This is a genomic window from Salinivirga sp. (assembly GCF_055145285.1).
The window spans coordinates 1-57,671 of sequence record NZ_JBSRDC010000063.1; the positions used below are offsets into that span (position 1 = coordinate 1).

At 39.8% G+C, this 57,671-nt stretch carries 44 protein-coding genes and 1 tRNA gene (1 of these 45 running past the window's edge); 25 read left to right on the forward strand and 20 right to left on the reverse strand.

Translation table 11 applies throughout. The features are described 5' to 3' along the window. Positions 1-377 precede the first annotated feature (377 nt). On the reverse strand, positions 378-1,061 hold the full coding sequence (locus ACTB0Y_RS13360; RefSeq protein WP_463207330.1) for an outer membrane beta-barrel protein: 684 nt from the start codon (positions 1,059-1,061) through the stop codon (positions 378-380). Between the two features lie 184 nt (positions 1,062-1,245). On the opposite strand from ACTB0Y_RS13360, the gene ruvA reads away from it, so the two are divergent. Both ruvA and sov read left to right on the forward strand, forming a co-directional pair. After that, entirely contained in the window at positions 1,246-1,827 is a 582-nt protein-coding gene (gene ruvA / locus ACTB0Y_RS13365) for a Holliday junction branch migration protein RuvA (RefSeq protein ID WP_463207331.1), read from the forward strand. Between the two features lie 25 nt (positions 1,828-1,852). Further along, positions 1,853-9,238, forward strand: a complete 7,386-nt coding sequence (gene sov / locus ACTB0Y_RS13370; protein WP_463207332.1) for a T9SS outer membrane translocon Sov/SprA — start codon at positions 1,853-1,855, stop codon at positions 9,236-9,238. Here the strand turns inward: sov and ACTB0Y_RS13375 are convergent, their stop codons facing one another. Beyond that, positions 9,239-9,754 (reverse strand): hypothetical protein, encoded by a 516-nt coding sequence (locus tag ACTB0Y_RS13375; protein WP_463207333.1) that lies wholly within the window; start codon positions 9,752-9,754, stop codon positions 9,239-9,241. A 273-nt stretch (positions 9,755-10,027) separates the two neighbouring features. Between ACTB0Y_RS13375 and ACTB0Y_RS13380 the strand changes: the two genes are divergently transcribed. Beyond that, positions 10,028-14,620 carry an ATP-binding cassette domain-containing protein gene (locus ACTB0Y_RS13380; protein WP_463207334.1) on the forward strand — a complete coding sequence of 1,531 codons (4,593 nt, stop codon included), beginning with the start codon at positions 10,028-10,030 and terminating at the stop codon, positions 14,618-14,620. A gap of 98 nt (positions 14,621-14,718) precedes the next feature. Continuing rightward, entirely contained in the window at positions 14,719-17,739 is a 3,021-nt protein-coding gene (locus tag ACTB0Y_RS13385) for a protein O-mannosyl-transferase family (protein ID WP_463207335.1), read from the forward strand. Here ACTB0Y_RS13385 and ACTB0Y_RS13390 read toward each other — a convergent pair. After that, entirely contained in the window at positions 17,711-17,992 is a 282-nt protein-coding gene (locus ACTB0Y_RS13390) for a hypothetical protein (RefSeq protein ID WP_463207336.1), read from the reverse strand. The genes ACTB0Y_RS13385 and ACTB0Y_RS13390 overlap by 29 nt on opposite strands. 261 nt (positions 17,993-18,253) lie before the next feature. Here ACTB0Y_RS13390 and ACTB0Y_RS13395 point away from each other — a divergent pair, with 261 nt between their 5' ends. Beyond that, complete coding sequence (locus ACTB0Y_RS13395) at positions 18,254-18,475, forward strand: hypothetical protein (RefSeq protein ID WP_463207337.1); 222 nt, start codon at positions 18,254-18,256, stop codon at positions 18,473-18,475. A gap of 5 nt (positions 18,476-18,480) precedes the next feature. Next, positions 18,481-19,461, forward strand: coding sequence for a DUF6976 family protein (locus ACTB0Y_RS13400; RefSeq protein WP_463207338.1), 981 nt, complete (start codon positions 18,481-18,483; stop codon positions 19,459-19,461). A gap of 9 nt (positions 19,462-19,470) precedes the next feature. On the opposite strand, the gene mutS is transcribed toward ACTB0Y_RS13400, so the two are convergent. After that, on the reverse strand, positions 19,471-22,050 hold the full coding sequence (gene mutS, locus ACTB0Y_RS13405) for a DNA mismatch repair protein MutS (RefSeq protein WP_463207339.1): 2,580 nt from the start codon (positions 22,048-22,050) through the stop codon (positions 19,471-19,473). A gap of 333 nt (positions 22,051-22,383) precedes the next feature. On the opposite strand from mutS, the gene ACTB0Y_RS13410 reads away from it, so the two are divergent. The 8 genes from ACTB0Y_RS13410 to ACTB0Y_RS13445 all read left to right on the forward strand — a co-directional run bounded on the left by ACTB0Y_RS13410 (position 22,384) and on the right by ACTB0Y_RS13445 (position 29,323). After that, a tRNA-Phe gene (locus ACTB0Y_RS13410) sits at positions 22,384-22,456 on the forward strand. 65 nt (positions 22,457-22,521) lie between these two features. Next, on the forward strand, positions 22,522-22,710 hold the full coding sequence (locus ACTB0Y_RS13415) for a GIY-YIG nuclease family protein (RefSeq protein ID WP_463207340.1): 189 nt from the start codon (positions 22,522-22,524) through the stop codon (positions 22,708-22,710). 350 nt (positions 22,711-23,060) lie between these two features. After that, a complete protein-coding gene (locus ACTB0Y_RS13420; protein WP_463207341.1) occupies positions 23,061-23,876 on the forward strand; it encodes a purine-nucleoside phosphorylase in 816 nt (271 codons plus the stop codon). 119 nt (positions 23,877-23,995) lie between these two features. Beyond that, on the forward strand, positions 23,996-25,516 hold the full coding sequence (gene gpmI / locus ACTB0Y_RS13425; RefSeq protein ID WP_463207342.1) for a 2,3-bisphosphoglycerate-independent phosphoglycerate mutase: 1,521 nt from the start codon (positions 23,996-23,998) through the stop codon (positions 25,514-25,516). Further along, positions 25,513-26,118 carry a DUF3109 family protein gene (locus ACTB0Y_RS13430; protein WP_463207343.1) on the forward strand — a complete coding sequence of 202 codons (606 nt, stop codon included), beginning with the start codon at positions 25,513-25,515 and terminating at the stop codon, positions 26,116-26,118. The genes gpmI and ACTB0Y_RS13430 overlap by 4 nt, the downstream gene beginning before the upstream one ends. 42 nt (positions 26,119-26,160) lie before the next feature. Continuing rightward, positions 26,161-26,769, forward strand: coding sequence for a hypothetical protein (locus ACTB0Y_RS13435; RefSeq protein ID WP_463207344.1), 609 nt, complete (start codon positions 26,161-26,163; stop codon positions 26,767-26,769). An 11-nt stretch (positions 26,770-26,780) separates the two neighbouring features. Next, positions 26,781-28,148: a dipeptidase gene (locus tag ACTB0Y_RS13440; protein WP_463207345.1), complete on the forward strand. Its 1,368-nt coding sequence runs from the start codon at positions 26,781-26,783 to the stop codon at positions 28,146-28,148. Between the two features lie 107 nt (positions 28,149-28,255). After that, positions 28,256-29,323, forward strand: a complete 1,068-nt coding sequence (locus ACTB0Y_RS13445) for a chorismate mutase (RefSeq protein WP_463207346.1) — start codon at positions 28,256-28,258, stop codon at positions 29,321-29,323. Here the strand turns inward: ACTB0Y_RS13445 and purS are convergent. Both purS and pssA read right to left on the reverse strand, forming a co-directional pair. Then, a complete protein-coding gene (gene purS / locus ACTB0Y_RS13450) occupies positions 29,320-29,574 on the reverse strand; it encodes a phosphoribosylformylglycinamidine synthase subunit PurS (protein ID WP_463207347.1) in 255 nt (84 codons plus the stop codon). The two genes, ACTB0Y_RS13445 and purS, sit on opposite strands and share 4 nt — an antisense overlap. Positions 29,575-29,580: 6 nt before the next feature. After that, positions 29,581-30,294 carry a CDP-diacylglycerol--serine O-phosphatidyltransferase gene (pssA, locus tag ACTB0Y_RS13455; protein ID WP_463207348.1) on the reverse strand — a complete coding sequence of 238 codons (714 nt, stop codon included), beginning with the start codon at positions 30,292-30,294 and terminating at the stop codon, positions 29,581-29,583. Between the two features lie 120 nt (positions 30,295-30,414). Here pssA and ACTB0Y_RS13460 point away from each other — a divergent pair, with 120 nt between their 5' ends. The 5 genes from ACTB0Y_RS13460 (at position 30,415) to ACTB0Y_RS13480 (ending at position 35,771) form a co-directional block, all read left to right on the forward strand. Further along, on the forward strand, positions 30,415-31,488 hold the full coding sequence (locus ACTB0Y_RS13460) for a putative type IX sorting system protein PorV2 (RefSeq protein WP_463207349.1): 1,074 nt from the start codon (positions 30,415-30,417) through the stop codon (positions 31,486-31,488). 79 nt (positions 31,489-31,567) lie between these two features. After that, entirely contained in the window at positions 31,568-32,458 is an 891-nt protein-coding gene (locus ACTB0Y_RS13465; RefSeq protein ID WP_463207350.1) for a prenyltransferase, read from the forward strand. 22 nt (positions 32,459-32,480) lie between these two features. Continuing rightward, on the forward strand, positions 32,481-33,389 hold the full coding sequence (locus ACTB0Y_RS13470) for a UbiA family prenyltransferase (protein ID WP_463207351.1): 909 nt from the start codon (positions 32,481-32,483) through the stop codon (positions 33,387-33,389). 259 nt (positions 33,390-33,648) lie between these two features. After that, positions 33,649-35,109: an MltF family protein gene (locus tag ACTB0Y_RS13475; RefSeq protein ID WP_463207352.1), complete on the forward strand. Its 1,461-nt coding sequence runs from the start codon at positions 33,649-33,651 to the stop codon at positions 35,107-35,109. 14 nt (positions 35,110-35,123) lie between these two features. Then, positions 35,124-35,771: a DNA alkylation repair protein gene (locus ACTB0Y_RS13480; RefSeq protein ID WP_463207353.1), complete on the forward strand. Its 648-nt coding sequence runs from the start codon at positions 35,124-35,126 to the stop codon at positions 35,769-35,771. Between the two features lie 2 nt (positions 35,772-35,773). On the opposite strand, the gene ACTB0Y_RS13485 is transcribed toward ACTB0Y_RS13480, so the two are convergent. Continuing rightward, positions 35,774-36,604 (reverse strand): purine-nucleoside phosphorylase, encoded by an 831-nt coding sequence (locus ACTB0Y_RS13485; RefSeq protein WP_463207354.1) that lies wholly within the window; start codon positions 36,602-36,604, stop codon positions 35,774-35,776. A 205-nt stretch (positions 36,605-36,809) separates the two neighbouring features. Here ACTB0Y_RS13485 and ACTB0Y_RS13490 point away from each other — a divergent pair, with 205 nt between their 5' ends. Further along, complete coding sequence (locus tag ACTB0Y_RS13490) at positions 36,810-37,322, forward strand: YfiR family protein (RefSeq protein ID WP_463207355.1); 513 nt, start codon at positions 36,810-36,812, stop codon at positions 37,320-37,322. Between the two features lie 29 nt (positions 37,323-37,351). After that, positions 37,352-39,652, forward strand: a complete 2,301-nt coding sequence (locus ACTB0Y_RS13495) for a TonB-dependent receptor plug domain-containing protein (RefSeq protein ID WP_463207356.1) — start codon at positions 37,352-37,354, stop codon at positions 39,650-39,652. A gap of 41 nt (positions 39,653-39,693) precedes the next feature. On the opposite strand, the gene corA is transcribed toward ACTB0Y_RS13495, so the two are convergent. The 7 genes from corA to purE form a co-directional block, all read right to left on the reverse strand. Further along, a complete protein-coding gene (gene corA / locus ACTB0Y_RS13500; RefSeq protein ID WP_463207357.1) occupies positions 39,694-40,755 on the reverse strand; it encodes a magnesium/cobalt transporter CorA in 1,062 nt (353 codons plus the stop codon). A 23-nt stretch (positions 40,756-40,778) separates the two neighbouring features. Next, a complete protein-coding gene (locus ACTB0Y_RS13505; RefSeq protein ID WP_463207358.1) occupies positions 40,779-41,717 on the reverse strand; it encodes a mechanosensitive ion channel family protein in 939 nt (312 codons plus the stop codon). A 130-nt stretch (positions 41,718-41,847) separates the two neighbouring features. Then, positions 41,848-44,037 (reverse strand): glutamine synthetase III family protein, encoded by a 2,190-nt coding sequence (locus ACTB0Y_RS13510; RefSeq protein WP_463207359.1) that lies wholly within the window; start codon positions 44,035-44,037, stop codon positions 41,848-41,850. Between the two features lie 116 nt (positions 44,038-44,153). Continuing rightward, positions 44,154-44,573 (reverse strand): DoxX family protein, encoded by a 420-nt coding sequence (locus ACTB0Y_RS13515; RefSeq protein ID WP_463207360.1) that lies wholly within the window; start codon positions 44,571-44,573, stop codon positions 44,154-44,156. Positions 44,574-44,740: 167 nt separating this feature from the next. After that, positions 44,741-46,759, reverse strand: coding sequence for a hypothetical protein (locus ACTB0Y_RS13520; protein ID WP_463207361.1), 2,019 nt, complete (start codon positions 46,757-46,759; stop codon positions 44,741-44,743). Positions 46,760-46,761: 2 nt separating this feature from the next. Next, positions 46,762-47,571, reverse strand: coding sequence for a PorV/PorQ family protein (locus ACTB0Y_RS13525; RefSeq protein WP_463207362.1), 810 nt, complete (start codon positions 47,569-47,571; stop codon positions 46,762-46,764). A 78-nt stretch (positions 47,572-47,649) separates the two neighbouring features. Then, positions 47,650-48,156, reverse strand: a complete 507-nt coding sequence (purE, locus tag ACTB0Y_RS13530; protein WP_463207363.1) for a 5-(carboxyamino)imidazole ribonucleotide mutase — start codon at positions 48,154-48,156, stop codon at positions 47,650-47,652. 409 nt (positions 48,157-48,565) lie between these two features. On the opposite strand from purE, the gene hpt reads away from it, so the two are divergent. From hpt to ACTB0Y_RS13550, 4 genes are read left to right on the forward strand one after another with little or no spacing between them, the layout of a single operon-like run. Beyond that, complete coding sequence (gene hpt, locus ACTB0Y_RS13535; RefSeq protein ID WP_463207364.1) at positions 48,566-49,099, forward strand: hypoxanthine phosphoribosyltransferase; 534 nt, start codon at positions 48,566-48,568, stop codon at positions 49,097-49,099. A gap of 12 nt (positions 49,100-49,111) precedes the next feature. Continuing rightward, positions 49,112-49,687, forward strand: a complete 576-nt coding sequence (locus ACTB0Y_RS13540) for an adenylate kinase (protein ID WP_463207365.1) — start codon at positions 49,112-49,114, stop codon at positions 49,685-49,687. A gap of 6 nt (positions 49,688-49,693) precedes the next feature. Beyond that, positions 49,694-50,695 (forward strand): GTPase ObgE, encoded by a 1,002-nt coding sequence (obgE, locus tag ACTB0Y_RS13545; protein WP_463207366.1) that lies wholly within the window; start codon positions 49,694-49,696, stop codon positions 50,693-50,695. Continuing rightward, the gene (locus tag ACTB0Y_RS13550; protein ID WP_463207367.1) at positions 50,688-51,260 is read left to right on the forward strand and encodes a phosphatase PAP2 family protein; all 573 of its coding nucleotides are present in this window, start codon (positions 50,688-50,690) and stop codon (positions 51,258-51,260) included. Before obgE ends, ACTB0Y_RS13550 begins: the two co-directional genes overlap by 8 nt. A 28-nt stretch (positions 51,261-51,288) precedes the next feature. Here ACTB0Y_RS13550 and ACTB0Y_RS13555 read toward each other — a convergent pair whose 3' ends face one another. The 6 genes from ACTB0Y_RS13555 to ACTB0Y_RS13580 all read right to left on the reverse strand — a co-directional run. After that, positions 51,289-51,720 (reverse strand): hypothetical protein, encoded by a 432-nt coding sequence (locus ACTB0Y_RS13555; protein ID WP_463207368.1) that lies wholly within the window; start codon positions 51,718-51,720, stop codon positions 51,289-51,291. 1 nt (position 51,721) lies between these two features. After that, complete coding sequence (locus ACTB0Y_RS13560; RefSeq protein WP_463207369.1) at positions 51,722-52,642, reverse strand: hypothetical protein; 921 nt, start codon at positions 52,640-52,642, stop codon at positions 51,722-51,724. Positions 52,643-52,704: 62 nt separating this feature from the next. Beyond that, positions 52,705-55,749 (reverse strand): ATP-binding cassette domain-containing protein, encoded by a 3,045-nt coding sequence (locus ACTB0Y_RS13565; RefSeq protein ID WP_463207370.1) that lies wholly within the window; start codon positions 55,747-55,749, stop codon positions 52,705-52,707. A gap of 43 nt (positions 55,750-55,792) precedes the next feature. Next, positions 55,793-56,176 carry a DUF1987 domain-containing protein gene (locus ACTB0Y_RS13570; protein WP_463207371.1) on the reverse strand — a complete coding sequence of 128 codons (384 nt, stop codon included), beginning with the start codon at positions 56,174-56,176 and terminating at the stop codon, positions 55,793-55,795. A 16-nt stretch (positions 56,177-56,192) separates the two neighbouring features. Further along, positions 56,193-56,771: a SiaB family protein kinase gene (locus ACTB0Y_RS13575; RefSeq protein ID WP_463207372.1), complete on the reverse strand. Its 579-nt coding sequence runs from the start codon at positions 56,769-56,771 to the stop codon at positions 56,193-56,195. Positions 56,772-56,795: 24 nt separating this feature from the next. Then, positions 56,796-57,671: the 3' portion of a PAS domain S-box protein gene (locus ACTB0Y_RS13580; RefSeq protein WP_463207373.1), read on the reverse strand. 1,755 nt of this gene lie beyond the right edge of the window; only the last 876 of its 2,631 coding nucleotides appear in the window; the start codon falls outside the window, past its right edge — the gene reads right to left on this strand; it ends in the stop codon at positions 56,796-56,798.

Consider the following 57,671-nt stretch of genomic DNA (forward strand, 5'->3'; position numbering starts at 1 on the left):
ATTAACTAAACCTTTTACCGATAGCGCAGCGTATCGGGATTGGTTGAGAATTAACGAAACCTTTTAACTATAGCGCAGCGTATCGGGATTGGTTGAGAATTAACGAAACCTTTTAACGATAGCGCAGCGTATCGGGATTGGTTCAGGCTTGAGGAGCCTAAATGAAAAAATAATATGAAGACCCTAAACAGGAAAAATTATGATAATACAAATATTATGGCTTTTGTCGTGGCCCGTATTAATTGCTGTTAGCTATTTTGCAGTGATTTGGGCGCTGAAGATGTTTGACGCAAAACTTACTGACGAATAAATCGAAAATTAATATTCCGGAAGGCTGTTTAAAGGCGGATTTAATTATGCTGCTTTTGACAGCCTTTTTAGTATACAAAAAGTGTAAGACCTATCATCAGAGGAAATAGTTCAGGTGCTTTGTCTTTTTGAAAATGGTTTGTCATACCGTAATAAGCTGAAATCATTATAGCATCATATCCTATGCGAGCCGTTAAACCATAAGTCAATGGTTCCGTGTATCGCAAATCGAAAGTTTTTTGTTTAAGCTTTTGATCGGGTTTCACAGGGTCGTCGCCTGTGTATTTGTGCATACTCTGAAACATATAGCCCACCTTTCCTCCAAGGTATAACTTCCAGATTTTATTTCTGCTGTTTTTATTGCTTCTTATTCTCATCTCCAAAGGCAGCTCAACTGTAGTAAATCTTATTTTGTTGGTAGTGTATTTTAATTCATCAGCTAAGGGCATAAACGACAGCTTTTCTTCTGTTTGTTGGGGAAGGGCATCAATATGGTAGTTTTCAGTCAGTAACCCAATACCTGTAGCAAGAGCAATATTGGCGTTTTTTCCCGCTACAGTATACATAAACTGTAAATTAAAGGCCAATGATCTTGGATGTAGTTTTACGTCAGATGGTGCATCTAACCATTGATTCGATAATAACTCTATCACCAATTGGTCTTTATCATAATAGCGTGTTTGCTTTTCTTGCGCCTGACCTGTTAGAAACAGTATTATCAGAATTTGTAAAACAAGTAGTTTTTGTATCATTAAAATTAAATATTTACAGCTAACTTAAAACATTTTCCTGAATTGCCCATGGTTATGAAATAATTCTGTGATTAAACTTATCGTTAGTACGGAAACAAAACTATTTGATTGATGTAAGATACATTCTTTTATGATTAACCTAATTTTCGTACTTTTGCCCCCTTATATATCCAAACCATTTGCTATGTTCGATTATTTTAGAGGTAAAATTACGAGGTTATCGCCCACACACTGCGTTGTAGACATTAACGGTATTGGCTATTTGTTAAATATTTCACTAACTACATATAGTGAATTAAAAGAGGGCGAAGAGTATGAGCTATTGGCACATGCAATTTACAGGGAAGATAACCAACAATTATTTGGATTCTCATCATCGGATGAGCGGGAACTGTTCAGGCATTTGATTAGCGTTTCCGGTGTAGGAGCCAATACGGCACGTATGATGCTGTCTTCAATGCCACCCAATGAACTCGTAAATGCCATTACGCATGAACAGGTAAAAGCATTGAAAGGTATAAAAGGGATAGGTTTGCGCACAGCTGAAAGAATTGTGGTCGATCTGAAGGATAAGGTGAAACAAACAGGAGACGATCAACAAATTATTTCATCGGAAGGCAATACAAATAATGAAGAAGCGTTATCTGCATTGATGATGCTTGGATTTTCTAAAAAACCGGTAGAGAAAGCAATTGGTCAGATTCTAAAAGAGGAGCCGGGATTATCGGTTGAAGGGATCATAAAGCGAGCATTGAAAAAATTGTAAAAAAATTTAAAGCAGAAAGAATACCTTGGAACGATTTGGTGTAGTCGCGGTAATGATACTGCTGTTTGTGAGCCTTTTTTCGACTGAAAAAGTTGCTGCTCAAAATGATATATTTCCGATTGAAGATTCAACGCGAAATAATCCGTATAATTTACCATGGAATTTTAATGATGAATCGGTACTGCTTTTGGACAGCACCCGTTTTCATTCACCTTTAATGATGAAAACTCCCGATCTGTTGAAGGAGGAGGTGGAGTACGATCCTGAGCATAATCGTTATATCATTCGCCATAAATTGGGCGACAAAATCAACTACAAAGCACCACGTTACCTGTCGGTAGAAGATTACCTGGACTATGACCTGAATAATTATAAACGAAATTACTGGAAACAAAGGGCCCGTTCTGAAAACTTTGAACATAAAAGAGCACTCATTCCCCAATTACATATTGGTTCAAAAGTATTTGAAACCATTTTTGGCAGCAATACCATCGATATTAAACCCCGTGGTGAAGCCACCCTGGATTTTGGTTTGAAATACAATAAAACAGATAACCCTCAGTTGGCCGAAGAACAACGGAGTGATTTTACATTTGATTTCGATGAGCGAATTAAGATGAATGTGACTGGTAAAATCGGGGAAAATTTATCGCTGAAGCTAAGTTACGATACAGAGGCCAGTTTTGAATTCGAAAATGAGATGAATATCCGTTACCAGGGAAATGAAGACGATATTATTCAGCGTATTGAAGCCGGTAACGTGTCATTACCCTTAAGTGGAACACTCATACAGGGTAGCCAGAACTTGTTTGGTATTCTCACAGAGATGAAGTTTGGCAAATTAAATATTACTACACTGTTCTCACAGCAAAAAAGCGAAACAAAAAACATAACTGTTGAAGGTGGAGCAACAAAACGCCGTTTTAAGGTGCAAGCCAACGAATATGATGATAACCGGCACTATTTTCTTGCACACTATTTTCGCGAAAATTATGAGGAAGCACTAAAAGATTATCCGTTAATTCGTTCGAATGTAATTGTAAACAGGATTGAGGTTTGGGTACTAAACAAAAATAATATTGTGGAGAATAGCCGGAATATTGTGGCACTTACCAATCTCGCAGAAAATACAAACGGGGCAGGAGATCCAACCTTCCCGCAAAACGATGATCTTTATTTTAATGTAAAAGATGATAACGGTATTCGTGAGATATCCTCGGCAGTGGGCTTGCTGGAATCGCAGGGATATCAGAACGGAACTGATTTTGAGGTGTTTGAGAGTGCCCGGAAGCTCGACCCTACAGAGTACACCGTGAATCCTGATCTGGGTTATATTTCGTTGAACAGCAGGTTGCGTTCCGATGAAATAGTTGCAGTGGCTTACGAAGTAAAGGTGAATGGAGAAGATTATAAAGTTGGTGAAATGAGTACAGCCAGTGCTGTGAGTACAGAAGGTGAGGGGCCAAATACTTTGATAGTGAAACTCCTAAAGCCAACCAGCTTTTCTCCCAATCACCCCACATGGGATTTAATGATGAAAAATATTTATAAACTGGATGCATACAATATAAGCCGCGAAGATTTTATGCTGAATGTGATGTACAACGATGTGGCCATTGGTACCGATGTTTTTTCTTTACCTACAGAAAATGAAAATCTACGTGGAAAGACCCTGTTAGAAGTGCTAAACCTCGACAGGCTCAACACCCAGAATCAAAGGGTAGAAAATGGTGATGGTATGTTCGATTATATAGAAGGCATCACCATAAATCCCTCAAAAGGATATGTGATTTTTCCGGTGCTTGAACCATTTGGTAATTTTCTAAGGCGGCAATTTGGCGATACTACCAATGCCGACGCCATGTCGCAAGCCGATCAGTTTGTTTATGATGTGCTTTATGATTCTACCAAGACTTTTGCCGAACAGATATCTGAAAAGAATAAATACACCATTCAGGGTACATATAAATCTGCATCAGGAAGTGAGATACCATTAAATGCTATCAATATACCCAAAGGATCTGTGAAAGTTACTGCAGGAGGGCGTGAACTTACCGAAGGTGTTGATTATACCGTTGATTATTATCTCGGACGTGTTAAAATACTGGATGAAGGACTTTTACAAAGTCAAACTCCTATCAATATCTCACTGGAGAGTAACACCCTTTTTAGCATTCAGTCTAAAACTTTAATGGGTACCACGCTCGAATACCGGGTGAATGATGATTTGTTGCTCGGTGGCTCTATTCTTAACCTTACCGAACGGCCGCTTACCAAAAAAGTAAATGTTGGAAGCGAGCCAATTTCCAATACCATTTGGGGATTTAATGTGAACTACGAAAAAGAAGTTCCTTTCTTAACAAAAATGGTGGATAAGCTACCGTTTATAGAAACAAAGGCGCCTTCAAAAATAACTGCTACAGCTGAATTTGCACATTTAATTCCAGGACACAACAAAGCCATCAAACAAAAAGGAGAGGCATTTCTCGACGATTTTGAAGGTGCTACAGCTAAAATAACAATGAAGGAACCTTATTACTGGTTTTTATCCAGTACGCCTAAACGGTTTGAAGATGATTGGAATGCCTCAGGCGAGGATATCTATAATTATACACGCAACCGCGCACAAATGTCGTGGTATTTTATCGATCCCTCCTTTTATGAGGGCGGCACCTCTGTTTCTGATGAGGCCATATCAAATTTGAATGCTTATCAGGTGAAAGAAAACCAGATTTTTCCCAATCGTGATCCGCAGCAGGGGATTTACAATTCACTGAGCGTATTTAATATTTCCTTTTTCCCAGATGAACGAGGGCCTTACAACTTCGATGACAACCCCAACAATATTGATCCTGATGGTCGATTTACCAACCCTGAAGATCGATGGGCCGGTATACAGCGTAACGTAAGAACCAGCGATTTTGAGGAAGCCAACATCGAATTTGTCGAATTTTGGATGATGGATCCTTATGCCCAGGATAATGAAGATGGTATTACACGCAATGATCCTGACCCGGCGCTTTATCTCAACCTGGGGAACATATCGGAAGATGTATTAAAAGATAACAGACGTTCGTTTGAAAATGGTTTGGACAGAAATGGTACAACAGACGGAACAGATACCACGGCCTGGGGAATTGTTTCTAACCGGCAGGTGGTTTCTGACGGATTCGATGATGTGGGGCGGGAGGCACAGGATGTAGGATACGATGGCTTGACAAATACCCGTGAGACAGAATTTTTTATTGATAACCCGGTTTATAGTGAAGCCTTCCTTTCTAACCTGACACCTGAAGCACGAGCCGAGCTGGAAAATGACCCTGCTCAGGACGATTACCATTACTATAAAGGTGGCGGCTATGATTCAGATCCTTTTTTTAATAATAATATAATCAACCGGTATCGTTATTTTACCAATCCACATGGAAACTCTCCTGCAAGTACCGGTACAGAATCGCAAATGCAAACCTCTTTGCCCAATAACGAAGATATAAACAATGACAATACCCTGAACCAGGTAAATGCTTATTATGAATATAAAATTGATTTGAGTCCGGAGAATCTGGATAATACCAAGAAATATATTGTAGACGAAAATGATGTAACAGTAGGTATGCCCGATGGTTCATCGAAAACCGTTACATGGTATCAATTCAAGATCCCGGTAAGGGAACCCGATTTTGTGGAAGGTAATATCAGCGATTTCAGATCAATTAGGTTTATGCGCATGTATCTTACAGGGTTCAATCGTGAAGTAACTTTACGATTTGCCGAGTTGAGCCTGATACGTAGTGAATGGCGCAAATATCGCTATGTGCTTGAAGAAGGTGGTGAAGTAGTCGATGATGATATAGACCTCAGTAATGCCGAGTTTGATGTTGGAACAGTCAATGTAGAAGAAAACGGGCAGCGTACTCCCGTTAATTATGTATTACCACCGGAAGTTGATCGTGTAATTGACCCTTCAAACAGTCAGATGCGGCAATTAAACGAACAGTCTATTAGCCTGAAAGTTAGAGATTTACCCGATGGCTTTGCAAAGGCCATTTATAAGAACATTCGCTTCGATATGCGACAATACAAACGTCTGAAAATGTTCATACACGCCGAAGAGCTCGAAAATGCGGCATTAGATAACGATGAACTTTCAGTATTTGTACGCCTGGGAACCGATATAAAAGAGAACTATTACGAATATGAAATTCCCGTGGTTTTGACTCCACCCGGAAACTACACCAGTGCAGAATCAGATCGTAGAGCAGTGTGGCCCATCGAAAATGAACTCAACATTCCCCTGTCTGTTTTTACCGATGCCAAAAAAGAGCGAAACGACCTTATTGGTGATGCTGAAGCCGGGGTGAGTCTACTCACCGAGTATATTAAGCAACACCGCAAAAACACTGTAAAGGTGCGGGGTAATCCTAATCTGGCCGAAGTAGTAACTTTTACCATCGGTGTACGCAACCCTCGAGATGACCACCAAACACATTCCGGAGAAATATGGGTGAATGAACTGCGCCTGACCGAATTTGACGAAGAAGGCGGATGGGCTGCCAATGCACGTCTTACTGCCCAGCTTGCCGACCTTGGAACAGTGACCCTGGCCGGAGCTACATCAAAACCCGGATTTGGCGGTCTTGAACAAAAACTTAATGAGCGTCAGCTCAACGAAATTTATCAGTACGATGTGAACACCAGCTTACAGTTGGGGCAGTTTTTCCCTGAAGACCTGGGTGTTAAAATACCCATGTATATTGGTTATGCTGAGACTTTTACCAATCCAAAATACAATCCCCTGGCCAAAGATATTGAATTTGAGGAGTCTCTTGAGGGGTTAACCCCCTCCGAACAAGAGGAGTTGAAAAAGCTGGCCAGAAAATATAACATGCGCCGAAGCATTAATTTTACCGGGGTTCGTTTTGGTAAGCAACAGAAAGATCCACATTTCTATGATTTGAATAACTGGTCTTTTTCCTATTCCTATAATCAAGTTTACGACAGGAACGTAAACCTGGCCTACCATAACCAGCAGCAACACACCGGCTCTATAAATTATGTGTATAATAATCGCACTAAACCCTGGGAACCGTTTAAGAATACAAACCTTAACAGCAACTATTTTGGATTAATTAAGGATTTTAACCTGAATTATGCGCCCTCTCAAATGAGTTTTTCAAGTGTGGTTTCACGGAAGTATAATGAAATGAAACGTCGTAACCTGAATATCCCGGATCAGGTTTTTGAGCCTACATATGATAAAAATTTTAACTGGAACCGTAATTATGGTTTGGTTTATAACCTGGCAAAAAGCCTGAAAGTGAACTTTGATGCCAGTGCCATAGCCCGTATAGATGAGCAGGAAGGTAAGGTTGAAAGAGGGATGCCATTATATGACAAGATCAAAGATACAATAATGCGGAGCATTTATGAACTGGGGACTTTGACTCAATACAATCAAAATATTGGGATAACTTATCAACTTCCGCTGAGTAAAATTCCCGGTTTGAAATGGATTAATGCCACAGCCAGTTATACAGGAACTTACGACTGGAATAGAGGCCCGGAGTTGAATACCGATATTGAACCCGGCCATAGCATACAGAATAACAATACCATCAATGGAGGAGCCAACCTGGCTTTTGATCGGCTGTTTAAGCAATCGCAATATATTTCAGATATTCACCGGAAATTTAAAAAACCACTGGCTAAAAGATTCGACGAAAAAATTAAGTATGAGGTTACCTATGAAAAAAACAGGTTTGACCTGGAAGCGGGTGATGAACGCACCATTTTCCATAGATTAGGTACCGAAGAGGTTACTATTAAAATGACTGATGCCGAAGGGAAACCGGTTGAAGTGCGTTATGAAGTAGACGACGAAAAACGAATAATACTTAAACCCGACAAGGATTATGAAGATGTAAATTTGGTGGTCACTGGTAAGAAGCAGCGAAACCAGAGTCCATTGCAAATTATGACAGAATATCTTGTGCGTATAAGTACAGGATTAAAGTCTGCTCGAGTGGATTATACTCAGAATAACGGTTCCATTATGCATGGAATTAATAGTGCCCCAAATGCAATGGGTATGAATTTTAGCGGCAACAACCCGAGGCCGGGCTGGGAATATGTGTTTGGGTTATCAGACCCAGAGTTTATGGAAAGGGCATGGCGCAAAGGCTGGTTAGAGGAAGATATTGACTCGACAATGATAGAACCCTATACTATGACATTCCAGGAAAAAATGTCAATTAATGGTACCTATATACCTTTGAATGGGTTGGAAATTAAACTTCAGGCCCAAATGGCAAGAACACGCAATACAGATCGGTATTACTATGCCGAAGGAGGCTATGGAGATTTTGCTCCTCGGGAGCCCACTTCAGTGACCTCTATGGGTAACTGGAGTATGTCTGTATGGACCTTTAGTTCAGCCTTTGATAAGATAGATGACCGTGAATACACCAATAAAGTATATCGTGAATTTTTAAATAACCGTAAGAAAATTGCTCAGCGCCTGGCAGCCCAAAGAGCAGGAGTAAATGGATATGACCCCAATGATTTAATCGCCGGCGGTTATCCTGACGGCTATCCAGGCTATGCACAGGATGTTGTTGTGCCTTCCTTTATTGCCGCATATGTAGACGGCACAGATGCGAATAATGTGGCCTTAAATGCTGTACGGCCTATCTTTAGTCTTTTGCGACCTGATTGGCGCATAGATTACGATGGGTTTACGCAATTTGGAGTATTTAAACGCAATTTTCGCAACTTCAAGGTGCAACATAGTTACAAGGCCGTGTTTACCATGGGAGGATACACTAATAATCCAGAATGGACAGAAACACAGGATGGATTGTCTTTTATACGTAGCCAGCAGGATTCTTCGTTGTTTGTTTCTAAAAACAGTATCAGTCAAATTACCATCAGCGAGGATTTTTTGCCTTTCTTCGAGGTCAATATGACCTGGAAGAATAATATTACTACACGGTTAGCCTTTAATAAGCGACGAACTCTGAGCCTTAATACATCAAACAATAATGTTGCAGAGTCCAGACGCAGTGAAATTGTTATTGGTACCGGATTCCGCTTTGACAATCTAACTTTGGTTTTTCGTACAAGAGGAGGCGGTCAGCAAAAATTTAATAGTCCTGTGGAGCTTCGAGCCGATTTTAGTATTGCCGACGATGTAAAATATGTGCATAAGCCTAATGCTGATTTTACGGAATTGGTCGATGGTAAACTGGTATACAAATTTGGCTTTACTGCAGATTACAGGTTCTCTAAAAACCTCGAATTAAGGGGATATGTCGATTACACGATGACAGAACCTAAAATGTCGCCGCCTTATAAAACCACTGTATTCAACTTTGGCTTTAGTTTCAAGTTCAGGCTTATTGATTCCGGCTGATTATAGTTGGGCTAATAATTTCCCGGCTCTGTTCTTAAAACCCCTGCTCCCACTGTCGTAAATATGAGATATAGTGCATTTTAACTCGTGTTTCAGTTCGGGGTATTTAATGGTGAGATTAAATGCGATTTGCATGGCATGTACCCTTACTGCAGCCGGTTTTTGAATATCTTGCATCCAGTTGAATGCTGCATTGAGTATCATGCTTTCGTGGGCTTCGGGAATTTCTGTAAGGGAAAGAATCTTTCCTAACATGCGCTGCGAGGGCTCATGGGTCAATGTTGGGTAGTGTTGGGCAATTTTTACAAGGTATTGTTTTTTAATATGACTGTTTGTAACACATATTTCTTCGAAAATCCAGCATGCTCTCCACCGCAGCGGATCATCTTCCATGGTGAGCCATTGCCATAGTTGTTTGAGTATGGCTGGATCCCTGGTGGCAATATCCGCAACAAATAATTTTGTTTCTTGCGACAGGTTGTAAAGCAGCAATTCTTTAATCTCACGTGTATTCATGCTTAGGAACGGTTAATGGAAAGATTTAAAAACAATTTCTACGCGTTTGCCTGTGTCATCTATATAATCTAAGTGGTTAATATTTTGTTGACGAGCAATATGTTATACAATAATAAGTTTAAATTTAGGTTTTTGCAAGCAATCGGTCAGCCGGCTTATACTGCTTTGACGAATAAAAAGGTGATCATCCCTGGAGGTTTGATGGCTATGATCACTATTCAACCATAATTAGTTTTTAATGCAAAGCCCTATCTTTGAGTAAAATTTTACACTATGGGTGATATTTCAATAATTGGCGCTGCTGAGCATAACTTAAAAAATATTGATCTTCGAATTCCCAGGGGAAAATTAACTGTCATAACCGGGGTGTCCGGAAGTGGCAAGAGCAGTTTAATAAGAGATGTGCTGCAGCGGGAAGGCCAGCGCATGTACCTTGAAACATTTTCGGCATACACCCGGGCTAAATTAGGGAAAGTAAGACCAGCTCATGTAAAAAATATAGCGGGATTGATGCCTGTGCTAAGCGTGGGGCAAACTCATGTGCAGGCCAACAGGCGCTCTACAGCAGGAACTTTTAGCGATGTGCTGCCATTTTTACGGCAATTATTTTCACGTTACAACGATCAGGGCTTGTTGCTCTCGCGTAATCAGTTTTCTTTTAACACAGAACAAGGATGGTGTTACCATTGCAAAGGATTAGGTATTGAGGAATATATAGATTCTGATAAAATAATCGATGATTCTGATAAAAGTCTCAGAGCGGGCACCCTTAAAATTACTTTGCCCAATGGTTACACTATTTACTCACAGGTAACTATTGAAGAGCTCAACAAAGTGTGCAGGGCCCACGGTTTTGATGTGGATACCCCATGGAAGCAACTCAATGCTGATCAGCAGCATGTAGTGTTATACGGAAGTCAAAAGGTGAAGGTGCTGTATGGCAAGCATTCCCTTGAATCCCGGATGAAATGGTCTGGAATGACTGCCAAACCCCGCGATGAGGGCTTCTATAAAGGAATTATTCCGGTAATGGAAGAAATATTACAACGCGACCGGAATGACAATATTTTAAAATTTGTATCATGGCGTAAATGTCCTGTGTGTGAAGGGACGCGCCTTAATAAAACTGCACGTAGAGTAACCTGGCATAAAAATAGTTGGGCTTTTTATGAGAACTTATCGTTTAGCGAACTCCATCGAACTATTTGCGAAATAAGGAATACTGAAAGAGGCGAGCAAGCATTAGTAAATAATCTTAAAGCGCGTCTTAAGCAATTGGTTACATTAAGTGTAGGTCATATTGCTCCTGCAAGATTAAGCGAAACATTATCTCAGGGCGAGCTGCGTCGTATGCGTTTGGCTCAGCTCAATTATAATGGGCTCACCGGAGTGCTCTACCTTTTCGATGAGCCTTCAATTGGGCTACACCCGAGAGATGTGCATACGCTCATAGAAACTATGTACAGGCTAGTAAATCATGGCAATACCGTTGTGGTTGTGGAGCATAATGAGTCTGTTATACGCTCGGCACAAAGTCTGATAGAACTTGGGCCAGGTGCCGGCCGGGAGGGAGGTAATTTGGTTTTTTCCGGAACGCCGGCACAACTAATGCAAAACAAAGTAAAAGAGAGCCCAACTGCCAAGTCCTTAACCGATAAGCCAAATTTTAAAAAGAATGGTCATGACGCAAATTTGGTGGAAACTTTTGATATAGCTATCAATAAAGCCCATAACATAGAAAATCAGAAGTTTACGTTTGCTCGTAATCGATTAAATGTCATTACTGGAGTTTCCGGAGCAGGTAAGAGTACCCTGGTACATTTTGGTTTACTCGATAATACGGAATTTGACGAAGTGATTTTTGTAGATCAGAAACCAGTCGGAAGAACCTCCAGGAGCAATCCTGCTACTTACACGGGTTTGTTTGATGAGTTAAGGAAGCTTTTTGCACAAACACCTATTGCTAAACAAAAAGGGTTGAAACCCGGTGATTTTTCCTTTAACAATAAAAATGGGCAGTGTCAGGCTTGTGGTGGTTCAGGAACCTTGACTACCGGAATGCATATTTTTGAAGATCTGGTGCAACCCTGCCCGGTTTGTAAAGGAGCCCGTTATAATAACCGTATCCTTGAGGTTCATTATCATGGACGTAGTATCGACGATGTATTGCAAATGGACGTACAGGCGGCACTTGCTTTTTTTGAAGACCTACCGCGCATAAAAACACACCTTCAAATTCTTAAGGATTTGGGTTTGGGATATTTGCAACTCGGGCAGCCCTCCACCACCTTGTCTGGTGGCGAAGCACAGCGTATAAAACTGGCAAAAAATCTTTACCAAAAACACAGGGGTGAATTGCTTTACATACTCGATGAACCTACGACAGGATTACATGCATCAGATATTAGGCTTTTAATGGGCGCATTGTCCGGGTTTATTAAAAATGGGCATACCCTGGTAATTGTTGAGCACGATGAGCAGGTTGTACGTCAGGCCGACTGGATTGTTGATTTGGGCCCCGAAGGAGGTAGCAATGGTGGCCAGTGTTTGTTTTGCGGTCCGGTAGATAAGTTTTTAGCAGAAAATAACTCTCCTACACAAAAGGCCCTTAAAAAGACCAAAGAATTAATTTTAAGAGTAGAAAAGCCAGTTGATTTGCCGGCTATTAAACTACATGACATCACTACGAATAATTTAAAGCACATTAACCTTGAGGTTCCGGTGAATCAGATACTCGCCATTACGGGCAGGTCCGGAAGCGGAAAAACATCACTGTTAATGGATACTTTGCATTCAAAAGGGCAGCATATTTTTACTGAGAACCTTTCTGGCTACCGTCGGTTGCAAATGAAATTTGGCCTTGCCGCAAAAGTTGGGGAGGTGCACAGTATAACGCCAACTGTAGCTGTTGGTGCAGGACTGCACAAACCTGACATTAAAGCTACAGTTGCGTCGGCAAGTGGTTTGTATGATTTATTACGGCTTTTGTTTGCACGTTTTGCCCATCATCCTGAGGGCAAGCAGGCCTCTGCTGCAGATTTTTCTGTGTCCAATGAGTTTTCGGTCTGTGAAGCATGCGAAGGCACAGGTTTAAGAAAAGTTTGTGATGAAGCACAAGTCATTGTAAATCCAAACCTCCCCTTGTTTGAAGGTGCCCTGGGTGAGCATAAAACTGTGGTGTATTTTACTTCAGCTCAAAATAAGTATCGGTGGTTACTCAAAGCTATGGCTACCGGCAATAGTATAAATATAAATCAGACGTGGAGTAAATTAACCAAAAGCGAGCAAAATAAAATTTTATACGGTACGGGACAACAAGAATATGTTGCCAGCTGGCCATACAAGCGCAAGAATAACCGGGGCGTATACGAATTTTCCGGTCAGTGGCTCGGCCTATGTCATTTAATTGAAGCGGAGTATCGCAATCATTTCCCTTCAAAAAGAGGTAAAGCGGCCATGGAATTGCTTATGGATGTGCATTGCGAAAAGTGCAAAGGTTATCGGTTAAATGAAGCCATGCTTGAGTATAAATTTGGTGATTATCATATGGGCCAGATGATGACACTTACCATTAGTAAGCTTTTAAGTGCTACAAAACTACCTGTCTACAAGCAGGTTTCAGAGGCCCTTTTACAACAGATAAAAGAAAAGTTGCAATTTTTGATTGGTGCAGGGTTGGGCAATTTGCCTTTAGGAAGGCCCGCCGCATGGTTATCTACAGGAGAAAGAAAGTGGATTCGGTTAAGCAGCCTTTTGTCAGCATCCTTAAGTGGTATGTGCATAATCCTTGATGAGCCTTCATTTGGATTGGACAATCACGGAAGGTATCATCTTGCGAAGGCATTAGAAAAAGCCCGATTACGCAGTAATACCATCATCTTTAGCGATCACTACCCGGAAATGTTAGAAACAGCAGATCGTATTGTGGAAATAGGCCCCGGTAGCGGTAAGGCCGGCGGTGAGATTGTACAGGATATAACGAATGAAGATGGACTGAGTGAAATAATCAGCAAAAAATCATCTGCGCTGCAAGTGAAGCAAATAAGACAATTGAAACCCCGGCATGACCTGCTCAAAATTTCCGGGATTGCTCAACCTTTATACCACCATGCAATGAATTGCATTACCGGGCCAATGGGTTCCGGCAAGACACGCTTGATACTGCATATTTCCACGGTTTTGGAGCAGGCAAAAGATAGCTCCGTGGTTTATGCTGAAGGAAATGTGAGCAGCAACCCGGCACGAAGCTCAATTGCCACACGATCCAATATTTTAAATGATTTGAAAATGGCTTTTTCAAAAACTATTGATGCTCAGAAAAATGGCTTAAAAGCAGCTGACTTTGGTTTTAATAATAAAAAATATCAGTGCACTAAATGTAAAGGTTTAGGCAGGGTGAAAACATCCCTGGATTTTCTTCCGGATGTTACAGAGGTTTGCCCTGAATGTGATGGCACCAGATACAAACCCGAAATTTTACATTATACTTTTGAGGGTGAACACATAGCGCAGTGGCTCTCTAAAACCTTGCACGACCTTGATAAAGCAGGTTTTTGGTCAGTCAAAAGCGGCACCTTTATAGATTTTGCGAAAGCAGTAAACCTTGAATATTTAACAGGCAACCGTGATTTCGCTTCATTGTCAGCGGGTGAGAAACAGCGTCTAAGTATTGTAGAAAAACTTATTGATGTAGGTAACAAACCATCTGTGATTTTATTTGACAACCCTACAGAAGGCTTAGATCCTGAGAATGTAATGCAAATAATCCGTTTTTTTGATGGCTTAATTAAAAAGGGACATACCGTTATAGTTGCCGATAACAACCCCTTAATAAGCTACAATGCAGAACAGGTTATTAAGCTCTGATTTGTTAAAAGGTTAAAATCATATTAAAATAGCGTTGAATTATACATAAACTTCCAACGATCGTTTTAAATTTGCACTAAATATTCAAACACACGATTATGACGCGTAAAATAGGTGGATTACTTGTACTGATAATATCATTTATTGTTTATTTACTTACCCTGGAGCCCACAACAAGCATGTGGGACTGTAGTGAGTTTATTGCTTGTGCTTATGGCCTGGAAGTGGGGCATGCCCCGGGTGCGCCTGTGTTCATGCTGTTGGGCCGGTTTTTTAGTATTTTTGCGCCCGATCCTTCGCTGGCTGCTTTTATGGTTAACCTGCTGTCAGCTACTGCCAGTGCATTTACAATATTTTTCTTGTTTCATACCATTTATTGGTTCGGGCAAAAGCTTGTACAGCAAACAAGTAACAATTTTACAACGTCATATTTACAACGTATACTTACCATGGCAGCCTTCCTTGGTGCCATGAGTTTTGCATTTACCGATACATTCTGGTTTTCGGCCGTAGAAGGTGAAGTGTACGCCACATCTTCGCTATTTACAGCAGTGGTTTTCTGGAGTGTTATCCGTTGGGAACAGGATGATTCTCAATATGCAAATCGCTGGTTACTGCTTATTTTCTTTCTCCTTGGACTTTCAGTAGGTATTCACCTGCTTAACTTGCTTGCACTGCCAGCTGTGGCACTTGTTTATTATTTTAAAAAATACGAATCTTCTACTCGTGGCATAATCGTTACACTTGGCTTGTCTGTGTTGTTAATGGTAATCATAATTTTTGGGCTTATTCCCGGAGTTGTTGGTTTTACAGCTTATGCAGACAGGCTTTTTGTAAATACATTTGGCTTGCCTGTTTACACAGGGGCTATTCTCTTTATACTTCTTTTGACTGGAGGCGTTGTGTATGCCATTCATTATTATCGTAAAAAAGGTAAAGTGGTCCTGCATTTTATTGCCCTGGCTTTTGCGCTTTGGCTGGCCGGGTACAGTAGCTTCAGCATGCTTATCATCCGTTCCAATCAACAACCATACATCGATATCAATAATGTGGAGAATATATACGGGCTTGTAGATTATCTAAATCGTGAGCAATATCCGAAACGTCCATTATTTTATGGAAATAACTATAATTCACCACTCATAGATGCAGAAGAACGGTATACTTATAAACTTTATCAGGGTAAGTACGTGAAGGACCTGCTTGTGCCTGAATACAAGTTTAATGAAAAAACAAAAACATTCTTTCCACGCATGGCCAGTCTGGATCCCGGGCATGCACGATTGTACGAAAAATGGATTGACATTAAAGGTCGCAAGGTACGCGTTCAGGGACGTGATGGCAATATGAAAACTATTAACGTGCCCACATTTGGAGATAACCTCCGGTTTTTCTTTAAATACCAGTTAGGTTACATGTATGGACGCTACTTTATGTGGAATTTTGCCGGCCGGCAAAACAATATTCAGGGTACAGGTGAGAAATTACATGGTAACTGGCAAAGTGGAATAGATTTTATCGATAATGCACGTCTAATTCCTGAAGAGGAAATGCCCAATCACCTTAAAAACAATAAGGCATCGAATGCATACTATCTCCTGCCATTATTGCTCGGTTTATTGGGACTTATATATCAATGGCGTAAAGATAAAAACAATGCACTGGTCGTAATTACATTCTTTTTACTTGCCGGCGCAGCGATTGTTTTTTATTTGAATGAAATTCCGCGTACACCGCGTGAACGTGATTATGCTTTCGTGGGTTCATTCTATGTTTTTGCCATTTGGATGGGTTTGGGTGCTCTGCAACTACTCACTTTGGTGAGAAAGACCCCCTATGCCAAATTCTATAGTATAGCGGCATTTCTTGCAATAGCTGCTTTGGTCCCCGCAAATCTGTTGAGTGAAAACTATGACGATCATGACCGTTCCGGACGATACACAACGCGCGCTCATGCAAGCAATATGTTATCGTCTTGTCAACCCAACGCCATTATGTTTACCGCTGCAGATAACGATTCCTATCCAGTATGGTACATGCAGGAGGTAGAGGGTTACAGAACAGATGTTTTACCTATTCTAAAAACATTTTTGCCAACTAATTGGTATATCAGACAGCTCCATACCAACTTTGTACAGCGCGGATTAGTGGAAACTACATTTAGAGGAGAAGATTTTCTGGCAGGTAAAAATATGAATGTGCCGGTTATGGAAAAACGCAAGAAACCTGCTACTGCCCAACAAGTTGTTGATTTTGTAAAGAGTGAAAAAACGCAGACAAAGGTAGGCTACGGCGATGGTTCGCGCCGGAACTATATCCCTGTAAAGAATATTACCTTACCTGTTAACAAAGAAAATTTTATCCAAACAGCCGATGGCTATGAATTTAACCGCGACAGTGTGCCTTCTGAAATTCAATTCAGAATAAATGCCCAGTCGCTCAGTGCCGATGAACTGATTATTCTGGATATTCTTGCCAATAATGATTGGGAGCGGCCGCTTTATTTCCTTAACAGTAATATGGTCAGCAATTTGGGCTTAGCGCCATATGTGCATCGCGAAGGCATGCTATACAGACTGATGCCGTTTAGAAATAACGATCCGGATTTCTCCAATGCCAATTATCAATATGACCTTATTAAGAATAAGTTCCAATGGGGTGGTGTTACAAACGATATTTATCTCGACTGGACTAATGTGAGAATGTACTATACTTTCGATTACAGAGGTATGTTTGCAGATGTTGCCAGACTCCTGGCCTCTGAAAACGAGAACAAGAAAGCAGTTGAGGTGCTGGATAAAGCCATGGAAGTTGTACCCACATCCAAAGTACCCTGGAGTTATAAGGGACATAATTTGTTTGATGCCTATCTTAAAGCTGATGACAAGCAAAAAGCAAAAGAACTGTTATCAGAATTACGTGCCGATCTTGATGCGTATTTTATAATGTATAAAAACCTGCCATCAGATAAAAGAGAAGGTGTTGCTATGGAGGTATATCAAAAATTGTATCTCCTGAGAGAGCTTTACAATAAATCGAAAGATACATTCCCGCAGGAGGCCAATGAAATGATGCAGCGTTTTGGGGAAATTAATGCCTCAGTACGGCAGGACTTGTAGAAGTATTTTTTTTTAGGGTATCCTGAATGTTGCGGCCAAAGTGCACAGTGTCTTGTAGTTTTTGTTCTAAAGTATCTGCAGAATAATAGGCACCTTGCTTTGGAGGTAGTTGCGGGTTAACCACCAAAAAACTTAATAAAATCAGTGCTACAAGGCTTAACTTGCATATGGTGCAATTTCCTAAAGAATCAATACTTATAAATCCCTGTTGAGTGGTATTGGGCGCTATGTGTTTTATTCTGTTAGCTTTCATGGAGCTTCAGCCTTTATAAAACATATTTTCTGATCGATTCTATTATAAATACGTGGAGAAAATTAAAATATTGTAGACTTTTCGCAAACGTTTGCGGTATTACTTATAAGGTGTGATTTATTTTGCTGAAATACAAAGTTTTATAATATTTTTTATTTATATAATAGTGTTTTTTTCTTTCCTGTTTTTCTTGCCTTTTATTATAAAGGATTATATTTGTTTGTGTCATGATTATAGAAAATTGTATCTGAATTTATACTTATGTTGCCGGAAAAGACTCGACCCGAGTGGAAAATGCTTGTAACAGGAGAAAAGGAATATCCTCTGAAAAATTTCGTTTTGCAATTAATAGTAAACCAAACTGCAAAAGATATTAAATCCGGTAAACTTTCTGTCGAAAAAGCTGTCGATGATATTTATGCGCTATGTCTGAAATATAAGCATGCTGTGATGCAGGATATGGAAACGATTTTTAATTCTTAATTGAAATGGCTAACCAACTATATACAGTAGAGAAAGTAACAAAAATGATTAAACAGGGGAGAATACTCCTGCTCGCAGGTGATGAATATCAACTCGACCAGTTGCCTGATGGTAAATGGGTTGGGGGTACCATACCCTATTTTATGACAAAAGATGGTGGTACGTTCACACAGGAATTAATTTATGTAAATGACATCACCGATCAAATTACTGATTTTGAGATAAAACATTACGACTCAAAAAATATACATCACATTGTTGAGCAAAGTTTTGACAATGGATTTTCAATTCTAATTTTACCTGGGTTAACCGATGTTTGGTCAAAATATGCCCTCGAATCTCCCGGATGGGAGAATATTTATATAAACCCCGTAGTTGGTTGGGTGTGTGGCGTTAGATATGAAGATTTTGGGGAAATTAAACCTAAAACTTATGCAGGCAACAAATCTTTTACCAATCAAGCCGTTGTAATGCATGCTAAACTTCCAAATGATAAGGTGGCAAGAGTTGAAATCATTAATGTCTATGAACAGGGTAATGGCGATGAAATTTATTTTGAAGAAAAAGGGTTCGGTAATAATGAATGTCTCATAAAAGGGAAACGGCATAATTTATATCAATACCTAAAAGAAAACAATATAGACGAAACGCTGCCGCTTGTAGCCAATTATTCAGGCGCCAATATTAATGTAGGATCAATTTGGGAGAAAAATAAAAAACGGGCAGACTTGTTTGCCCCTGTTTTTCCTGATACGGCTTACAAAGTTGCCAAACCCAGAGACTTTGATTATGCCCGTGAGTTTCAGTCTCATATTTCCAAAGAGCAAAGCAGGACAAAGATTGTTTTTTCTTGCAATTGTCTGTTTAATTATGTGAATTTTGGGCTTGAGGGAACAAACATTGCTGATGTTTCAGGTCCTGTGACATTTGGCGAAATTGCGTATCATGTAGTCAATCAAACTTTTGTTTATCTGGTTATCGAATAAGCGCAGATTTTAAAGCCCCGCTATTTTTTTAATTTCATTCAGCTTGTTTAAAGCTTCTACAGGCGTAAGGTTATTGACGTCTAATTGCGATATCTCATCCCTGATTTGTTGAAGTACCGGATCATCAAGTTGGAAAAAGCTTAATTGCATGCCTTCGCGGTTTTGCGTAATTTCTTCTGTAGGCATTCCCATGCCTTTTTCGTTTCGGGCTTCTTCCAATTCTTTTAGAATTTTCTCGGCCCGCTGAACTACAGATGGCGGCATGCCGGCCATTTGCGCTACGTGAATGCCGAAGCTGTGTGCGCTGCCACCACGTACAAGTTTTCGCAAAAACACAATTTTATTGTTCACCTCGCGCACCGAAACATTGAAGTTTTTAATGCGCTTAAAGGTTTTTTCCATCTCATTAAGCTCGTGATAATGGGTGGCAAAAAGTGTTTTGGCATTATGTTTCGGATGTTCATGCAGGTATTCTACAATGGCCCAGGCCAATGAAATTCCATCATAAGTGCTTGTGCCCCGGCCCAGTTCATCGAGCAGTACAAGGCTGCGCGACGAGATATTATTTAAAATGCTTGCTGCTTCATTCATTTCGACCATAAAAGTCGACTCTCCGGCTGAAATATTATCTGATGCGCCAACTCGTGTAAAAATTTTATCTACTACACCAATTTCTGCTTTCTCGGCAGGTACAAACGAACCTACCTGCGACAGAAGCGTAATTAATGCCGTTTGTCTAAGTAAAGCTGATTTTCCGGCCATGTTGGGTCCGGTGATGATGATGATTTGTTGTTCTTTATCATTCAGCAAAACATTGTTGGCAATGTATTCCTCGCCAGCTTCCATTTGTGTTTCAATTACCGGATGTCTGCCCCGGGTAATTTTAATTTCGTTCCCTTCATTAATCTCCGGGCGTTTATAGTTATTGTCAACAGCCAGTCTTGCAAATCCCATGAGCACATCTATGCGAGCCAAAAGCACGGCATTCATCTGGATTTGAGAAACATAATCGCCCATGGCAATTACAAGCTCATTAAAAAGCCTTGTTTCAAGCGATAATATTTTTTCTTCGGCTCCCAGAATTTTGGTTTCAAATTCCTTGAGTTCTTCGGTGATATAGCGCTCTGCACTTACAAGCGTTTGTTTCCGGATCCATTCTTCCGGAACCTTGTCCTTGTGTGTATTGCGAACCTCAATGTAATATCCAAAAACATTGTTGTAAGCAATTTTTAGTGAGGATATGCCTGTTCTTTTGATTTCACGCTCCTGCATTTCGTTCATGTAGGTACGTGCCGATTGTGACAAACCCCGTAGTTCATCCAATTCTGCATTCACTCCCTCGGCAATTACATTGCCCTTGTTTACCTGTGCAGGAGGATCTTCCTGAAGTTCTTTTTCAAGGCGTTCTCTAATGGATTTACAAACGTTTATTTGTTCCCCAATTTTGCGCAGGTTAGCGTCCTCTGCATTATCGCAAATCTGCTTAACAGGCTCAATGGCTTGCAAAGAACCTCTAAGTTGCGACACCTCTCTTGGCGAAATGCGCATTACAGCCACCTTGGAAATCAATCGCTCAATGTCTCCAATTTTTCTGATGTGCTCTTCCAGTTCATTGTGTACTTCTCCATTTTCAATGAAATATTGCACAATGTCGAGGCGCTCGGCAATAGGTCCCGAATGCTTTAGCGGTAGGGCAAGCCATCGTTTCAAAAGCCTCGATCCCATGGGCGAAACCGAACGGTCAACCACATTAATAAGCGATTTCCCGCCTTCCTGCATGGAGTTGAATATTTCCAGGTTACGTATGGTAAAACGGTCAAGCCAAACGTATTTTTCTTCATCGATTCTGGAAATGCCGGTGATGTTCTTTGTATTGTTATGCTGTGTGGCTTCAAGGTAATGTAATATTGCCCCGGAAGCTAATATGCCCCGGTCAAGCCCTTCTATGCCGAATCCCTTTAAAGAAGTTGTTTCAAAATGATTCAGCAATCTTTCCCTTGCTGTTGTATATTCATAAATCCATTCATCAAGCGGGTATAAATAATGCCTGGACCCAAAAGTCTCGTAAAACTGTTCTTTTTTTTGCTTTTCGTAAAGCACTTCTTTGGGGCCAAAACTTTGCAGGAGCTTGTCAATATATTCAAAGTTACCCTCTGCTGTGTAAAATTCGCCGGTCGAAATGTCCAGAAATGCAATTCCGGCTATGGTTTTATCTATAAATACTGATGCCAGGAAGTTATTCTCTTTGTGCTCAAGTACATTGTCGTTTAAAGAAACACCCGGTGTAACCAGTTCTGTTACACCTCTTTTTACGATTTTTTTCGTTAGCTTCGGATCCTCTAGCTGGTCGCATATTGCCACACGCTGCCCTGCACGCACAAGCTTAGGTAAATAATTATCCAGTGCATGATGCGGAAACCCGGCTAATTCAACATAAGATGCCGACCCGTTGGCTCTTTTGGTCAAAGTAATACCCAGTATTTCAGATGTTTTTATTGCATCTTGCTCGAATGTTTCATAAAAATCACCAACTCTGAAAAGCATTATGGCATCAGGATATTTGTTTTTGACCTGATAGTATTGCTTCATTAATGGCGTTTGTACTGCTTTGCTTCCCAATTGAATAATCTGTTTATGCGTTTCTACTTTAGCCTGAACTTACAAAAATACAACTTCAAAGGACTAAAAACGATTAACCTCTGGAGAGGTTTTCAATAGTTATTCACATTTTTTTGTTATAAAAATTTAGACTGAATTTAAATATCAACCACGAAAGATTAATGAGTTTGTGTTATTTGCTGACTGTTAGTTTTTTAACTTTATCGGCAAACTGCAGTTATTCGTCGAATTTATTTTTTGGTTGAAAAAATTTGTAGGGAAATAAAAAAGGTCTACTTTTGCAACGCTTTCGAATAAGCAAGAGGTGCCATAGCTCAGTTGGTAGAGCACAGGACTGAAAATCCTGGTGTCCCTGGTTCGATCCCGGGTGGCACCACCCGAAAAGACGGAGATTTTTCTTCGTCTTTTCTTTTTTATATTAAATAACACAGCTTATACCCTATGTGTGTTTATCTTATTGAATCCATTGAATCGGGTTGGAGATATATCGGGCAAACCCAAAACCTTCAGGAAAGAATTAAACGGCACAATTCCCAACAGGAAAAATCTACGAAACGTCATGCCCCATTTAAAATCCTGGGATACATTACTGTAAAAAATCGGAAAGAAGCTTTACAATTAGAACTTTAGCTGAAGCGTATGAAACTCCGAGAAGGTCAATACAAATATTTCCTTGAAAATGGAATGACGGTGACTGAAAATCATGATGTTCCTGGCTCCGAAAAATAGAAATCTTTGATTTCGTGATTTTTCGAGAGTCCACGAATTACCTTACAAATCGCAGATTTGTGTAATTCGGGATTCGATCCCGGGTGGCACCACCCGAAAAAGGCGAAGTTTATGCTTCGCTTTTTTTGTTTATCAGCTTTTTTTATAATGGAGAAATGTTACGATCCGGAATGTTAGAATCAATATCCGGCTATTCAACTAAAAAAATCCTGATATTTCAATATATTTGCAGTAAAATAAAATAGAAACATATGTTAGAGAAGATTAACAAAGCAGCAAAATTTGTAAAAGAAAAAATTGATGGTACACCAGAAGTAGGTATTATCCTGGGTAGTGGCTTAGGAAACCTTGGTAACCGCATTGAGAATAGTGTAAAAATTCCATATGGAGATATACCGGGTTTTCCTGTTTCAACAGTTGAAGGGCACTCCGGACAATTGATTTTTGGTGATCTTGGCGGCAAAAAGGTGGTAGCCATGCAAGGTCGTTTTCATTACTATGAGGGGTACGAAATGGACCAGCTCACCTTGCCGGTTCGCGTAATAAAGCAATTGGGCGCCAGTACATTGTTTGTTTCAAATGCTGCAGGTGGTTTAAATCCTGAATTTAATGCCGGTGATATGATGATCATCGAAGACCATATTAATTTTTTCCCACAAAACGCACTACGTGGTAAAAATATCAACGAACTCGGTCCACGTTTCCCGGATATGAGCGAACCATACAATCAGAACATGATTAAAATGGCTGAAGACATTGCCAAAAAAGAAGATATTACACTTCAAAAAGGGGTATATGTCGGCAGCAGTGGTCCTACGCTCGAAACTTCATCAGAATATAAAATGTTCAGAATTTTAGGTGCCGATGCTACTGGCATGTCAACTGTGCCAGAAGTTATTGTTGCAGTACATATGGACATGAAAGTGTTCGGTATGTCTGTAATTACAAATGTTTCAGAACCCGCAGATCCGGATAAAGGCACCACTCATGATGAGGTGCAGGATGTGGCAGGAACAGTTGAACCCCAAATGACTAAAATTTTCACCAAATTAATTGAACAAATTTAAAGGCTTTTTTGCTTCCAATTTGTTTGTAGTTTGGGTATTTAGCATGGTATTTGTTTTAGATATCATGCTGCAATTGGTTGGTGCTCAAAAACCAACAAGTAATTTAAAACTTGAAACACATGAACAAAAAAGTAATGTTGATGATTCTCGATGGATGGGGAATCGGGAAAAAAGATAAATCTGATGTAATCTATAACTCCCGTACGCCAAATATGGATAATCTCACAAAGCAATATCCTAATGCACAATTACAGGCATCAGGTAAAAATGTGGGATTACCAGAAGGTCAGATGGGTAACTCCGAAGTTGGCCATTTAAATATTGGCGCAGGAAGGGTAGTATATCAGGATTTGGTAAAAATTAATCAAGCTGTAAAAGACCGCTCCATTGAGCAGAACGAAGAAATAGTGAAAGCCTGGCAATATGCCAAAGAAAATAATAAGGCCGTTCATTTTGTGGGACTGGTCTCTGATGGTGGTGTACACTCGTCAAACAAGCATCTTTATAAACTTGCCCAAATGGCAAACGATGCCGGCATAAAGGACATCAATATTCATGCACTTACTGATGGCCGCGACACCGATCCCAGAAGCGGAAAAGGTTTTATACAGGAACTGCAACAGGAAATCGAGGGAACTAATGCCCGAATTGCCTCCATCGTTGGACGGTACTATGGTATGGATCGCGATAAACGATGGGAGCGTATAAAGCTCGCCTATGATCTTTATGTACATGGTAAAGGTGAAACCTTTAAAAACCCCGTTGAAGCCATGCAGGCTTCTTATGATAACGGAGTGACTGATGAATTTATAAAACCGGTTGTCATTGCCAATGATAATAACGAGCCTACAGGAACCATTGAAGAAGGTGAAGTAGTATTGTGTTTCAATTTCCGTACAGACAGACTGCGCGAAATGACTATCGTACTTACTCAGCAGGATATGCCTGAACACGATATGAAAACCATGCCACTGTATTACTTAACCCTGACCCGCTACGACGATAGCTTTAAAAATGTGCATATCCCATTCGATAAAGAGAATCTTAAAGATACTATGGGTGCGGTGTTGGAAAGGGCAGGTAAAAAACAAATTCGTATTGCAGAAACAGAAAAATATGCTCATGTAACCTTTTTCTTCTCCGGTGGACAGGAAAAAGAGTTCGAGAATGAAAAACGCATTCTTATTCCTTCTCCCAAAGTAGCAACTTATGATATGCAACCCGAAATGAGTGCCTACAAGGTGAAAGATGCCATAGTAGAGGAATTGCATAAAGCAGAAACTGATTTTGTGTGTCTCAATTTTGCTAATGGCGATATGGTGGGGCATACCGGTGTGTATGAGGCAATTAAAAAAGCCGTAGAGGCAGTAGATGAATGTGTGGGTGAGGTTGTAGACGCTGCCCGCGAGAATGACTACGAGCTGGTAATTATTGCTGACCATGGAAATGCCGATAATGCCGTGAATGCGGATGAAAGTCCAAATACAGCACACTCACTTAATGCAGTACCCATTATTGTGGTGAGTGATCGCATAAAAAAAGTTAATAATGGTATACTGGCCGATGTTACCCCAACTATTCTTAAAATGATGGGCTTGCCACAGCCTGAAGCAATGACGGGTAAAGCACTTGTAGAATGAAAGCTGAGCCTGTAACGATGCTTGAGATAGATAAAACATTAGTGAGCCTCGACTTGCTTGAAAAACAATTTCACTGTGACCTTGAAAAATGTCATGGTGCGTGTTGTGTTGTTGGTGACTCGGGGGCTCCTCTCGAAATGCAGGAGAAGGAAAAAATAGCCGATGCGTATCCTTTGGCCAGACAGTTTATGACCGCTGAAGGAATTAAAGCAGTTGAGCAACAGGGATGGTATGTAGTAGACGAAGATGGAGACACTGTTACACCGCTAATGAATGACGGAGCGTGTGCCTACATATACAACGAAAATGGAATTACTTTCTGTGCCATCGAAAAAGCATGGATGGAAGATTTAATAAGTTTCCGTAAGCCGGTATCGTGCCATTTGTATCCGGTGCGAATTACCGAATACAAATCTTATGATGCTGTAAATTACGAAAAAAACAAGATTTGTAAAGCTGCACTTAAAAAAGGTACAAAAGAGCAAATTTACCTTTACCAGTTTCTAAAAGATTCATTGATTAGAAAATATGGATCTAAATGGTATGATGAACTAGAATTAAATGCCCAAATGTGGGAGCAAAATAAACATGAAGAACAATAAATATCAGCATAAAGCGTTTTGCATAATTTAAACCGGGGATTGATGGAAAAACTAGTTTTTGGGATAATTATTATACTTTTTTTCGGACTAAACAATACAATTGCCCAGGAAATGGTGAATCCCAAAGATGACTTTTTGTATGACGGCAAGTATTTCGACCCATACAGTCCTTATGTAACCATTGGGGCAGGATACGGAATGAATTTTGAGCAGCAGGAAGGAGAGCAAAACATTGCTGTTGATTTCCACATGAATTTTGAAAATATAGCAACCAACCTTGGATATTTCTCATCCACGGACCGTTTTCTAAATGGGAGCGGGGGACTCAGACAATATCCTTCGCGGCAGCGTTTGCACGATATTCACCTTGGAGCAGGTTGGCGCCACGAACGGTTGAAGCATAATTTTGCTGTTTATGCGGGTGCATCTTTTGCTGCTGGCCGCACACCAACAGTAACCGATGAAGGCATTGACGCTTTTATTATTCGCAGAACTCCGGGTCTGTATCTTCAAGCTCATTATTCCCACAAACCCGTATATGATGTGGGTTATGGTGCTACGCTATATTTTGCCTATAGCCGTTTTTTTAAAATAGTTGGGGTTCAGGCACATATTTTCTTATCTTCAGCCTTCAAAGCTTATAACCGATAAATTATCATATTATGGAAAATTTAAAGCAATACATCGAAGACAACAAACAGCGTTTTTTAGACGAACTGTTTGACTTAATTCGCATTCCCAGTATTAGCTCCCTTGCGGAGCACAAGCAGGATATGTACAAAGCAGCAGAGCTTTGGAAAAAATATTTGCTTGATGCCGGTGCCGATGAAGCACGAATTTACGACACCGAAGGTCATCCAATTTTATATGCCGAAAAAATAATTGACCCTAAAAAACCAACGGTTTTGGTATATGGTCACATGGACGTGATGCCCGTTGATCCTATCGATTTGTGGAAGTCACAGCCCTTTGAGCCGGAAATTCGCGATGGTAAAATTTATGCACGCGGCGCTGACGATGATAAAGGCCAGGCATTTATGCACACCAAGGCTTTTGAGTTTATGGTAAAAACCAATCAATTGCCCGTGAATGTAAAATTCATGATCGAAGGTGAAGAAGAAATCGGATCACCAAACCTTACAAAATGGTGCGCTGAATATAAAGACATGCTCGAGGCAGATATCATTCTGGTAAGCGATACCGGCATGATTGCCCAGGATGTGCCTTCTATTACAACAGGCCTTCGTGGACTTACTTATCTGCAAATAGAAGTAACCGGACCTAACCGCGACTTGCATTCTGGTTTGTTTGGCGGTGCTGTGGCTAACCCACTGAATGTTTTGGCCGATATTATTTCAAAAATGACAGACGAGGATAACCGTGTAACTATTCCCGGATTTTACGACGATGTGCTGGAAGCTACCGATGAAGAGCGTAAGAAATTAAATCAGGCACCCTTCAGCAAAGAGGAATACAAAAAAGCAATTGATGTAGAAGAGCTTGATGGTGAAAAAGGCTATACTACAATCGAGCGCACCGGAATCAGACCTACATTTGACCTTTGTGGTATGTGGGGTGGATACACAGGCGAAGGTGCCAAAACAGTATTGCCTTCAAAAGCCTATGCTAAACTTTCAAGTCGCCTTGTTCCCAATCAGGATCATGAGAAGATTGGTAAAATGATTAAAGACCATATTGAAAAAATTGCTCCAAAATCAGTGAAAGTGGAAGTTAAACCACTACACGGTGGGCAGGCATATGTATGCCCGATTGATATCCCTGCATACAAAGCTGCAGAACAAGCTTTTGATGAAGCTTTTGGCAAGATGCCGGTACCTGTGCGTAGTGGTGGAAGTATCCCAATTATTTCAACTTTCGAAAAAGTATTGGGCACAAAATCAATCTTAATGGGCTTTGGGCTCGAGAGTGATGCTATTCATTCACCTAATGAAAACTATCCATTGTTCAACTTCTATAAAGGAATTGAAACACTGCCATTGTTCTACAAATATTTCGCTGAAATGAAATAGCACCAGACTTATCACATTATAAAGGGCAATGTGCTTGAATAAATAGCAGATTGCCCTTTTTTGTGCAACATTTTATAAAAAATCATAAGTTTGCAGAAAGAATAAATATGTCTCATCAGGTTCGAAAACCAATTATTATTGCAGGTCCGTGCAGCGCTGAAACAGAAGAGCAGGTGTTACAAACTGCTGCAAAAGTTGCCGGCCACTCAGCCATAAAAGCATTTCGCAGTGGAGTATGGAAACCACGCTCTCGCCCTGGAAGTTTTGAGGGTGCCGGCGATAAGGCATTAGGCTGGTTGCAAAAAGTTAAAAAGGAATATGGACTGCCTTTGGCGGTGGAGGTTGCTACACCTATGCATGTAGAAAAAGCCCTTGAGGCAGGGATCGATTATTTTTGGGTGGGTGCACGCACTACATCAAATCCATTTTCGGTGCAGGAACTTACAAAATCGCTCAAGGGGTTGGATGTGCACATTATGGTTAAAAATCCGGTAAACCCTGATCTTGCATTATGGATCGGAGCCATTGAACGCATAATGAAAGTAACTTCCGGGCAAGTCATGGCTATTCATCGTGGGTTTTATCCTTACGAGCAAACACCCTACCGCAACATACCCAAATGGGAGATACCAATTGAGTTGAAAACACGTATGCCGGAGGTGCCAATTATTTGCGACCCGAGTCATATCAGTGGCAATCGCGATTTGGTGGGGGAGGTTGCACAGTATGCACTTGATTTGAATTTTGATGGGTTGATGATTGAGACGCATATCGATCCGGATAATGCCCTTAGCGATGCGAATCAGCAACTGGAGCCTGCAGCGTTGCTTGAGCTCCTCGATAACCTGCAGTTTAGGGAGCAAAACGTCAATGGAAGTGTTCAAACGGCCCTGGAGAGTTTTCGAAATCAGATAGATTCTATCGATTCTCAAATTCTTGAATTGCTGGCCCAGCGTATGGAGACAACCCGTAAAATAGGAGAATATAAAAAATACCGAAATGTAGCTGCATTTCAGCTTAAACGGTGGAAAAATATTGTCCGGTCCCGAATAGAAACCGGCTCATCGTTGGGCTTATCCCAGGATTTTGTAAAAAAGATGCTTCAGAGTGTACACAAAGAATCTATTCGCATTCAGTCTGAAATTATGAAGCAAAAAGACAAAGAAAAAAATTAGTTCAACGGCTTCAACTCAAAATCGTAGCTTTCCATTACCGGATTAGAAAGAATTTTTTTGCAGGCTTCATCAACTTTCTCTTCTGCATGCGACTCATTATCTGCTTCAATTTCCATGGTTATGTGTTTGCCAATGCGCACGTTTTCAACGCTTTTGTAGCCAATGCTGTGCATGCTGTGGGTTACGGCTTTTCCTTGAGGGTCAAGCAGTGCTTTGAGTGGCATCACATTTATTTCTGCGATAAATTTCATGTCTGATTATTTTTGATGTAAATTATTGTTTTTGCTGAATGCGGTTTTAACACCTGACAGGGCTATATAAAATGGTATAATTATTACTCCGGCCTCAAATTTAAATAAAATTAATGCAGCGAGTGACCCGGAAAGTAAAATTAAAATATAAATTTTTTGTGGTCCTTTAAATTGCTTTAGGCCCATGAGCGGAATGCGAGCAACCATTAAAATACTAAAAACAATAATAATCGGAATCACAAATTCATAGGTTATCCAAAGCGGATGGGCTTGCAACAAAAACACCAGAGATACAATGAATAGTGCATTGGCCGGTGTAGGCAGGCCCTTGAAATTTTTCGATTGTGACTCATCAATATTAAAACGAGCCAAACGCAAAGCAGAAAACAGTACGAGTAAAAATGGTAAAAATATAATCCAATTTTGAGTAATGCTGCTCTCAACATCTCCTGTCCAGTATTGTTTTAATAGAGCCAATAGCATCATGGCAGGTGCCAGCCCAAAAGTAATTAAGTCGGCCAGAGAGTCGAGTTGTTTGCCTACAGGCGAAGATACTTTTAGCAGCCTTGCAGCAAAACCATCGAAAAAATCAAATGCAGCACCTGCAAGAATTAAATATGCTGCTATGTAGAAATTTGTTTCCAGGGCCATAACTATAGCTACAGCACCCGTAAGCAGGTTCATTAGCGTAAGTATGTTGGGAATAAATGTGCGAATCATGTGGTTTAAAGGCTTTTTTTTATATTTACCGGCAATATTTTTGCACAAATTTAAGTTAAAAAATACAGTTGCATAATTTTATGGACAGTTTCCCGAGTTTAAACGTTGATTTGTTTGTTTATGCGTAAATATATAATTCTTTCTTTTTTCTTTTCATTCGTTTCACTAAGCTTGCTGGGACAAACAGCACCCAAATACAGTAACGAATTTCTATCTATCGGTGTAGGTGGCAGAGCTTTGGGTATGGGAAACGCGGTAGTATCATCTACCAATGATGTGTATGCCACATACTGGAACCCGGCCGGTTTACTGGAGGCAAAAAATGAAGTGCAGGCAGGTTATATGCATTCAGAATATTTTGCCGGCATTGCGAAGTACGATTACGGAGCTGTTTCGTATGTTATTGATTCCACTCAAAGTATTGGTGTGTCTCTGATAAGATTTGGAGTTGATAATATTCCCAATACCCTTGAGCTGATAGATGCCGAGGGAAACATACGTTACGACCGCGTGAAGAGTTTTTCTGTTGCTGATTATGCTTTTTTAATTTCATATGCGCGTGATTTGGGTATAAAAGGATTGAATGTGGGCGGAAATGTGAAGATTGTGCGCCGTATAGCAGGCGAATTTGCCAATGCATGGGGTTTTGGAATCGATGCTGCAGCCACATACGACTACAAAGACTGGCGTTTTGCCGCCCTGGCCCGCGATGTTACCTCAACATTCAATGCATGGAGCTTTGAGCAAAGTGAACTTCAGGAAGCTTTTGAAATGACTGGTAACGAAATACCTCAAAACTCCCTGGAGTTAACATTACCCAGGTTTATTTTATCCGTATCCCGTTCATTTACTATTAAAGAGGATTTCCATTTCCTGGGCGAGGTAAATATTGACCTTACCACCGATGGGAAACGTAATGTGCTGGTTAAAACAGATTTTATCAGTATGGACCCGCATTTAGGACTTGAGGTTGATTACAAACGCATATTTTTTGTTCGTGGAGGATTTCTGAATCTCCAAAAAGAGACCCTTGAGGACCGCGACAAAGCTTCATACACCGTTCAGCCTACTATAGGTGCCGGACTTCGAATAAAACGCCTCGCCATCGACTATGCCTACACAAACCTGGGTGGCGTCTCGCAAGTGCCTTATTCGCACATTGTCTCGCTTAGCTATGGATTCGGAATTGATTAACGTTGGTTTTTGCTCGACAATTTTCACCAAACACCCTAACAAAATCACGTATCAGGTGTTTCTGTGATAAAATTTGTTTATGACCGATAATAATTCAAAGCGCTCTGCCTATATATTACAAATAAAGTTTTTATTGTTCAGTGCATCTGTTATTCCGGCTTTGCTTACCGGTATTCTCACCTATGCAAAAACTGATATTTTTACCCTGGATTGGTTATTGGTCATCGTTGGTCTTTTCCTTGGTCAGGCCGGTGGCGATTACTTGTATTACTACTTTACCAAAAACCATACGGACCAGCGCGATGCCCATTCAAAGATTTTTGCCGGATGGCAGCCTCTTTTTGCCCGGTATTTTAAAAGTCATGCAACTGCTTTTGTAGTTGGACTTGTGGTTTTATTTTTCAATGTTTTTATTCTGTATTATTTCTATATCGCAGTGGGCTGGCAAATATTGGTTTTTGCCGCTGTTGGTGGTCTAATTGCCCTTACCTTTACTTTTTTAATGCTGAAAGGTTTTAAGGAGGTTACAGTTTTTATCACTTTTGGGCCATTAAGTTTGGCAGGTGGGTATCTGGCCCTTACCGGCGAAATAGCTAGTTTGCCATTTTTAGTTTCTATTCCGGTGGGGTTGCTAATAACGCTTGTGGCATATCTCAAAGGCGCCCGTATTAAAACCAGCGCCGATGGTCAGAACGTGGTTTCCATAAAAAATAAATTAATTGATTTTTTAACATATTCAGCTTTTGTGTCATTACTCGTATTGGTTGTGTTTGACGTATTGCCTGTACACAGTCTTCTGGGACTTGTGGGAATTATTCCTGCTGTTCAGATGCGGAGAAAATTGTCTGCAAAACAGGCCAGTATTCCACAGTACCTGAGTGCAACAGTTCAATCGCTTTTTGCAATGATTTTAGCCGGCGCCGGCATTATGGCCGGTTGGATTTTGCAGTATCACCTTACTATATTTTAAATTTTCTTAAATAGCTTGTAAAATGAAAATATTATATTGGATAAATGTATGGTTAAAAGCTGCCAGAGCGCCTTTTCTGGTGGTTAGTTTTATACCTGCTATTTTGGGTGGTGTGCTTGCCTGGAAAGACGGAAGTTTTGACTGGACTATATTTTTACTTACTACTGTAGGTATTGTATTGGCCCATTCGGCTGCCGATTTCATTGATGATTATTTTGATTATAAAAATAATAACCTTGGCAATAAAGAAGCGCAATTCCATGATAGCCCTTTGATAAGCGGAGAGGTTACCTCGAAACAGGTACTGTGGGCTACAGCTATTTGTTTGATACCTGCCATTGCAATAGGCGTTTATTTGTATTTACTTATAGGTTGGCCGGTGCTTTTGATGGCGCTACTGGGCGCTTTTATTGTATTCTTTTATACTTCACCACCTTTACGACTTAATTATCGTGGACTTGGAGAAACTGCCCTGTTTGTTGCTTTTGGTCCGATGATAGTTTTTGGAGTTTATTTTGTTTTGACACAACAATTTAGCTGGGAGCCAATTATTCTATCTGTTCCTGTTGGTATTTTTACTATGAACGTGGGGTTGGTCAGCAATACATTTGATTACGAGGACGATGTTAAATCACAGAAACGCACTTTTCCGGTAAGGTTTGGACAGCCAAATGCTGTGAAACTTTTAAATATAATTACTGTGTTGGCTTTTGCTGTAATTATTGTCTCCGCACTTTTTCAAATGATTTCATATTTCTCGCTCAGTATTATTTTACTCGCCATACTGGCATTTCGTGTGCTTAATGATACACGAAAATTTAATGAAATCAATCGATATACACGTGCCATGGGGTCGGCTATAGCATTATCTTCTCTGAGTGGTGCTTTATTGACCCTGGGCTATTTGGGCGAAATATTTTTACTAAATTAGAATTTGCCCTGAGAGCAAGCATAATTTATTTTCAACCTTCCCGACTTTTTGCTGTTTGGTTTTAATGTGCTGTTAGATAGTTCTTTAGATGTAGACTTGTTGGTTTGATGTGGTAAGTCTGTAACCAAATAGGTATTCTTACGTTTTGATTTAAGAAATAATTTTATAACTTAAATAATTCAAAGAATGTGTTTTTTCCATTTAGTATATTGATTAATAGATGTATATAATTCAAGGCAGATTCTAAAGGTTTTTTTCAGTGAAAAAAATACCGCCATATCATACACGTATTTTAAGACGAGGCATCGTAATAGCAATTTTTATTGCTGTTTCTTTTGTATTTATGCTTGCTCGCAACAGTAAAAAGCAAAAGCCCGATAAGCAAAAGGCTGTGCTGGAGAGAATTATTGAGCGCGATACGCTTATTGCTTTAACGAATTACAATTCCATCAGTTATTTTAGTTATCGCGGAAAACCCATGGGTTTTCAATACGATATGCTCACTTTGTTTGCTAACTACCTGGGCGTTGAATTAAAAATACTTATTAATAATGATATAGAAACAGCATTTAAAAAATTAAATGCGCATGAATGTGATGTATTGGCTATGAATTTGGCTGTAACCAAAGACAGGGCGTCAAAGGTTTCTTTTGCAGCCGCATATGGTCAAACCCGGCAGGTTTTGGTTCAAAAAAAGCCGGCAGGCTGGGAAAACATGAGTCAAAAGGTACTTAACTCATACCTTATACGTAATCAGCTCGATTTGGCTAACCGTAAGGTGCATGTGCAAAGTAACTCGGCATTTGAAAAACGGCTGCACAACCTGAGCGATGAAATAGGTGCTAATATTGATATTGTAGAAGTAGAAAACTACGATGTAGAACAACTTATTCGGCTTGTGGCCAAAGGTGAAATTAGCTATACCGTGGCAGACGAAAATGTGGCCAGGCTAAATCAAACTTATTACCCGGAAATTGATATCAGCACACCGGTAAGTTTCCCGCAAAGAATGGCCTGGGCCGTTGCGAGGGATGCTGACAATTTTTTATCAAAGCTTAATTCGTGGGTTTACACATTTAAAAATGGGCCCATGTATGCATTGCTTTATAATAAATATTTTAAAAGTAAAAAAGCCTCGAGTCGTATTAAGAGCCAGTATATGTCCATAAGTGGGGGTAAAATATCGCCCTACGATGAAACAATTCGCCGTTATAGCCAAATTCCCGCTTACGATTGGCGATTGGTTGCTTCCATGATATATCAGGAATCGCGTTTTAATCCACGGGTTGTCAGTTGGGCAGGTGCATTTGGCTTAATGCAACTTATGCCGGGCACAGCCAATTATTTTGGTGTGAGCCGGGCCTCTTCACCAAGAATGCATATTCGGGCAGGTTGCCAGTTTCTCGATTATCTCGATAGGCAGTTTGAAGAAGAGTTGCCTGATAAGGAGGAGCGTAGAAAGTTTGTGATGGCCTCCTACAATGCCGGAATAGGGCATGTACGGGATGCCAGGCGTCTTGCTGAAAAGTATGGTAAAAATCCTAATGTGTGGGATACCCAGGTCGACAGTATGCTGCTATGGAAATCTGACCCGAAATATTACCTCGATCCGGTTGTGAAATATGGCTATTGCCGGGGACAGGAACCCTTTGATTATGTGAAGGAAGTTATGAACCGCTTTGAACATTATAAAAATGTTATCAGCGAAGACAATCTCTGATACTTTTGTTGTTTATGACAGACCCTAAATCAAAAACCAGACATATTCTTAGAAAGCTTTTTAAAAATGCCAATGGCGATGCTGCCGATGCTATTGGAAAATATCAGGGTAAAGAACTGCCAAATTTTGGAATTATGTATCCTGACATTAAAGCGCTTTCGGCTCAATTTGATCATGATAATGCTGTTGCAACAGAATTAATTGTAAAAAACACGCGGGAAGCCAGAATTATGGCCATGCTGTTGGTTGATGTGGAAAATATGGATGCCTCATTACTCAAAGTTTTTATTGAAAAGTCAGAAACCGAGGAGCTGAAAAATCACCTTGCCCGGCACGTTCTTGCACCATTTCTTAGCTATAACAGTTGGCACAGTCTTAATCCATTGATTGGAAAAAGCTTAGCCGCAAAAACCGCTATTCAGTATTTCAGGGCATTCAGGCAATTGCCTGCTTATGAGACGACCTTGCATTTGTTAAAAGACTGGATAAAGGGGCAATACCAACCAATAATCGATGGGGCCCACCTCGCTGAAGTTATTTACAGACATTTCCCTGAAAAGAGAAGCCATTTTGAGCACGAGCTACAAAAGATTTCTTTAATTTATCCCGAAGTTGCAACTGAAATACAAAACTGGAGGGACGATTTTCAGTATCTCAAATAAACCTAATCCATTGCCTGGAACACGCCTTCAAAGAGTGTGACGAGCTTTCTTTCGGCCTTTATTGCGGTATTTATAATTTCATTGATAGTTACAGGTTTCAAATTATCAGGATCGCATTCATCAGTCAACACACTTATTGCAACACAAGGTAATCCCATATGGTTGGCAACAATAACCTCAGGAACTGTACTCATTCCCACAGCATCGCATCCGAGTTTTGCTAACATTCGGTATTCTGCCCGTGTTTCAAGTGTTGGGCCGGACATTGCAGCATAAACGCCTTCGTGTAAATCTATTTTTTGTTGCTTTGCTGTTTTACGGAATACATCATTTAAATTCAAATTATAAGGTGCACTCATGTCGGGGAATCTTGGCCCCCATGCTTCAATGTTGGGTCCAATGAGCGGGTTATCCATTAATAAATTGATGTGGTCTGTAATCAGCATAAGGTTGCCTTTTTGGTGGTTTTTATTCAAAGCACCTGCTGCATTTGAAATAAATAAACGAGATATTCCGATTGCTTTTAATACCCGCACTGGAAAAGTAATTTGCTGTAGGTTGTAGCCTTCGTAATAATGAAAACGCCCTTGCATAGCTACAACCGAATGTCCGAATAAATGGCCAAAAATAAGCTGTCCGTTGTGTGACTCTACCGTAGATAGAGGAAAGTGGGGTATGCTTTCATAGTGAATGATGTACTTCTGGTCTATTTTCTCAGCCAGCTGGCCAAGGCCTGTTCCTAATATTATACCTGATTCTGGTTGGAAATCATGGGTTTCTTTTTTTATAAATTCCTTTGCTTCTGATAATTGTGTTAGCTGATTATTTCCCATATCACCATTGATTTTTGTGAAAAATAGTTAATTTTATTAAAAAAACAGCATAATTTGTATTTGATAATTATTAACGAAATGTGAAGAAACCATGTAATGCTTTGAAATGATAATAATTTTATCAAATTTGTCTTTTCAATATAAAAGCTCCTTTACACGTTTCTTATATAGCATATGAATTTATAGCACACAAAAACAATTTCCAATGAAAAAACGAATCAGCTATTTTTTGTTGCTTGTACTATTCCTCCCGCTCTCTGAGGTAAAAGCACAGAATGAAAAGTTTAAAGCTTTATTTATGTACAATTTTACTAAGTACATTGAGTGGCCGGGCGACAAACAATCTGGCGATTTTGTTATAGGTATACTTGGTAATTCACCTATGAAAAAGGAGTTGGAGGTTATTGCCACAAAAAAGAAAGTGGGTAGCCAGCCTATGAAACTCAAAGTTTTCAATTCCATTAACGATATTGGGTCTTGTCACATTCTGTTTATTCCTCCAGGGAAAAGTTCATCGCTCGATGAAGTGAAAAACCGGGTAGGAGGAAAGGGAGTACTTATTATTACAGACAGGCCCGGGTACGGAAGAAAAGGCTCAGGTATTAATTATGTTTTGAAAGGCGGACATCAGGATTTTGAAATTAACAAACGTACGATGGCCGAACAAGATTTAAAAGTAAACTCTGCTTTGTATTCATTAGGTACCGTGATTCAATAAAACAAGTGAAAACAAATAAATACTGACAAATGAAAAAATATACCCCATTTATATTCATGTTTTTGTTTGCATTGGCTACCTCACTGCAAGCACAGGAGAAAATCTATGATTTTGAGCATATGAGCCGGAAAGAAATTTTGGCTATTAGTTACGACGAAATGCTTGAGATGCCTTTTAAAGCCCTGAAAGAAATGGCCGAAGTAATAGGTGTTTCAACCGATGAACTACTAAAACTTGCGTTAAACAGGGAGGTGAGTTCAGCCTCCAAAAAAGGAGAAAGTGTTTTTGAATCGCCACTTTCAACAACCGTAATCACCAAAGAGGAAATAGAGCTTACCGGAGCTACAACTTATGAAGAGTTATTCCGGTTAGTTCCCGGCATGATTGTAAGACAGGAATCCAACGGCAATTACGATATCCATATTCGGGGTAATGATAATTTACCTCCTGGTAACTTTTCTCATTTTTCAGAAAATATGATGACATTGGTTATGGTAGATGGTCGCATAGTTTACAATTACATCAATGGCGGTACCATTTGGGAATCTCTTCCCGTATCGATGTCAGACATTGAGCGGATAGAAATAATTCGGGGTGCATCAAGTGCACTTTATGGTCCTAATGCTGTTTCGGGTGTGATAAACATCATCACAAGAATTCCCGATGAAATGGGTACTCAGCTTCACGGTGATGTAAAAATAGGCAATAGCGATACTTACATTGGTAACTTTAGTTTGTTGAACAAGGTTGATGAAAAGTTTGGGTTTAAGGTAAGTGGTGCTTATGATTACAGGAATCGTTTTCAGACAGATTTTTATGAATATGCCAGGGGTAAATATGTCCCTGCAGATTCATTAGTAAGTATGTTTGGAAATCAACTTCATGCCAGTTCGCCGGATCCGGAACTGGGCAAAAAGGCATTTAATGCCAATGCGGGGCTTTTTTACGACCCCACGAATGATATTTCAATGTCTTTAAACGGAGGCTGGCAATCTTCTGAATCACAAAGCATGTTTTTCGAAAATTTAGCCACTCCCTTTGGTATTCGTGTCTCAGAAACCGGTTACCTCGATTATAAAGCATCAGTACATGGTTTTCATGCCCAGGTAAATTATTTAGCAGGCCGCCAAAATTTGCATAAGAAAATGATAAAACCTGTTATCGAGTACGACCTTAACTTTTTAACTGCAAATTTGGAATACGACATGGTGCTAAATGATTTGGGCATTGGAGAATTGACCGTTCGCCCCGGGTTAAACTATCAGCTTGCTACTTACGATGATAAAAAATATGTGGAAAAGGTAGATACCGTTGGTGAACTGGACAAAGGGTTGCTCAATGGTGAAAAAGCGTTAAAAACCATATCCGGTAGTGTGCGAATTGATTATAAACCTGTAAGCGACTTAAGGTTTATTGCTGCTTTAAGAGCCGATAAATATAACGTGCCGGATGATATTTACATGTCGTGGCAATTTGTTGCGGCTTACAACATAGATAGTAAACATTTATTGCGTGCCACCTATTCCAGGGCAAATCGCGGTTCGTTTATGGGCAATGCGTATGCCAATTTTCGAAATCCTCTTAGCTGGGGCTATTTTCAGTTTTATATGGGCGATGAAAACTTGAATTTACTCACTCAGAATCTGGTAGAAGTTGGCTACAGAGGCATTTTTACAGATTATTTGCAGCTCGATTTTGAAGCATTCAGGACTAAAACAACCGACTTTGATGCTCTATTCCCAAAGGTATACGGATTTAATGGTGGTGCAGTTTATGACCAATGGTTTTATCAAAATATAGATATGGAGAGCGAACAACTGGGAGCTACCCTGAATATAGCTGTTCAACCTGTGCAAAACCTCATGGTTAAGGTTTTTGGCACATATCAAAAGACGAAGCTGACTAATGTTTTAATAGATATTTCTGAGTTTTATTCAATAAATCCTGGAACAGGGCAACAAACGATGACCCCGTATGATGAATTGGATGAATCTTCTTTTGAAGAAGGGGTAAACAAATGGACCCCTGGTTTTTATGGTGGCGCAATGATAAATTATTCACCTTTCCAAAAAATAAATATCAATGCATCGATTTATTATTATGATAAGCAAACTTATTCGAGGTATTATTTTAGTTATCCAACTCATCAAACCATCGAAGCCTCGCTGGATCCCAACGTAATATTAAATGCCAAAGTGGCTTACCGTGTGTCACCCAATGCTTCAGTTTACCTGAGCGGACAGAATATTTTGGATCATAATAAAACGGAAATACCTTACAATGATAAAGTGCGAGGCTTATACCTGGCAGGAATTAATTTTAGTTTTTAAATGAAGCGATACAGGCGCTGCTTAAAAAGTGGCGCCTTTTTTTAGAGCCAGCCTTTTCTTTTAAAATAAATCAACATTACTACAGCTACGGCTATCATTACAGCCCACATACCAAAATATCCGTATTTGTAGTTCAGTTCAGGCACATATTCGAAATTTGTACCGTATACCCCTGCAATGAAGGTTAAGGGAATAAAAATGGCGGCAAAAATGGTTAGTACCTTCATTACATCGTTTGCACGGTTACTAATGTTTGTGTTGTAAAGGTTTAGCTGGTCGGCCACCATTGTATGATAAATTTCTATGGCATCAAGCGCCTGAGTTACAAGGTCGTCCAGGTCGGGGATGTAGTGCTGGCGGGTGGTTTTTTTTATGAGGTCAGAGTCGCTTTTTTGCAGCCTGTTGGTAATTTCTTTGAGTGGGCGGATGTTTTTGCGAAAAAATGCAACTTCGTTTTTATGTTTAAAAATTGTATCAGAAAGCCCTTTCTGGGGGTTGATTAACTCTTTTTCGTAAGATTCAATAATCCGGCCATAAGCTTCGATGTTTAGGATATAGCTATCAACGATGCTGTCCATCAACGTATAAGCCAGGTAATCGGAGGTTGATTTCCTGATTTTACCGCGATTGTTTCGTAACCTGTAAATAACATCTTCAAAAATACGATTTGATTTTTCCTGGAAGGTGATGAGGTAGTCTTTGCCCACCACATAAGATACCTGTTCAGCATCGACTTGTTCTGTTGACTTATCGAGTTTTAGTGATTTCATGATGATGATGAGCTGGTGTTCATCTTCAAAAAACCTGGGACGTTGGTCAGTATTCAATATATCCTCCAGAGCCAGGGCGGATATACTGAATGCTGCTCCAATTTTTTCAATAACTTTAGTGTCATGTAACCCGTCAATGTTGATCCAGGTGATCATTCCGGGTTTAAGCTGTTCTTTTAGGTTTTCATGCCCGATTTCTGTTCTTTCTACGGTGTGTTCGTTATATTGCGTGAGGGTTATTTTTACCTCTTCCTGTTTTTGTTCTCCCTGAAAGATTAATGCTCCAGGGAATTGTCCACGTGTTTTTTCACGGTTTTTTAGAAATCTGGCCATACGTAGTTTTTTATGGAATTATATCATTGGTCGGAACGCTTTTGTTTGGCATCTTCATTAACTTCTACCTGTAACGGGTTTACTTCCTGTCCCCAATAAACAGTTGTGTGAGGGAATGGAATTTCAATATTGTGCTTATCAAAACTTGCTTTAAGTCGTTTGCGATATTCTCTGGCAACTCCCCATTGTTCAATTGGTTTTGTTTTAATTCGGGCCTTGAATAATACGGCGCTATCCAGGAATTTGTCTATACCAAATATTTCTATGGATTCTTTGATGTTTTTACCATGTGTTTCATCCTGTTCCAATTGCTCTGCCACTTCCTTCATAATCCTCATTACGTTATCAGCATTCTCTTTATAAGCTACACCAACGTCCACTACAATTGCAGACCATTCTTTAGTCATGTTGGCCAGGCTATTGACTTTTCCATTCTGGAATATGTGCACTATGCCTGAAAAATCGCGTAAGGTAGTAGTCCGGAGTTCAATTTTCTCCACCAATCCTGCAGTGCCATTGATTATAGCCACATCTCCTTCGCGAATCTGATTTTCAAGTAGTACAAAGAAACCTGCAATAAAATCGCGGACCAATTCCTGGGCGCCAAAACCAATGGCAAGACCCAGAATACCGGCACTTGCCAGAATAGGACCAATGTTGACTCCCACTTTGCTTAATAAAATCATTAAAAATATGGCCCAAATGAGTATGTTCGCCACACCACGCGCAATATTCATCAGGGTGTTTATTCTTTTTTCGGTTTCATTTGCGTCATCTTTACCAAGCCGTTGAGTACGCTTGTTGATAATTTTTTTCAATCGGTTTAAAAGAAAGCGTACAAGCCGAAATGCTATAAATGTAACAATCAGGAGTACAATTAATGAGGGTAGCTCATTAATTACCCAGGCGCTTGCTTTATCATAAAATGAAGCCCAAAAGCTTTGCGAAAAAAAATCTTCCATGTTTTTTTGATTATTGTGTTTATGTGTAATTACAAATAAAAGCGTCCGAAAGTTTATTTTATAAATTTAATAAAAAAGATGGCTCCGAAAAATTATCAATAAGATTATTTTCGGAGTAAGTATTTATGTTTTATCGGATAAACAAAAGTTCGCGGTATTTTGGGAGTGGCCAGATATTATCGTCGCAGATGAGTTCCAGTTTGTCAATATGATAACGAATTTGTTCAAACCAGGGCTGAACCTCAGTGTCATAAAGCTGTGCGCTGGTGGCAATGTCATTGGCTTCATTCGCACTTTTACGTGCATCAACCATATTACTCACCATTTCGCGTATGTTTTTAACATGTCCTGAGATTTTTTTGATTGAATCTATGTGGGGTTGCGACATTTCACGATAGTCTTTGCCATCAAGTATTTCTTTTAATCCTTTTACATTGTCTATTAATATGTTTTGATAATTGATGGCTGTAGGTACTACATGATTAATGGCCAGATCTCCCAGCACCCTCGATTCAATTTGCATCTGTTTAATGAAGGTGTCTAAATTGATTTCATATCGGGCCTCAAGCTCCTTGTGCGATAAAACCTGGTGTTTAAAGAAAAGTTCTATGCTGTTTTTAGTAATAGACTCTTTCAAGGCCTCAGGTACAGAACGAACATTGCTGAGTTTTCGTTTTTCGGCTTCTTTAACCCAATCATCGCTGTATCCATCACCTTCGAATAAAACATTTTTCGATTCCATAATCTCATCGCGCAAAAGGGAAATCAGTGTTTTGTCAAAACTGGCACCTTGTTTCATGCTGCTTGAAAGGTTGTTGTAAAATCGGCTGAGCTGATCGGCCATAGCTGTGTTAAGTGCAATCATCGGACTGGCACAGTTCGCTGAAGAACCTACGGCACGAAATTCAAAACGGTTTCCTGTGAAAGCAAATGGTGAAGTGCGATTCCGGTCTGTATTGTCTAATAGCAGTTCAGGTATATTTGCAATGTTCAGTTGTATTTTGGCCGAAAGCTCGTCAGTGAGTTGTTCTTTTTCAGGGCTTTCGGCAATTTGGTTGAGTAACTTGGTAAGTTCCTGGCCAATAAATACCGAAATAATGGCAGGTGGTGCTTCATTGGCTCCAAGTCTGTGTTGATTGCCGGCAGAAACAATTGAGCTTCTCAAAAGACCTGAATTGTGGTAAACAGCACTTATTGCATTGACAAGGAATGTAAGAAACATAAGGTTTTTACCGGGCATGCTGCCGGGCGATAGTAGGTTAACACCTGTATCGGATAGTAAAGACCAATTGTTATGTTTTCCTGAGCCATTGATGCTCTGAAATGGTTTTTCATGTAACAAAACCCGGAATTTATGCTTACGGGCAATTTTTTTCATCAGGTCCATCAGTAACTGGTTATGGTCTACTGCAATGTTTACTTCCTCAAACATGGGCGCGCATTCGAACTGACCGGGAGCTACTTCATTATGTCGTGTTTTTACAGGAATGCCCAATAGGTGCGATTGTTGTTCGAAATCCTGGATAAATTGCATTACTCGTGAGGGTATACTACCAAAGTAATGATCTTCGAGTTGCTGATCTTTTGCCGAGGCGTGTCCCATTAAAGTTCGTCCCGTAAGGTGAAGGTCAGGGCGAGCCATATAAAGTCTTTCATCTACAAGAAAATATTCCTGTTCCCACCCTAACGTAACTTTAACGGAAGATACATTTTGGTCGAATAGGCGGCACACTTTAGCAGCAGAATCGCTGAGGGCTTTTTGAGATTTAAGGAGCGGGGTTTTAAAATCCAGGGAGTCGCTTTTGTACGAGATAAAAACTGTTGGTATACACAGGGTGCCGTCAATAAGAAAAGCGGGTGAGCTTGGATCCCAGCCGGTATAACCGCGTGCTTCGAAAGTATTGCGCATTCCTCCACTTGGAAAGCTTGAAGCATCAGGCTCCTGCTGCACGAGCAGCTTCCCGGAAAAACGTTCCATGTTGTGGTTCCCTGTGGCAAAATCAATAAAAGCATCGTGCTTTTCCGCTGTGGCACCATTTAATGGCTGAAACCAATGCGTATAATGTGTGGCGCCATGTTCCATTGCCCAGCCTTTCATGGCAGAAGCAATTTGATCTGCCAGCTGAAGCGGAATAGGTTGATTGTTTTTTATTGACTGTTGAAATTCGTTAAAAGCCTTTTGTGAAAGATAATTTTGCATCTTGTCCTGCGTGAACACGTATTGTGCAAAATACTCAGATACTTTTTGATGTTCCTGTTGGGGCGATGTGTACTGGTCGCGCATAATTTGCTCCAGGGCTTTAAAACGAATGTTTGTCATAATAAAAAATATTAGAAGGTTAAAAATATGGAATCAGCCAATTGATACAAAAATATAGTATTTAATTGTTTTATGTCCCTGATGTTGAAAACTATATGAAAAATTTTGTTTTTGCTTTATTTGAGTATTAGTTTACTTAATCGATATTTCCCGGGCCCGGTAATGGCTAACGATACAAACAATATGAATGCTTCGAGCGAATGCGCGTATGTATTAAACCCATCACCTCCTGTATAATGGGTTAAAAATGCAATAAACATAGTAAATGCAAGAAGAAGCGAAGCAGGAGTAAAAACCAATCCAAGCAATAACATTAAGCCGCCAACTGCTTCAGCAAAACCGGCCATAAATCCCCAGAATGCCGGGAAAAAGCCTATTCCAATTACAGAAATTGCTTTACCGGTGGCTTCCCAGCCTGCAGGGCCTGCTAATAGTTTGGGGAGCCCATGGAAAATAAACATAATACCAATTCCTATTCGTAATATTAGCAGTCCGGTATGGACCCATTTCAATGATGATTTCTGAGATAATTTCATGTAATTAAAAATTTTAGTTCAACAACTACACTTTTTGTGTTGATATTAAGATTGTACATCCTTCTGCAGAGTTTCTATGTGTATAGCTGTCAAATGACGGCTTATGGATGTATCATTCTTCTGTAACTTCGCTGCAGGTAAATTGTTTAAATTCGCAATCGTTTCCGTTAAAAATTTAATTTAAATTTTGTGTGAATTGCTGTTCTGCCCGATCCTTCAATGAGTTCATTGCCCGATGATATTTCATTTTTATACAGGTATTGGGTGCGTTCAATTCTGGTATAAAATGACAGGTTTTCCAATATTTCCCATTTTAAATTAAGGTAATAGCGTATACCTGTTTCCTGAAACGAAGGAACGGAGAAGCTATAAAGTACATCACGCTCGTAGGTGTAAATTCTGGCTGTGTAATCTTCGACATCGAAAATATTAATACGCATACTGGCGCTCAAATTGCCTTCTCTGGGTTCATAGAAGTGTTCGTAATACAGTAACCACCCTTTATAATGGGCAGTATCTTGTTCAAAATAACTGAAAGCAAGTCTGGCCTGTCCCGACCATTCGGGTGTGTAGTCCATTGAAGTCTGAAAGCGCCATTTGTAAAGTTCTCCGTATACTAAATCGGCATACTGATCGGGAGAAATGGTTGTGGATTTCTTTTCGTATTTAAAGCGTGTTTGAAAGTCGATACTGCGTTGAGGTGAATAATCTATATTCACTAAATATTCGCTTCCATCTGTAGGTGCCTTTTCTCCATATCTTAACCAGGGAAACCGGAATAAGTCGGCGTACAGATTAACTTTAGTGTACTTAAAAGGGAGCCATTCGAGTCCGAAATAGAAACCTTCCTCATTTTGCGGGTTTGTACTTTCACCTATTGCGTACCCATGTAGTGCTAAATAATCTTTTTGATAATTGCGGTATAATAAAGCAAGTCCGGCCGATTCGGAAGGATAAAATGATAATCCATGTAAGTTTGCCCAGGCATTTTCGCGAGACCATGCCACCTCCCCAAAAAATGTGAATCTTTGAATTTGGTAGGTATATCCTCCTGACAGGTTGGCAAAATTTCGCCCTTCAGGATCATACAAGTCGTAGAGTTGTCCGGTTTTTTGAATCGGGTGCTCATAGCGGGTGAAAATCCCATTAAGGTTAATTTTTAAATTATCAAAGCGGGCGGTTATAAAACTTCCGGTAATAAATTCGTTTGCAGCATTCTTTTTGGCTTGTTCCCCTGTGGTGCGGTGCAAACCTGTGGCCGAAAGACTTGAAATTATGGGTTCGTTTAATGTGTCAACTGTTGCATCTATATCCTGATAACTTGCGAAGAGGCCTATGTTTATGTTTTTTATACCTCCTTCGATGGCTGCTCCCCGCATAAATCCATATTCTGTGGCACTACTATATGGTTTGAAGCCTTGCCTGGTATTTCTAATTTGTGTAGTAGCAGAATTCTTACCACCCCAAATGCCTTGTCCGCATATTAATCCCTGCCCCATGGTGACTTGATAATCTCCAAGAGCCAGTGTTCTTAGTTTTTCTCCTGGAGTAAGAAATAAGTGCATTGAATAATAGTCGAAACCACTTTTATTGGAGCCTGTAAAAAATGCTTCGCCCGGATCTTTTTCTGCTGTAATGCCTACGGAATATTCCTGCGATCGTTCATATTGATATCGAAAATATATTTTTCCGGGTTGTCCTTCATAATCGCCATCTTTATAACCCTCTTTTTGTTCAAAATAGCGATTATACTGTGCCATGATTTCGTGTCGTCCCCACAAATATTCCCGAAAGTCTTTTTTTTCTTCTCTTTGGGGTCCAAATGTAAAAAACCGCATTAACCTGGATGCTGTTTCCTGATTAAAAGATGGCATGTAGATGAGTTCATAGGGCGACAGCAGATCGCCATTGTTTTTTTTGTAGTCTTGCATTTCGGCTGCCTGCATAGGACTAAGCAGTTGAAATCCAAGCAGTGTCTCTGTTGTAAAGTTATTAATGTTGGGTTTTTCTTCAGCCCATGAAGTTAGTGTGTTGGTAATTTCTTCGATTGTTGATTCCGGAATTTCATTTTCCTGAAGCTCCTCCGAAATATTGGAAATAAACTCTTGTGCACTATTTTGCTGTGCATGTGCATGAGATAAACAAATGAGCAATACGGTGAATATGAAAATTATTTTTTTGCTCATAGTTAAAAATAGTATTGCATTGCCAGGTGAGTACCGGGTTCAAGATACATGTTGGTGGTTGCTGCTACCTGAACGGCAAAATGATTAAAAGTATATCCTGCTCCGGCTGAAAAACTTCTTGGTGCTGTTTGAAAACCTGCTTGTATGTTTAGGCCCATGCTGAAATTGTAGTCGATACCCATTCTGAAATTAATATCCTGATTTATGTGTTTTTCAGCCTCTGCTGTTATCAAAAATTCATCCGTTAGAAGTACTCCGGCACCTGCTCTTAAAATGGTTTCCGGCGTTTCATCTTCATGCTTACCTGTCCTGGTCAACGTGGGATTGTATATGTGCACCCCAAATAGCCATCGATCCCCAAAATTGGCTTGCACGCCAGCCTCAGCAACAAGGCTATGATACGACTCGTATGGTCCGTTTAGGTGGGTATAAATGTAATTGAATTGTACACCAGCCGAGAAATGGTCGCCAAGAGATTTACCGTAGCCCAACCCTATTTTATTTTCATTGTATACATCATAACCAAATCGTTGTACCTGGAGTCCCATGCCACCGCCCCATACAGGTATGCGTCCTTGTGCAGCTATTACTGACAGTTGTGGTAATTGGGGTTGATACATACTGTAAATGGCAATTGCAGATGAGTCCATCCAGCCCAAAGCTGCCTGATTTTGCATGTAGGCCAGTCTGGGCGACATGATTACAGAATTACTCATTGCAGCAGGGCGAGCACCTCCATAGAAATAATAATTTCCGGCAAATACGCCATGCACTAAAGATATAAGAACGAATATTAAAATGAATTTACGCATTAGGGATATATTAAGTAAAAAGGGATTTATTCGAAAAATATGAATAAATCCCTTTAAGTCAAAAAATTCGTATTACAATTAATTTGTTTTGTATTCGTATTTTATTTTGGACAGTTCTTCGTTGGCTTTAACAATCTTTTGTTTAAGGTTTTCTTTATAGTCAACCGTTGCCTCGAAGATTTCTTTATTGTCCGTACCCAGTATTTGAGCAGCCAATATACCTGCATTTTTTGCTCCATTGATACCTACGGTGGCTACTGGTATTCCGGGAGGCATTTGCAAAATAGAAAGGGCAGCATCCAGCCCGTCAAGTGAGGCGTTGATTGGTACCCCGATTACAGGGATTGGGGTAAGTGCTGCAATAACACCTGGTAAGTGTGCCGCCATGCCAGCTCCGGCTATAATTACACGAATTCCTCTGTCGTGCGCGTTTTGAGCAAATTCTTCTACTTTTTCAGGTGTACGGTGGGCAGAAAGTGCGTTAATTTCGAAGGGAATTTTAAATTCATCGAGTACTAGCGCAGCTTTTTCCATAATGGGCAAATCAGATGTACTACCCATAATAATACTAACTTTAGGTGTCATAATTTAAAGATTTGGCAGGTTTATAATTCATCCGTTTATAATTTTGTTTTTATTTGTCATCCGATAACTATCGGATAGCCTGCCCCGCAGAAGGCGGGAGAGCTCGCCATGATAAGTTTCATTTAGGCCGCGCATCATTAGTTTTATTATAATCATGCGAGTGCGCCGCCCTTCGGTCGCCGGAAGCTTGCCGCAGGTGAGACGCTGAAGCTTTAGACGGCACGCGGTGTTTGTTAAAAATATTTTCATGGCTCGGTTCATAATAATATTTGCATTTTTATGGCTTGAACAGGCCAATATATATTTTCTGTTGCTCTTTTAAGTCATTATTTCCAATAAAATAATGCATTTGTAGTTGAACCTTTGTATTTTCGCATCAAATATACAAAAACCAACATAATCCTATTTTATGACTAACGTTAAAATTCACGACAAGACATTTGAGATCTCCATTCACCATGATAAAATATTGGCACGAGTTATAGAGATTGCTCAGCAAATGAATGAAGAACTTAAAGGAAAGGATGTAATTTTTCTGGGTATTTTGAATGGTTCGTTTATGTTTGCATCTGATCTTTTTAAATATATAACCATTCCTGCACCAATTTCATTCCTGAAACTTGCCTCTTACGAAGGTACATTTTCATCGGGTAAGGTGAAGCGATTGATAGGTATTAATGAAGATATTGCCGAAAAAACGGTTGTTATTATTGAGGATATAGTGGATTCGGGACTTACTTTAGAGCAGATTATTAAGCAGTTGCGCGGCTACGATCCTGCGGAGATTAAGGTTGCAACCCTTTTATACAAGCCGGAAGCATATACAAAAGATATAGAATTGGATTATATTGGATTTACTATACCAACAGACTTTATAATTGGCTATGGACTCGATTATAATGGGCTGGGACGTAATTTACCTCATATTTATAAAGTCGTATAAAATATCCGGCCTATGTTTAATCTTGTTCTTTTTGGTCCTCCCGGTTCCGGTAAAGGAACACAGTCCGCGCGTATTGTTGAGCGCTATCAGTTAAAGCACATCTCTACGGGAGATATTTTTCGTAAAGAAATGGATGCGAAAACCGCGTTGGGATTGAAAGCAAAATCCTATGTGGAAAAGGGAAATCTTGTTCCCGACGAGCTGGTTGTTGATCTGGTAATGAATTTTCTTGACCAACATGGTGACGAAAGGGGGTTTATTTTTGATGGATTTCCCCGTACCATACGGCAAGCGGAAATATTGCGCACAGAACTTTTTGAAAGAGGGCAGACCATTAAATTAATGATTGACCTAAAGGTTCCTGAAGCTGAATTGCTTGAGCGTATGCGAAAAAGGGGCAAGAAATCGGGAAGGGCAGACGACCAGGATGAGGATATTTTGCAGAATCGACTAAAAATTTACAGAGACAGTACTGAACCAGTAATTAGTTTTTATACAAAGCATCATAAACATTACGAAATTGATGGAGTTGGAACTGTGGACGAAGTTTTTAATCGTATAAGCAGCGTTATAGAACAATTTATTTAGTAAAAGATGGGACAATCAAATTTTGTTGATTATATCCGGATTTTTTGTCGTTCGGGTAAAGGAGGAGCAGGGTCAGAACATTTCCGTAGAGAAAAGTTTGTTGCTAAAGGCGGGCCTGATGGCGGCGATGGCGGCCATGGAGGCAATATTTATTTAAGAGGTAATCGGAATCAGTGGACCCTCTTACATTTACGTTATAAGAAACACATTTTTGCAGCAGATGGCGACCCGGGGGGTGGACAAAGAAGTTTCGGCGCTCAGGGTGAGGATGTCATCATTGATGTGCCTATTGGTACTATAGTGCGAGATGAGGAAACAAATGAGGTTTTTTGTGAAGTTACTCATCATGATGAAACCGTAATATTGCTCGAAGGTGGCCAGGGTGGACTAGGAAACACACATTTTAAAACAGCTACCAATCAGGCTCCCAGGTATGCTCAACCGGGCCGGCCTGGTAAAGAGGGATGGTTTATATTCGAACTGAAGGTTTTGGCTGATATCGGCCTTGTGGGCTTTCCGAATGCAGGTAAATCTACTTTGCTCTCTGTGGTATCTGCAGCTAAACCTAAAATAGCCGATTATGCTTTTACCACTTTAACGCCTAATCTGGGTATAGTTCCATATCGTGATAACCGTTCATTTGTTATGGCTGATATACCCGGCATAATCGAAGGTGCATCCGAAGGCAAAGGCTTAGGTCTGAGGTTTCTGCGGCATATTGAACGAAATCCGGCTTTACTCTTTATGGTGCCAGCAGATAGTGACGACATTCATAAAGAATATAAAATTTTACTGTCTGAGCTCGAAAAGCATAACCCACAACTTTTGGACAAAGCCCGAATATTGGCTATTACTAAAAGCGATATGCTAGACGATGAGTTAATGTCCGAAATTTCAGAGGATTTGCCCGATATTCCCTCATTGTTTATCTCATCAGTAGCACAGATGAATCTGGACAAGCTTAAAGATTTGATTTGGAATACTTTAAACATTGATGATGATGTTTGATACCTTAGTACAGTTCGATAAAGAGTTATTCTTATTTCTAAACGGTTTGCATAATAGTTTCTTTGATCAAATTATGTGGTGGTTTAGTGAAAAATATTTTTGGGTGCCGCTGTATTTAGCAGTCCTAATTTGGTGGGTGAAAGAATGGAAGTGGAATGTGATTTGGCTTCTGTTTTTTGCCATTTTGGTAGTTGCTGCTAATGACCAGATTTCTGTGGCCATTAAGTTTGCCGTTGAAAGACCGAGACCGTCTCATAATCCCGAATTTGAGGGCTTGATACATTTGTTGAATAATTATCACGGTGGGTCTTTTGGGTTTGTTTCGAGCCATGCTGCCAATACTTTTGGGTTTGCCATTCTCTCTTTGATGTTTATAAGGAGAAGATGGTACACAATTGCCATATTAATTTGGGCGGCTTTGGTTTCTTATAGCAGAGTTTATCTGGGTGTTCATTATCCTGCAGATATTTTCTTTGGTGGTTTGCTTGGAGTTGGTTTGGGATTCCTGCTTTATTATTTATGCTGGCTCACTATGAAAAAGTTACCCATAAAAAAAGCTGCCTGAAAAGGCAGCTTAAGAATTTTGGAATATTTTATTTTCTCTGCATAAAACTCAAAATTACCACAGCAGCGCCTTCTTTACCATCTTTAAAGTATGCACGTATTTTGTACACCCCCGATTTCTGGCAGAAGAAACCAAAAGCCTCTTTAAGTTCTCCGTCAGGCTGTAGGTTTGTTGTAAGTTTTTTTGCCCCATCGTAAAGCTCCACCACAATATTACCCGCATAACCATCAGCGTTACAGGTGTTTAGTTTGTAAATGGTTCCCTTATTCATAAGAATTGAGAATTTAGACGATGGAGGTGGCTTAACGCTACTTTGCTGAAGTTTCACCTTAAAGTCTTTCATATAGGTAGCATTGCCAATGTTTAGTGCACAGGTGTTGACTAATTCATCACTTTGGGCAAAGGCATTGCCTGCCATAAAGGTCAATGCTATAACGAGTAATGCTATTGCTTTCCTCATATTATAGTCTAATTAAATTATTTCTTACTTCTTCTATCGTCAGGATAATTTTTTCAAGCGTTTCATCCGGTACTTTCACATGGCTGATTTCATTTTGTACTACAACCAGAATACCATCGATTTCTCTTTGCTCGGGTTCTCCTTGCTCAATGGTTTTTGTAACTCCGTCGTACGCGCTTAATATGCGTGCGTAGCTATCATGAAGTTTTTTAAATTGTTGATTATTTTTATAGTAACTGAGCATGGTAGTGAGGTTTTCTATAACCTCTTTTTGGTCACCAATCCGTTCAACAATATCCGGGTCGGGATTTTTAGATTCTTTTAATACCTGAGTGGCTATATACATACCTTCCATCCAGGTTCCGCAAATAATTAATGCACTTATTTCACTTCTGCCGTTTTGTTGCAGATAGGTGTCCATGTTATTGAAACTTTGGAGTGTAATGTACATCAGCGAATCTATGTTTTCATTATTTGTGGCCAGCCTTTTGATGGTCTGGAAATCAAAAAATTGCTGAACACGTAATTCTTCAGAAAGTTTGCGGATAGCCTGCATGTTATTCATAACAGGTCCGGTTTTTTTATACATGTTCAAATAACCAAGGTCAGCTCCCAGTATTCCAAGATTCACAGCTCTTTTGAAGTCTGTGTTGTATTGGTCCACGTCTTTAACTTCAGTTATATATCTTTCCGAAAATTCGACGCCTGCACTTTGGAGTAATGCGGCCATTTCTACCGGAGAAGAAGAAATATTTTGTAGTACCTGCTGAGCTTCAGTCGGAAGTTCTTCCGAAACCTGAGCACTATCTAACTTCGGATCATCTCCAAGGATTTCACCAAAATTTTCTTTGTTGTTTTTTTCTGTGTTGCAACCAAAGAAAACAATGGCTAATGCAGCTAAAATGATTAGTAGTTTCTTCATATTTCTAGATGATTTTTTCTATGAGTAAATATACAAAATATTTCAAAAGTCAAAAATTCTGACTATTTAGATGACATTTCCAAGAGTTTTTTTAATGAATTATAATACAAAGTTACATACAGTAAAAGGGTCATTACCCATACCACAATCATGTTGAAGTAGTATGTATCCATGTAAACGCCCAGAAAATGCTTTTGTGGTGCAAAAAAATGACTTCTAAAGTCTAAGGCGTGTTCTACTTCTGGATACCGGAAAATCGGGTCGCGTTGTCTTACCAGTTTGTTGTCGTATTCTACAACTTGTTTCATGTAAATGTTTTTCACAATATCCGACACGGCCTCATTGTGATATTTGTTTTGTTGCTGTATATAGAGTTGTGGATTTTTGGCGTCCAGTTTCATCACCATGGCATCTTTTTTCTTTCGGGCTTTAAGAGCAATAGTTTCGTAATAACCTTTTATGTTACTCAAATAGTTGAGCAGGCTATCGGCAAGCTCTGCATTAAAATCTTTTGTATTAATTCTGGAGATAGCCGGAAAGGTGATTTTGCTGTTGCGTTTGTTTTCTCTTTCTAATTCATATCTGAGTAACTCAAAAATGTCTTTGGATGCTTCTAATATGCTGTCGTTGTTGGATTGTACGCTTTGTAAAGCCACATCCACACGTTTTTCAATTTCTTCTGTCCATTTTGTGCTCCGGAAACTACCGATACTTATGGCTCTGTCAATCTGGTAAAAATGTTTTTCAAATTTGTTATCTCTGAATTGCTTTACCATAAGTGCTTCGTAACACCAGCGGGAGGCAATAAATTCTGCAATTACAGGCACTTTATCTACGTTGCTGATGTTACGATTCAGTTTATCGAAACTAAACATTGCACCTCCGAGGGCCATTTGGGGTATCATCAGCAGGGGAATCATAATGTATATGGTAACAGCTGAGTTAAATGCCGATGAAATATTTAATCCCAGCATGTTGGCAAATGCTGATATGGTGAATAGTGCAAACCAGTATTCAAAGAACATGGCGCGTATTTCCAGTACCACATTGGCCACAGCAGCGAATAGAAGTGCCTGAACAGCTGATATGAGAAATAATATTAGAATTTTTGATATTAGATAACTGGAACGGCTTAGGTTGAGAAATGCTTCCCTTTTTAGAATTTTTCTGTCTTTGAATATTTCTTCGGCGCTGACCATAAACCCCAGAAACAATGCAACAATGAGTGCCATGAAAATATACGGCGGAATGTTTGCATTGGCCCGGAAAATATAATTGTCAGCATCGGGTTCTATATAACGAATAATAAAAGCCAGTATAAATCCCAGCAAGGGTGCTTCCAATAAGTTTAATATAACGTATTGCTTATTTGTTATTTTGGAAATAAAATCCCGGATGGTATATATTTTAAATTGAGCAAACCATTTGGGTATGTTCAGGCTTTGTGGTGGGTTTTCTGTAACGTCCGGAACTTTTTCAACTGTGTTTTGAGTTTTATAACGTTTTTCCCATTCATGAGGTGTAACTTTTCGGTTTTGTGTGTAACGTCCAAATTCATCGACTACTTTAGCGTCAATAATATTGAAAATTAGTTCCGGATTAACATTACCGCAAGTCGGGCATTCGCCTACCTCGCTGTTGATTTGGTTGTCGAGTTTTTTGAAATAAGTAACAGCTTCTACCGGGTTGCCATAATAAATCTGATATCCACCGGTATCAAGGATCAGCATTTTATCAAACATTTTATAAATGTCGGATGAAGGCTGGTGAATAACGACAAAAATAAGCTTGCCTTTCAGTGCAAGTTCTCTGAGCAAGTCCATTACATTTTCAGAGTCGCGGGATGATAATCCTGAGGTGGGCTCATCAACGAACAAGATTGAGGGTTCCCGAATAAGCTCCAATGCAATGTTGAGTCTTTTTCGTTGTCCGCCGCTAATGGTCTTGTTTAGGGGTGAGCCTACTTTGAGGTCTTTTCTATCGTAAAGTCCAAGGTTGGTAAGTGTTTTGGCTACGAGCCCATCTATTTCCTCTTCAGTTTTGTCTTTGAAACAGAGTTTTGCGTTGTAGTATAGGTTTTGGTAAACTGTTAGTTCGCTTATTAGCAGGTCATCCTGGGGTATAGACCCAATTACACCTTCTATTTTTTCAGGTTCTTCATGAATGTTGATATCATTGATGATGACACTGCCTTCTGAGGGCGATTCCATGCCGGTTAGTACATTGAGCAAAGTTGTTTTACCGGCGCCGGATGCACCCATAATTCCAATGAGTCTTCCCTGCTCCTCTGAGAGTTCAATGTTCCGCAGCCCAATGCCTCCATTGGGGAACGTAAAGTTTACATCGTTTACATTGAATGAGATTTTGGATGACGTGAGGTCTGCAAGGAAATGTGCAACTACATCGGAATAGTAGACGGGCTTTCCTTTGGTAAGTTTAACGGTTCCGCCATTGGCGAAAAGGTAAATACTTCGGTTGTTGAGTGGGAGGCCATTTAAGAAAATATCCTGGTTACCTGTGTAGCGCAGAAAATAGAGGTCAACACTTTTGATTTGCAATACAAGTAGATTTCCGTCGAGGTCTTCGCTATGGATGTGTTTGCTTTCTGTGTCTTCTTCCTTTATTCCATTAATTTTCAGGATGTGAGGGTTGCTGATTTTTTCAGGCGATTCGACCACAAATGATTCGGTACTATCAAATTCGTCCGGGTCGATATTAAAAACTTCAGCAACGGTGTTAATAATGGCCATTCTCTGCTCTGTAAATTTTCTGTCGGCATTGACCAACTCAAACAAACGCACAAGTACAACCACTTTTTGTTTTTGGTTGAGTCGTTTGTTAATTTTTTTACAGATTCCGAGAATTTTCACCGAATCTTTTACCGAAGTAAGCTGGCGTTTTTTGTCTTTTTTCTCGTTGTGAAGTTCATCAGGATTAATGCCGGCATGCTTATAGAATAGTGCCAAATACTCTTCCACAGCTTCTTTGTTGAGCTGAGAGCTGAGGAATGTCTTGACAAATTCTATTTCATTGTCTTCAATGCCATCATCTTGTTTGGCGATAATGGCAAACAGCTGCATTAATGCTTTTAGAATTTCTTCACTCATAAATTAGATCTTACGCCTCTGTAATACGATAACTGGTTTCTAATTAGTCCAGCGAGTAGCTTACCTGCTCAAATGGTACTTCAACAATATCGGCATATTCTTCACCGGCTTCTTCCATGTCTTCGTCATCTTCTGGGAAATGCCACCTGATAAGGATTTCTTTATCGTCCTCATGCATTTCTTCCAGTTTAAGTAAGATGTCAAGGATTAGCTTAGAAGATGCTGTGTTGAAATAAACCAACTTGAAGTTGAATACGGTTTTTTCATTTGGTTCTTCGGCGTATCTGTCCAGCCAATCAAGAATAGGTTCGTAAAAGGCACCTACGTCTTCTGGAAGAGATCTCCCTGAGATTTCAAAAATTTCATTTTGTGCATCCAGGGTTATGCTTGGCGTATCATCTGTTCCTATAATCTTTATTACTTCCATGGTTTATAGTCTTGTTTTAGTTGTTTCTTGAAATTTTAGATGTAAAAACGAAAAATGAGAATTCATCATTTATTGACAAGAAGTTGTAAAATAGTTTGTTTCCTGTTTTTTTGGCTATGTCAATAAATCCGAGTCCTGCACCACCTTTGTTAGACAGCCTTCCTTCTTTGATTTGTTGTTTGTATAGCTTTTTAAGTCCTTCTTTGTCGAGGCTGTTAATTTGCTCAAGCATTTTGATAATATGGGCAACCTTGGAATTGTTGAGCACGTTTCCTGTGGTAATGCTGTACGCGTCATCTTTTTTACTTAGCATAAAAATACCACGACCATCTTTTTTGAGATCGCTGGCATCGATTGTTTCTGCATGCTTGCTCATATTTTGCAAGCATTCTACCATAACATGAAAAACCTTTTTCTGGGTCGACGGGCCCTCTTCTTCGGCTTCCATGTTTGTTTCTGTCAGTGAGGTAAATGCCTTGGTTATTTGGTGGGTTACCTCACCTTCATAAACAAGGGTCACCTCATGGTCTTTCATAGTTTTATAAAAACTATAGACGAATTCGAGGAAATCTTTAATATCTACTTTGTCATCCATAACAGTTATTTAGTTTGAAGGATATTAAAACTCTATACCTATTAATAACACATCATCGATTTGTTTGTTATCTCCTTTCCATTTAAGAAAATCTTTATTAAAAAAATCATTGTATTGTGCCATTGATAAATCCGTGTTTTCTTTTAAATGCTCTCTAATTCTTTTGGGCTGGTACTTTCTTTTATTTGGACCACCAACCTGGTCTGGCAAGCCATCTGAGAAAAAGAATATTTTGTCTCCTTTCTTCATCTGTAATTCGTAATTCTTAAAATCTTTTTCTGGTTTTTTACCCAAAGGTATTCCTCCAATGGCTTTACGATTGCCTTTATATTCAAATAACTCTTTGTTTCTTATTAAGTAAAGTGGCCTATGCGCTCCTGCATAATCTAACTGATTTGTTTTCAGGTTAATTTTGCAAAAGGCAATATCCATTCCGTCCCGGGCATTTGCCCCGGCTTTATCTTGTTTTAATGCTGAGCGTACTCCTACATGAAATTTATCCAGAATTTGTCCTGCATTAATTCCATTATCGTGGTCAACCACGTTATTGAGTATAAAATACCCAATAAATGAAAGGAGTGCTCCGGGTACTCCGTGACCCGTGCAATCAACTGCTGCAATGTAAATATAATCATCCTTTTGGAAAAACCATGGGAAATCACCACTTACTACATCGCGCGGTCTGTAAAAGATGAACGATTTAGGTACGAATTCCTGAATATGTATTGTGCTGGGGAGCAACGATTTTTGAATGCGTTCTGCGTAGTTTATACTTTCAGTTATGTTCTTATTTTTCTCTTTTATCTCGTTTTCAATCTTTTTCTGTTCTGTAATATCGTGAGCTACAAACAGGATGGTTTCCAGTTCGTTTTCTTCATTAAATTCAGGAATGGCGCTTAC

Excerpts from the sequence above, each read along its gene's own strand:
- mutS (WP_463207339.1), bottom strand. The coding sequence starts at position 22,050 with ATGAAGCAATACTATCAGGTCAAAAACAAATATCCTGATGCCATAATG.
- ACTB0Y_RS13480 (WP_463207353.1), top strand. The coding sequence starts at position 35,124 with ATGACAGACCCTAAATCAAAAACCAGACATATTCTTAGAAAGCTTTTT.
- gpmI (WP_463207342.1), top strand. The coding sequence starts at position 23,996 with ATGAACAAAAAAGTAATGTTGATGATTCTCGATGGATGGGGAATCGGG.
- ACTB0Y_RS13565 (WP_463207370.1), bottom strand. The coding sequence starts at position 55,749 with ATGAGTGAAGAAATTCTAAAAGCATTAATGCAGCTGTTTGCCATTATC.
- ACTB0Y_RS13550 (WP_463207367.1), top strand. The coding sequence starts at position 50,688 with ATGTTTGATACCTTAGTACAGTTCGATAAAGAGTTATTCTTATTTCTA.
- ACTB0Y_RS13445 (WP_463207346.1), top strand. The coding sequence starts at position 28,256 with ATGTCTCATCAGGTTCGAAAACCAATTATTATTGCAGGTCCGTGCAGC.
- ACTB0Y_RS13510 (WP_463207359.1), bottom strand. The coding sequence starts at position 44,037 with ATGACAAACATTCGTTTTAAAGCCCTGGAGCAAATTATGCGCGACCAG.
- ACTB0Y_RS13525 (WP_463207362.1), bottom strand. The coding sequence starts at position 47,571 with ATGCGTAAATTCATTTTAATATTCGTTCTTATATCTTTAGTGCATGGC.
- ACTB0Y_RS13540 (WP_463207365.1), top strand. The coding sequence starts at position 49,112 with ATGTTTAATCTTGTTCTTTTTGGTCCTCCCGGTTCCGGTAAAGGAACA.
- ACTB0Y_RS13415 (WP_463207340.1), top strand. The coding sequence starts at position 22,522 with ATGTGTGTTTATCTTATTGAATCCATTGAATCGGGTTGGAGATATATC.
- ACTB0Y_RS13420 (WP_463207341.1), top strand. The coding sequence starts at position 23,061 with ATGTTAGAGAAGATTAACAAAGCAGCAAAATTTGTAAAAGAAAAAATT.
- ACTB0Y_RS13505 (WP_463207358.1), bottom strand. The coding sequence starts at position 41,717 with ATGGAAGATTTTTTTTCGCAAAGCTTTTGGGCTTCATTTTATGATAAA.
- purS (WP_463207347.1), bottom strand. The coding sequence starts at position 29,574 with ATGAAATTTATCGCAGAAATAAATGTGATGCCACTCAAAGCACTGCTT.
- ACTB0Y_RS13430 (WP_463207343.1), top strand. The coding sequence starts at position 25,513 with ATGAAAGCTGAGCCTGTAACGATGCTTGAGATAGATAAAACATTAGTG.
- ACTB0Y_RS13575 (WP_463207372.1), bottom strand. The coding sequence starts at position 56,771 with ATGGATGACAAAGTAGATATTAAAGATTTCCTCGAATTCGTCTATAGT.
- ACTB0Y_RS13395 (WP_463207337.1), top strand. The coding sequence starts at position 18,254 with ATGTTGCCGGAAAAGACTCGACCCGAGTGGAAAATGCTTGTAACAGGA.
- ACTB0Y_RS13485 (WP_463207354.1), bottom strand. The coding sequence starts at position 36,604 with ATGGGAAATAATCAGCTAACACAATTATCAGAAGCAAAGGAATTTATA.
- ACTB0Y_RS13380 (WP_463207334.1), top strand. The coding sequence starts at position 10,028 with ATGGGTGATATTTCAATAATTGGCGCTGCTGAGCATAACTTAAAAAAT.
- ACTB0Y_RS13520 (WP_463207361.1), bottom strand. The coding sequence starts at position 46,759 with ATGAGCAAAAAAATAATTTTCATATTCACCGTATTGCTCATTTGTTTA.
- ACTB0Y_RS13570 (WP_463207371.1), bottom strand. The coding sequence starts at position 56,176 with ATGGAAGTAATAAAGATTATAGGAACAGATGATACGCCAAGCATAACC.
- ACTB0Y_RS13490 (WP_463207355.1), top strand. The coding sequence starts at position 36,810 with ATGAAAAAACGAATCAGCTATTTTTTGTTGCTTGTACTATTCCTCCCG.
- ACTB0Y_RS13400 (WP_463207338.1), top strand. The coding sequence starts at position 18,481 with ATGGCTAACCAACTATATACAGTAGAGAAAGTAACAAAAATGATTAAA.
- obgE (WP_463207366.1), top strand. The coding sequence starts at position 49,694 with ATGGGACAATCAAATTTTGTTGATTATATCCGGATTTTTTGTCGTTCG.
- ACTB0Y_RS13435 (WP_463207344.1), top strand. The coding sequence starts at position 26,161 with ATGGAAAAACTAGTTTTTGGGATAATTATTATACTTTTTTTCGGACTA.
- ACTB0Y_RS13375 (WP_463207333.1), bottom strand. The coding sequence starts at position 9,754 with ATGAATACACGTGAGATTAAAGAATTGCTGCTTTACAACCTGTCGCAA.
- ACTB0Y_RS13495 (WP_463207356.1), top strand. The coding sequence starts at position 37,352 with ATGAAAAAATATACCCCATTTATATTCATGTTTTTGTTTGCATTGGCT.
- hpt (WP_463207364.1), top strand. The coding sequence starts at position 48,566 with ATGACTAACGTTAAAATTCACGACAAGACATTTGAGATCTCCATTCAC.
- pssA (WP_463207348.1), bottom strand. The coding sequence starts at position 30,294 with ATGATTCGCACATTTATTCCCAACATACTTACGCTAATGAACCTGCTT.
- ACTB0Y_RS13360 (WP_463207330.1), bottom strand. The coding sequence starts at position 1,061 with ATGATACAAAAACTACTTGTTTTACAAATTCTGATAATACTGTTTCTA.
- ACTB0Y_RS13440 (WP_463207345.1), top strand. The coding sequence starts at position 26,781 with ATGGAAAATTTAAAGCAATACATCGAAGACAACAAACAGCGTTTTTTA.
- ACTB0Y_RS13470 (WP_463207351.1), top strand. The coding sequence starts at position 32,481 with ATGAAAATATTATATTGGATAAATGTATGGTTAAAAGCTGCCAGAGCG.
- ACTB0Y_RS13465 (WP_463207350.1), top strand. The coding sequence starts at position 31,568 with ATGACCGATAATAATTCAAAGCGCTCTGCCTATATATTACAAATAAAG.
- purE (WP_463207363.1), bottom strand. The coding sequence starts at position 48,156 with ATGACACCTAAAGTTAGTATTATTATGGGTAGTACATCTGATTTGCCC.
- ruvA (WP_463207331.1), top strand. The coding sequence starts at position 1,246 with ATGTTCGATTATTTTAGAGGTAAAATTACGAGGTTATCGCCCACACAC.
- ACTB0Y_RS13390 (WP_463207336.1), bottom strand. The coding sequence starts at position 17,992 with ATGAAAGCTAACAGAATAAAACACATAGCGCCCAATACCACTCAACAG.
- ACTB0Y_RS13515 (WP_463207360.1), bottom strand. The coding sequence starts at position 44,573 with ATGAAATTATCTCAGAAATCATCATTGAAATGGGTCCATACCGGACTG.
- ACTB0Y_RS13385 (WP_463207335.1), top strand. The coding sequence starts at position 14,719 with ATGACGCGTAAAATAGGTGGATTACTTGTACTGATAATATCATTTATT.
- ACTB0Y_RS13555 (WP_463207368.1), bottom strand. The coding sequence starts at position 51,720 with ATGAGGAAAGCAATAGCATTACTCGTTATAGCATTGACCTTTATGGCA.
- corA (WP_463207357.1), bottom strand. The coding sequence starts at position 40,755 with ATGGCCAGATTTCTAAAAAACCGTGAAAAAACACGTGGACAATTCCCT.
- ACTB0Y_RS13460 (WP_463207349.1), top strand. The coding sequence starts at position 30,415 with ATGCGTAAATATATAATTCTTTCTTTTTTCTTTTCATTCGTTTCACTA.
- ACTB0Y_RS13560 (WP_463207369.1), bottom strand. The coding sequence starts at position 52,642 with ATGAAGAAACTACTAATCATTTTAGCTGCATTAGCCATTGTTTTCTTT.